This window comes from Escherichia sp. MOD1-EC4550 (genome assembly GCF_963876935.1).
Lineage (GTDB): Bacteria > Pseudomonadota > Gammaproteobacteria > Enterobacterales > Enterobacteriaceae > Escherichia > Escherichia coli_F.
Genome location: NZ_CAWNSE010000052.1, coordinates 114,172 through 162,594, shown reverse-complemented (window position 1 = coordinate 162,594; position 48,423 = coordinate 114,172). Strand labels below are relative to the sequence as shown.

The 48,423-nt window shown below is 45.5% G+C and carries 58 protein-coding genes and 3 pseudogenes; 15 read left to right on the top strand and 46 right to left on the bottom strand.

Translation table 11 applies throughout. The features are described 5' to 3' along the window. From AACU19_RS22040 to AACU19_RS21880, 33 genes and pseudogenes are all read right to left on the bottom strand, one after another. Window positions 1-125 (bottom strand): annotated as a pseudogene (locus tag AACU19_RS22040) (phage minor tail protein L); the annotation flags it as partial. Beyond that, window positions 125-463 carry a phage tail protein gene (locus tag AACU19_RS22035; protein ID WP_047662217.1) on the bottom strand — a complete coding sequence of 113 codons (339 nt, stop codon included), beginning with the start codon at window positions 461-463 and terminating at the stop codon, window positions 125-127. The gene AACU19_RS22035 and the pseudogene AACU19_RS22040, both read right to left, overlap by 1 nt. After that, window positions 456-3,689: a phage tail tape measure protein gene (locus AACU19_RS22030; RefSeq protein ID WP_047671520.1), complete on the bottom strand. Its 3,234-nt coding sequence runs from the start codon at window positions 3,687-3,689 to the stop codon at window positions 456-458. The genes AACU19_RS22035 and AACU19_RS22030 overlap by 8 nt, the downstream gene beginning before the upstream one ends. 69 nt (window positions 3,690-3,758) lie before the next feature. Further along, a complete protein-coding gene (locus tag AACU19_RS22025; protein ID WP_001406955.1) occupies window positions 3,759-4,295 on the bottom strand; it encodes an Ail/Lom family outer membrane beta-barrel protein in 537 nt (178 codons plus the stop codon). A gap of 486 nt (window positions 4,296-4,781) precedes the next feature. Next, the gene (locus tag AACU19_RS22020) at window positions 4,782-5,141 is read right to left on the bottom strand and encodes a hypothetical protein (RefSeq protein ID WP_122985745.1); all 360 of its coding nucleotides are present in this window, start codon (window positions 5,139-5,141) and stop codon (window positions 4,782-4,784) included. 148 nt (window positions 5,142-5,289) lie between these two features. Next, on the bottom strand, window positions 5,290-6,252 hold the full coding sequence (locus AACU19_RS22015) for a phage tail tube protein (protein ID WP_001406952.1): 963 nt from the start codon (window positions 6,250-6,252) through the stop codon (window positions 5,290-5,292). Window positions 6,253-6,278: 26 nt separating this feature from the next. After that, window positions 6,279-6,671 (bottom strand): phage tail terminator-like protein, encoded by a 393-nt coding sequence (locus AACU19_RS22010; RefSeq protein WP_001406951.1) that lies wholly within the window; start codon window positions 6,669-6,671, stop codon window positions 6,279-6,281. Continuing rightward, window positions 6,668-7,048: a hypothetical protein gene (locus AACU19_RS22005; protein ID WP_105278535.1), complete on the bottom strand. Its 381-nt coding sequence runs from the start codon at window positions 7,046-7,048 to the stop codon at window positions 6,668-6,670. Before AACU19_RS22005 ends, AACU19_RS22010 begins: the two co-directional genes overlap by 4 nt. Next, window positions 7,049-7,432: a hypothetical protein gene (locus tag AACU19_RS22000; RefSeq protein ID WP_001406949.1), complete on the bottom strand. Its 384-nt coding sequence runs from the start codon at window positions 7,430-7,432 to the stop codon at window positions 7,049-7,051. After that, a complete protein-coding gene (locus AACU19_RS21995; RefSeq protein ID WP_001406948.1) occupies window positions 7,432-7,827 on the bottom strand; it encodes a hypothetical protein in 396 nt (131 codons plus the stop codon). Before AACU19_RS21995 ends, AACU19_RS22000 begins: the two co-directional genes overlap by 1 nt. Before the next feature lie 3 nt (window positions 7,828-7,830). Further along, on the bottom strand, window positions 7,831-8,055 hold the full coding sequence (locus AACU19_RS21990) for a hypothetical protein (protein WP_047671517.1): 225 nt from the start codon (window positions 8,053-8,055) through the stop codon (window positions 7,831-7,833). Window positions 8,056-8,098: 43 nt separating this feature from the next. Then, window positions 8,099-9,238 (bottom strand): P22 phage major capsid protein family protein, encoded by a 1,140-nt coding sequence (locus AACU19_RS21985; RefSeq protein WP_001406946.1) that lies wholly within the window; start codon window positions 9,236-9,238, stop codon window positions 8,099-8,101. A gap of 99 nt (window positions 9,239-9,337) precedes the next feature. Then, a complete protein-coding gene (locus tag AACU19_RS21980; RefSeq protein ID WP_105278534.1) occupies window positions 9,338-10,102 on the bottom strand; it encodes a DUF6651 domain-containing protein in 765 nt (254 codons plus the stop codon). A gap of 103 nt (window positions 10,103-10,205) precedes the next feature. Further along, complete coding sequence (locus AACU19_RS21975; RefSeq protein WP_001406945.1) at window positions 10,206-11,318, bottom strand: phage minor head protein; 1,113 nt, start codon at window positions 11,316-11,318, stop codon at window positions 10,206-10,208. After that, the gene (locus AACU19_RS21970) at window positions 11,302-12,708 is read right to left on the bottom strand and encodes a DUF4055 domain-containing protein (RefSeq protein ID WP_001406944.1); all 1,407 of its coding nucleotides are present in this window, start codon (window positions 12,706-12,708) and stop codon (window positions 11,302-11,304) included. Before AACU19_RS21970 ends, AACU19_RS21975 begins: the two co-directional genes overlap by 17 nt. Before the next feature lie 2 nt (window positions 12,709-12,710). Continuing rightward, on the bottom strand, window positions 12,711-14,012 hold the full coding sequence (locus AACU19_RS21965) for a terminase large subunit domain-containing protein (protein WP_001406943.1): 1,302 nt from the start codon (window positions 14,010-14,012) through the stop codon (window positions 12,711-12,713). Further along, complete coding sequence (locus AACU19_RS21960) at window positions 13,993-15,087, bottom strand: terminase small subunit (RefSeq protein ID WP_105278533.1); 1,095 nt, start codon at window positions 15,085-15,087, stop codon at window positions 13,993-13,995. Before AACU19_RS21960 ends, AACU19_RS21965 begins: the two co-directional genes overlap by 20 nt. A gap of 3 nt (window positions 15,088-15,090) precedes the next feature. Beyond that, on the bottom strand, window positions 15,091-15,300 hold the full coding sequence (locus tag AACU19_RS21955; RefSeq protein WP_000126790.1) for a hypothetical protein: 210 nt from the start codon (window positions 15,298-15,300) through the stop codon (window positions 15,091-15,093). Further along, window positions 15,278-16,210 (bottom strand): GREB1-related protein, encoded by a 933-nt coding sequence (locus AACU19_RS21950; protein WP_105278532.1) that lies wholly within the window; start codon window positions 16,208-16,210, stop codon window positions 15,278-15,280. The genes AACU19_RS21955 and AACU19_RS21950 overlap by 23 nt, the downstream gene beginning before the upstream one ends. A 523-nt stretch (window positions 16,211-16,733) precedes the next feature. Next, window positions 16,734-16,991: pseudogene (locus tag AACU19_RS23780) on the bottom strand (ParB/Srx family N-terminal domain-containing protein); the annotation flags it as partial. Window positions 16,992-17,335: 344 nt separating this feature from the next. Next, window positions 17,336-17,701, bottom strand: a complete 366-nt coding sequence (locus AACU19_RS21940; protein WP_105278530.1) for a Heat-labile enterotoxin IIA, B chain — start codon at window positions 17,699-17,701, stop codon at window positions 17,336-17,338. Further along, window positions 17,691-18,470 carry an enterotoxin A family protein gene (locus tag AACU19_RS21935; RefSeq protein ID WP_096837708.1) on the bottom strand — a complete coding sequence of 260 codons (780 nt, stop codon included), beginning with the start codon at window positions 18,468-18,470 and terminating at the stop codon, window positions 17,691-17,693. The genes AACU19_RS21940 and AACU19_RS21935 overlap by 11 nt, the downstream gene beginning before the upstream one ends. Window positions 18,471-18,550: 80 nt before the next feature. Beyond that, on the bottom strand, window positions 18,551-19,096 hold the full coding sequence (locus AACU19_RS21930) for a glycoside hydrolase family 108 protein (RefSeq protein ID WP_105278529.1): 546 nt from the start codon (window positions 19,094-19,096) through the stop codon (window positions 18,551-18,553). A 1-nt stretch (window position 19,097) separates the two neighbouring features. Further along, window positions 19,098-19,376, bottom strand: coding sequence for a phage holin family protein (locus AACU19_RS21925; RefSeq protein ID WP_001406935.1), 279 nt, complete (start codon window positions 19,374-19,376; stop codon window positions 19,098-19,100). Further along, the gene (locus AACU19_RS21920) at window positions 19,366-19,758 is read right to left on the bottom strand and encodes a putative holin (RefSeq protein WP_001406934.1); all 393 of its coding nucleotides are present in this window, start codon (window positions 19,756-19,758) and stop codon (window positions 19,366-19,368) included. Before AACU19_RS21920 ends, AACU19_RS21925 begins: the two co-directional genes overlap by 11 nt. Window positions 19,759-20,078: 320 nt before the next feature. Then, window positions 20,079-20,504 carry a subtilase family AB5 toxin binding subunit gene (locus tag AACU19_RS21915; protein WP_105278539.1) on the bottom strand — a complete coding sequence of 142 codons (426 nt, stop codon included), beginning with the start codon at window positions 20,502-20,504 and terminating at the stop codon, window positions 20,079-20,081. A gap of 99 nt (window positions 20,505-20,603) precedes the next feature. Further along, the gene (locus AACU19_RS21910; RefSeq protein ID WP_001406932.1) at window positions 20,604-21,329 is read right to left on the bottom strand and encodes a scabin-related ADP-ribosyltransferase; all 726 of its coding nucleotides are present in this window, start codon (window positions 21,327-21,329) and stop codon (window positions 20,604-20,606) included. Between the two features lie 388 nt (window positions 21,330-21,717). Next, a complete protein-coding gene (locus tag AACU19_RS21905; RefSeq protein WP_001406931.1) occupies window positions 21,718-22,260 on the bottom strand; it encodes a DUF1133 family protein in 543 nt (180 codons plus the stop codon). Continuing rightward, window positions 22,257-22,547, bottom strand: a complete 291-nt coding sequence (locus tag AACU19_RS21900) for a DUF1364 domain-containing protein (protein WP_001406930.1) — start codon at window positions 22,545-22,547, stop codon at window positions 22,257-22,259. Before AACU19_RS21900 ends, AACU19_RS21905 begins: the two co-directional genes overlap by 4 nt. Then, on the bottom strand, window positions 22,547-23,146 hold the full coding sequence (locus tag AACU19_RS21895; RefSeq protein WP_032218043.1) for a DUF1367 family protein: 600 nt from the start codon (window positions 23,144-23,146) through the stop codon (window positions 22,547-22,549). The genes AACU19_RS21900 and AACU19_RS21895 overlap by 1 nt, the downstream gene beginning before the upstream one ends. Window positions 23,147-23,212: 66 nt before the next feature. Further along, complete coding sequence (locus tag AACU19_RS21890) at window positions 23,213-23,473, bottom strand: hypothetical protein (RefSeq protein ID WP_032218041.1); 261 nt, start codon at window positions 23,471-23,473, stop codon at window positions 23,213-23,215. Between the two features lie 245 nt (window positions 23,474-23,718). Next, entirely contained in the window at window positions 23,719-23,874 is a 156-nt protein-coding gene (gene hokD, locus AACU19_RS21885) for a type I toxin-antitoxin system toxin HokD (protein ID WP_001406927.1), read from the bottom strand. 500 nt (window positions 23,875-24,374) lie between these two features. Continuing rightward, complete coding sequence (locus AACU19_RS21880) at window positions 24,375-27,008, bottom strand: nSTAND1 domain-containing NTPase (protein WP_105278528.1); 2,634 nt, start codon at window positions 27,006-27,008, stop codon at window positions 24,375-24,377. Between the two features lie 327 nt (window positions 27,009-27,335). Here AACU19_RS21880 and AACU19_RS21875 point away from each other — a divergent pair. Next, window positions 27,336-28,524: pseudogene (locus AACU19_RS21875) on the top strand (IS30 family transposase). A 96-nt stretch (window positions 28,525-28,620) separates the two neighbouring features. Here AACU19_RS21875 and AACU19_RS21870 read toward each other — a convergent pair. The 7 genes from AACU19_RS21870 to AACU19_RS21840 all read right to left on the bottom strand — a co-directional run bounded on the left by AACU19_RS21870 (window position 28,621) and on the right by AACU19_RS21840 (window position 33,942). Beyond that, window positions 28,621-30,138: a hypothetical protein gene (locus AACU19_RS21870; protein ID WP_073511866.1), complete on the bottom strand. Its 1,518-nt coding sequence runs from the start codon at window positions 30,136-30,138 to the stop codon at window positions 28,621-28,623. Between the two features lie 369 nt (window positions 30,139-30,507). Then, complete coding sequence (locus tag AACU19_RS21865) at window positions 30,508-30,924, bottom strand: DUF977 family protein (protein WP_105278527.1); 417 nt, start codon at window positions 30,922-30,924, stop codon at window positions 30,508-30,510. A 16-nt stretch (window positions 30,925-30,940) separates the two neighbouring features. After that, entirely contained in the window at window positions 30,941-31,666 is a 726-nt protein-coding gene (locus AACU19_RS21860; RefSeq protein ID WP_105278526.1) for a DUF1627 domain-containing protein, read from the bottom strand. Window positions 31,667-31,688: 22 nt separating this feature from the next. Then, window positions 31,689-32,435, bottom strand: coding sequence for an ATP-binding protein (locus AACU19_RS21855; protein ID WP_032218028.1), 747 nt, complete (start codon window positions 32,433-32,435; stop codon window positions 31,689-31,691). A gap of 6 nt (window positions 32,436-32,441) precedes the next feature. Next, window positions 32,442-33,230: a hypothetical protein gene (locus AACU19_RS21850; protein ID WP_073511870.1), complete on the bottom strand. Its 789-nt coding sequence runs from the start codon at window positions 33,228-33,230 to the stop codon at window positions 32,442-32,444. A gap of 78 nt (window positions 33,231-33,308) precedes the next feature. Further along, window positions 33,309-33,731, bottom strand: a complete 423-nt coding sequence (locus tag AACU19_RS21845; protein ID WP_057697086.1) for a toxin YdaT family protein — start codon at window positions 33,729-33,731, stop codon at window positions 33,309-33,311. Further along, a complete protein-coding gene (locus tag AACU19_RS21840; RefSeq protein WP_047662222.1) occupies window positions 33,715-33,942 on the bottom strand; it encodes a Cro/CI family transcriptional regulator in 228 nt (75 codons plus the stop codon). Before AACU19_RS21840 ends, AACU19_RS21845 begins: the two co-directional genes overlap by 17 nt. 79 nt (window positions 33,943-34,021) lie before the next feature. On the opposite strand from AACU19_RS21840, the gene AACU19_RS21835 reads away from it, so the two are divergent. From AACU19_RS21835 to AACU19_RS21825, 3 genes are all read left to right on the top strand, one after another. After that, window positions 34,022-34,429, top strand: a complete 408-nt coding sequence (locus tag AACU19_RS21835; RefSeq protein WP_047662223.1) for a helix-turn-helix domain-containing protein — start codon at window positions 34,022-34,024, stop codon at window positions 34,427-34,429. A 161-nt stretch (window positions 34,430-34,590) separates the two neighbouring features. Then, window positions 34,591-34,869, top strand: coding sequence for a hypothetical protein (locus tag AACU19_RS21830; RefSeq protein WP_001406915.1), 279 nt, complete (start codon window positions 34,591-34,593; stop codon window positions 34,867-34,869). A 131-nt stretch (window positions 34,870-35,000) separates the two neighbouring features. Continuing rightward, window positions 35,001-35,156: a DUF1391 family protein gene (locus AACU19_RS21825; RefSeq protein WP_052318727.1), complete on the top strand. Its 156-nt coding sequence runs from the start codon at window positions 35,001-35,003 to the stop codon at window positions 35,154-35,156. Here AACU19_RS21825 and AACU19_RS21820 read toward each other — a convergent pair. Then, a complete protein-coding gene (locus AACU19_RS21820) occupies window positions 35,153-35,641 on the bottom strand; it encodes a superinfection exclusion B family protein (protein ID WP_057697166.1) in 489 nt (162 codons plus the stop codon). The two genes, AACU19_RS21825 and AACU19_RS21820, sit on opposite strands and share 4 nt — an antisense overlap. 439 nt (window positions 35,642-36,080) lie before the next feature. Between AACU19_RS21820 and kilR the strand changes: the two genes are divergently transcribed. From kilR to ttcA, 10 genes are all read left to right on the top strand, one after another. After that, window positions 36,081-36,302, top strand: a complete 222-nt coding sequence (kilR, locus tag AACU19_RS21815; protein ID WP_000560226.1) for a killing protein KilR — start codon at window positions 36,081-36,083, stop codon at window positions 36,300-36,302. After that, window positions 36,296-36,472: a YdaE family protein gene (locus AACU19_RS21810; RefSeq protein ID WP_032218016.1), complete on the top strand. Its 177-nt coding sequence runs from the start codon at window positions 36,296-36,298 to the stop codon at window positions 36,470-36,472. The genes kilR and AACU19_RS21810 overlap by 7 nt, the downstream gene beginning before the upstream one ends. Window positions 36,473-36,546: 74 nt before the next feature. After that, window positions 36,547-36,822 carry a hypothetical protein gene (locus AACU19_RS21805; protein ID WP_032218014.1) on the top strand — a complete coding sequence of 92 codons (276 nt, stop codon included), beginning with the start codon at window positions 36,547-36,549 and terminating at the stop codon, window positions 36,820-36,822. A 101-nt stretch (window positions 36,823-36,923) separates the two neighbouring features. Beyond that, window positions 36,924-39,575, top strand: coding sequence for an exodeoxyribonuclease VIII (gene recE, locus AACU19_RS21800; RefSeq protein WP_105278525.1), 2,652 nt, complete (start codon window positions 36,924-36,926; stop codon window positions 39,573-39,575). Continuing rightward, window positions 39,568-40,398 (top strand): recombination protein RecT, encoded by an 831-nt coding sequence (gene recT / locus AACU19_RS21795; protein ID WP_089553749.1) that lies wholly within the window; start codon window positions 39,568-39,570, stop codon window positions 40,396-40,398. Before recE ends, recT begins: the two co-directional genes overlap by 8 nt. Window positions 40,399-40,454: 56 nt before the next feature. Next, window positions 40,455-40,649, top strand: coding sequence for a type I toxin-antitoxin system endodeoxyribonuclease toxin RalR (gene ralR / locus AACU19_RS21790; RefSeq protein ID WP_089553771.1), 195 nt, complete (start codon window positions 40,455-40,457; stop codon window positions 40,647-40,649). Beyond that, on the top strand, window positions 40,642-40,830 hold the full coding sequence (locus AACU19_RS21785) for a DUF1187 family protein (RefSeq protein ID WP_089619309.1): 189 nt from the start codon (window positions 40,642-40,644) through the stop codon (window positions 40,828-40,830). The genes ralR and AACU19_RS21785 overlap by 8 nt, the downstream gene beginning before the upstream one ends. A 94-nt stretch (window positions 40,831-40,924) precedes the next feature. Continuing rightward, window positions 40,925-41,140 (top strand): excisionase XisR, encoded by a 216-nt coding sequence (gene xisR, locus AACU19_RS21780; RefSeq protein WP_057697088.1) that lies wholly within the window; start codon window positions 40,925-40,927, stop codon window positions 41,138-41,140. 1 nt (window position 41,141) lies between these two features. After that, on the top strand, window positions 41,142-42,377 hold the full coding sequence (locus tag AACU19_RS21775; protein WP_072147472.1) for a tyrosine-type recombinase/integrase: 1,236 nt from the start codon (window positions 41,142-41,144) through the stop codon (window positions 42,375-42,377). A gap of 51 nt (window positions 42,378-42,428) precedes the next feature. Beyond that, a complete protein-coding gene (ttcA, locus tag AACU19_RS21770; RefSeq protein ID WP_001157377.1) occupies window positions 42,429-43,364 on the top strand; it encodes a tRNA 2-thiocytidine(32) synthetase TtcA in 936 nt (311 codons plus the stop codon). Window positions 43,365-43,492: 128 nt separating this feature from the next. Here ttcA and dbpA read toward each other — a convergent pair whose 3' ends face one another. The 4 genes from dbpA to ydaN all read right to left on the bottom strand — a co-directional run bounded on the left by dbpA (window position 43,493) and on the right by ydaN (window position 46,389). Beyond that, on the bottom strand, window positions 43,493-44,866 hold the full coding sequence (gene dbpA, locus AACU19_RS21765; protein ID WP_000123713.1) for an ATP-dependent RNA helicase DbpA: 1,374 nt from the start codon (window positions 44,864-44,866) through the stop codon (window positions 43,493-43,495). Between the two features lie 30 nt (window positions 44,867-44,896). After that, on the bottom strand, window positions 44,897-45,070 hold the full coding sequence (ynaL, locus tag AACU19_RS21760; protein WP_001296046.1) for a proline-rich small protein YnaL: 174 nt from the start codon (window positions 45,068-45,070) through the stop codon (window positions 44,897-44,899). Between the two features lie 274 nt (window positions 45,071-45,344). Beyond that, window positions 45,345-46,328, bottom strand: coding sequence for a zinc transporter ZntB (gene zntB, locus AACU19_RS21755; protein ID WP_000387385.1), 984 nt, complete (start codon window positions 46,326-46,328; stop codon window positions 45,345-45,347). A gap of 13 nt (window positions 46,329-46,341) precedes the next feature. After that, complete coding sequence (gene ydaN / locus AACU19_RS21750; protein WP_211180494.1) at window positions 46,342-46,389, bottom strand: protein YnaN; 48 nt, start codon at window positions 46,387-46,389, stop codon at window positions 46,342-46,344. Window positions 46,390-46,582: 193 nt separating this feature from the next. Here ydaN and dgcM point away from each other — a divergent pair, with 193 nt between their 5' ends. Then, a complete protein-coding gene (dgcM, locus tag AACU19_RS21745; RefSeq protein ID WP_001355263.1) occupies window positions 46,583-47,815 on the top strand; it encodes a diguanylate cyclase DgcM in 1,233 nt (410 codons plus the stop codon). 20 nt (window positions 47,816-47,835) lie between these two features. On the opposite strand, the gene smrA is transcribed toward dgcM, so the two are convergent. Continuing rightward, a complete protein-coding gene (gene smrA / locus AACU19_RS21740) occupies window positions 47,836-48,399 on the bottom strand; it encodes a DNA endonuclease SmrA (protein ID WP_001046832.1) in 564 nt (187 codons plus the stop codon). Window positions 48,400-48,423 lie beyond the last annotated feature (24 nt).

The following is a 48,423-nucleotide window of genomic DNA, read 5'->3' as shown; positions in this document are numbered from 1 at the left end:
TGCTCATTACAGAAAAAATAACGTTCTCCACCGACCTCTGTCAGGTCAATTTCCCAGAGCACCAGGCAGGCCGACTGCTCCGCACGGATGCATTCATTCAGTGTTTCCTGTTGTATGTCCTGCATCAGATCACCACTTCGTCAAACTGACACGAAAAATCGGTATAGGTGATATGTTCTGTAGCGGACCACGTTCGACACACCACTCTTATTTTTCTGTTAACACCCGGCGGGCGCCAAAAAAAAGATTTATAACCTCCATGCCGGACTAAAAACTGTTCAAATGAATCACGATCATTCGCCTCGACCCTAAAATCACAGGTGAAAACACGCTGAGAATGATTAAGTCCATTTGGACTTCGTTGCTCATAACCATCGCCAAATCTTACAGTTTTTATCGATGGTTTATGTTCTGTTTTCATTCCATCCTCTGGTAACCAGTGAAATTCTTCCGTATTAGCCACTTAACATTCCCCCATCACGTCGCATATTTAACAAAGTGCCCTGCACCCGCTGATCAACCATCCCCATAAGTGTTTTTATTGCCTGAGGGCCAATTTCTCCATTCTGGCCATCATTTTGGATAGTAATTTGGTATACAGGGGCATAGGTAATATCTCCGCCACCATTACCACTTTTACTATTAATAGCTCTGACACCAAGAGAACCATCGGAAGTTCGCGTTAATGGCATAATAGCTTCCGGTCCAGCCTCACCAAAAACACCAGCCCCTTTTGCAAAAGCAAAAAATTGCGGGGAATCATAAATACCGTTCGAATACGTGCTCAATGACGGAGACTCATAAACACCGCCCTTTGCATTCGGAATAAATTTACTAATAGCACTCCCGATAGTGCCTAAAATCCCACCAGAAGAACTGTTACCAATGCTGTCGAAAATCCCAGTAATTGAAGCCTTTAATGCTATTCGACTAAGATCAGAAATCACGGAAGTAGCGAAAGAACGAAAATTTGCCTTGCCTGTCGTGACAAACTCACCCAGCGCATCGGTCATCCCATTAAACATCTGAGTCGTGGTTAATTTTATCTGCTCACTGATATCCTTAGTGTCATCCAGCCAGTTATTGAATCCCTGGGAGGCACCACTAACCCAGTCTCCTGCCTGAATATCGAGCTGCTCGTTTTTCTGTCTGACAATTTCTTTTTCTCGTTCCAGAGCATCATTCAGAGCCTGCATTTTCTCCTGAAAAACATGATCTGACATTCCACGGGATTTATCTGCATAGTCACGTTCAAGTTGCAGACGCTGGTTGTTATATTCACGTTCAATCCGCAGTAACTCCTGCTGGCGTTGCTGATTTTTATCACCAAGCCCATAACCAACAATCTGAATATCATATCCCTGCTGACGATTATCAATCGAAGCCTGCAATGAATCACGCCATGCGGCTATTTCGACAGATTCCTTGATTAGCCTGTTATTTTTTTCAATCGCAACATTTTTCTCCATCAACGCGGTTATTTCTTCCCGGTGTAAGAGAAGCGATTTCTGATCCTTGGTTAATTTCGATAACGGTCGTGACTCCAGATCGGCAATCTGCTGACGCCACTTAACCAGTTCCTGTTCAGAGGAACTTAATTTAACTCTCAATTCAGCTTGTGAACTTAGTAACGCATTCTGTTGATTCAGATGATCAATCATTCGTTGGGCAGCATCATCCGAATAACCTTTCGCCTTTGGTTGCTTTGGTTCTTTATAACGCTCATTTATTTGAGCGACAAGATTATTATATTCTTCCTTTGAATACTGATTCTTTAGCTTTTCCAGTTCTGCAAGTTCACTGGCTCTCTGCTGCTCCCGGGTCTGATATTGTTTTGAAAAGGCATCTGCTTTCTGTCTGAGTTCAATTCCTTCCTGTTGACGCTTGTTGTAATCGTCTATTGATGAATTTAGTACGTCCTGAGCAATTTTTTCTGATTGAAGTGCACTCAATTGCTGTTTTAATTGCGCCAGCCTTTTTTTTAGAGCACCACCATCTCCAATACCTGCTAACCCGAAAATCCCTGGTCGGTTATTTTTTTCTATTTCATCAATTTGGCGGATGACATCTGCGATTTTTTGATCAATAGATACCTCCCGCCCAACATTCAACATGGAATCCCAGGCCAATTTTGCGGAGTTAGAGACTGCTTTCCATGCAGCCTCAAGATAACCAAGATTTTCTTTCATCTGGCTGGAACGTTGAATCATTGAGGATGAATATGCTTCCGTCGCAATACGAGCAGCCTCCTGCTGGTTCCCTTCATCCTGTAGCGCCTTAATCTGGTTATAAGTCGCCAGTGTCAGAAAATGGTACTGATCATTAAGTTTTGATATGGCACTGACAGGATCCTTTGCTATTTCATTGAAATCATTAACCAGTTGATCGGTCGATATTCCAGTTAATTCGCTCGTTTTTACTATCGCTGTCGTCACCTGCTCCAGCGAACTACTCGCTACCTTTCCCGAACGCACAAGCTGGTTTAATACAGCCGCCGCAGCACCAGTTGTCGAATCAGCTGCATCCCCGGCACGTTGAGCTATATCCGCCAATTGCCCACTCGTTGCCCCCAACTGATTTCCGGTAAGAATAAGAGATTTATTAAATTCGTCCTGCTCCTGAGAGCCTTTATAGTAAGCCAGCCCCAGAACACCAACGGCTGCAGCAGCCAGGGTAAAAGGATTAATTAACCCCATTACATAAGAACCAACACCTTTGATCGCCGGGCCAATACCACCGAACATATCTTTTAGCTGACCGCCTTGCTGCATTAACACCATAAAAGGTGACTGGCCTGTGGACAATCCAACTACAATATCAGTCATTTGTGCAGGCAACATGCGCACAGCAAAAGCCGTTTGTTTTGCCGACATTCCGGTTTTACTTAATTGCGATTCAGTAGCCTCAAGCTCTCTCCGCATAGCACGGAGTTTTCCTGAGAGCTCCTCATACATTTCAGGAGAAAGCATCCCCCTGGCTTTTGCTTCGCTAAGTTGCTTTTGCTGCTCTGTCAGGCGATTAAAAGCTGTTCCGACAGGATCGAGTTGAGCAATCAGACGTTGCAAAGCAGCAACCTGTTCATCATGCGCTTTTGCTGCTTCTCGTTCTGCCTGAGCCTCTCCTGTTAGCTCTCGCCGCGTTTCCTGTATTTTTCGGCTGTAATTATCAAACTGAGAGCCATTTATTTTCCCGGATGAAAGTGCTGCATTAAGTTCATCCTGCTGTTGGTCAAGATTTCTTAGCGCCGCGGCCAGAGGGTCGATCTTGTCCAGCATTCTTTGAAAGGCCTGAGCCTGCGCTTCCTGCTGGGCAGCAGCAAGTTTTCCGGCCTTCGCGGCTTCTCTCTGCGCTTGCGCAACCCCGCTCAATTCCGCTGTAGTTTCATTAAGTTTACGGGCAAGAAATTCATATTCTTCTTTATCAATAAGCCCTTTGCCGAAATATTTCTTTAATTCAGAATAGCGTCGACCGACAGTATCAATTGCGGCACCTACAGGATCAATAGCTGCCTTTAATTTTGCGAGCGCGTTCTTCTCATCTTCTGTTGCCCTGGTCACTTTCCCTGCGCTATTTGCAGCAGTTTCTCCGGCCTGCGTCATTTTGACTAGGGAGGAGGTCAGATTGTCAGCATTATTTTTCGCTCCAGTGCTATCAATAATTATTGCAAGACGCGAAGTTTGCTCTGTCATTTAGTTACTCCGGACAAATAAAAAGCCCCGCTTGATAAGCGGGGCCAGACAACAGAGGAAAGGAAATTATCAGAAACGATAACCAATACCGGTCATCCAAGTACCTACTTTCACATCGCCCAATTTGGTGTACTCATAGGATGCGTCAACTACCCAATTTGGTACAGGATTAAACTGAATACCAGCACCATATACAACCGAAGTCTTGCTTGAAGAGTCAGAGTATCCCAGAATCGTCGCTTCAGCACGTCCATGCGCTACACCTAATAAGCCATATGCACTGAAGTAATCATTGAAACGATAGGCTGGACCGGCAGCTAGTGAATAGTAATCCAGTTCTCCATTTCCAATTTTAGAGCCTGCAAAATAATAATCGTATTCTTGATTTGTGTACGTAAATGAAGATGCAACGCCCCATTTATCATCCAGCTCATAGCGATACTTAATATTTACCCCTGAAGGATTCTCATCAAGGCTTTCTCCACCGGCTTTAACATGGCTTTGGGCATAACCAAGAGAAATAGTATTCTGCTTCAATTCAGCATTTGCAATGCCAGTTGCAAACAAGGCTGAAGCGATAATGGTAGTCAACACTGCTTTTTTCATAAAATCACCGTCATTTCACAAATCATTGTTATAACAGCCAGAATTAATCTGGCTGGCAGCATTAAAATATCCACCACATTCGATAGTCAACTATCAATCTCTCATCAAACTATATGTGTGCACATTGTAATTCAGACAATTACTAAAAAATATTAAATTAATTAATCAATATCCCATCAACAGTTTTGGATTGAGAAACATACTGATCATCCAGCGCAAAGATCACTGCTTCAAATTCATCACTATCTATCAATATTGGGTGTGCTTTTAAGTAGTCGTGCACGTCAGATATTGATAAAGGCAGCGGAACCCCGGACATGCCCGCATAACGCCTGGAACGAGACATTACTGAGTACGCATACAATAACTCACGGACAACGGGGTCTATTTCTGGCTCCTGTATCGGTGGCAACCTGAGTTTTTCTCTCGTCCACCTTGCCTTTTCCCCCTTTTCGCCCCCGAACTCCGATAACCACCGCTGGGCGGCTATGGCTTTTTTATCGTATCCTGCTTCTGCTGCTCTTTTCCCTGGGCGATGCTGGCGGCTTCAGCAAGAATTTGCCAGTACAACTCTGGATTCTGCTTGAGCAGCGTGGCCCCTCGCTCTGGTGTATATTCCAGCGCGACCTCAACCCCATCCACCAGTTCACCAACCCCTTTCCAGTCTTTCAGTAAATAACGAGCGGCGTTATCAATAAGTAAATCATCAACAGAATCCACCTCGTCGACCTTTGCAATATCAAATTCTTTCGTTCCGACATGCAAACTGGCATCCATTTTCTCTATGTGACGACGGATTAATGCATTACGGGAGCGATACTGATCGTTATCGCTGCTTGCCACCAACAGTTTTAACCCATCTACAGGTTTTAAGTCCTTCATTGGCGTAAACCAGCGTTCTCCACCGATGATAATTTTCTGATTAAGAATAAACATCCATAACCTCATTCAAAACGTCCCTGTAGTGCAACACCACAGGGGAAATAACGGAAAATCAACTAATCGCCTCAGCACTGGCTTTTGCGATCACGGCAGCCGGAGAGGCTTTTTTTCTGGTTATCGTAGGCGCTTCATCTGCTGCGGTAATACTCAGTTGAACCTGGATAATGTCGGTATTACCACCGTCAGGCCATTCACCTGACACCTGAACCTTCGGAAAACTGAAAGTGTATGCCCCCTCTCCATTCGAAAGCGTGAAGCTGAACGGAACTGTTTCTCCAGTCAGTGTTTTACTCCAGATTTCCCACGCAGCTTTAGACCATGAAAGCGTCACCGTACCGGACGGTGTAAAGGTAGTAGGAATATTTGCTCCTGCATAAGGCGAGCCAGTCCCGATACAACGCTGAGTCTGGAGTTTGTTATCGAACTGAATATCAAAACTGTCGATACAAAAACCGTTACCTCCGGCAACACCATTCAGGCTTACTGCTGAAACCTCCTTAAACGAATAACGTAGCTCTCCTGCGCTATCCACAGGTTCGCCTGTGATAAAATTCGTATCATCGGCCTTTGATTCCCAGTCCAGCCCGGCAAAGGTTACGGTCGCCGTAATATCACCATCGTTAGGGATCTGCATTTTCCATGACCCCACCTGCGCTCCTCTGATGACAGAGGCAATTCCGACATCGGACGCATAGGTCGCCAGAGAAAATGTTATTCGCTCATTTCCCATTGTCAGAGAATCGCCTGACCATTCCGCGCCGAAACAGGATGCAAGAAAATCATCATGTTGACCCCAGCGAAATTTGGTACCAACATCACCGCCAACATCCACAGTGCCAGGCGTTGCCCCCTGAGCCATCCGGGAGCCGCCGATCTCATTATTTTCGCCTTTATTCTGGGTGGGTTTTACTCCCCAGCTTGTGCGTTTTAATAAACTCCAGTCACCACTTGCTGGCGTGGTGCCTGCAACTGTCTCCCGGATAAATGCCGAGATAACCTTTGCACCTGAACTCACAGGAGCCTCCTATGTCATTAATTGCGCTAGAGTGCGCGATATGGAATTTGAAGATTAAGCTGGAACCAGCCATTCTTTTCGCCAACAGCTATTGAGGAAACGGCCAGGTAACTGAGACGATCATCATCCTGAAACTCAAACAGCTCCCGCAAGGTATCGGCCGTCTCAGTAATGAGTTTTGAACCAGAACCAGCGGGGACAAATAACTGAATAATGATTATCCCCGTGCGATAAACAACCGGCCCCGCGCCAATTTCGTTAACTCCGGCCAGACCGGGGATATTACTTAACCGCGCCCAGATTAACTTACCGGAAGGATCGAACGTTGGCCCGTTCGGATACAATACGTCTTTTCCATCAATAACCGTCTGTGCCGTCATTCTGGAAATGACAGCATTTCTGATTTCAGTAAACGTCATTTGTAAGCCTGTAAAACACCATGAAAAGCATTGGCATACACGCCAGTTGGCGCTTGTTGTGAATGACCGTTTTCAAGAACCTCTGCATAAGGAAGGTTATTCTGGATATAAATAATTCCGTAATTTGCAGCTTTCGAAATAACCCCGATCCCACGCTGAATCGCAATCGTACCGTTCGGATCCACGTTATCAGATATACCAAAATCGGGATGCTGTAACGACACCAGGTTGTTATTTCTGAAACGCCCGGTATCAACCGGAGCAGCAATATCAATGGCCGTAAGAATCTGAATAGCGATGTAGCGAATTTTCAGTCCCACATCTTCCTCAATCATCCCGGCAAATATTGACGGTTCTATATCCCATGCCTTTGCCATTTACGTCCTCCTTAACTGGAGTGAGTAAACTGATGCGGAAGGATCTACACTCGCTGTAATTACCTCGTATCGTTGCAACTGCCTTGATACAGGATCATAAGTCTCAATAATATGGCCGACCGCGGGTTTATCCGTAACCTCGCATACCAGAACGGTTAATTTAAGGTCACCATGCAAAATATTAATCCCATCAATTCTGTTCAGCTTATAACGTGCCAACACGCCTCGCCCGGTATAGGTTGTTGTGAATTCGTCACCAGTTTCCGTCACAGGATCCCAGTACCGGTACATAGAATAAGAACCAGAAAAATCACTCACAGCGTCCGCTAACTCTTCATCAAAAGCAGCGGCAACCTCTGACTGAATCTCTTCACGAAGTCCCATCATCCCCCCCTCACAACCCTGACTTGTGAGCGACTAAGCCCGTACGGTTTCAGCAGTGCTATTGCAAGCTGTAAATCGGGCTCAAGCAATGCAGTACTATTTGCTGGCAACTGAGCAAATGATTTCGATACACTGATCCCGTCAGCCGACACGGCTTTACTGATAACAACGCCAGAATCATTTTTCTGCTGAAACAACTTACCGAGAGAGGCACTTCTGGCTGCATATGCTCCCGCAAGCTTTATCTCTTCCGGAATACGGGATGGGTTAATTTTCAGGTTGAAGCCATTAAGCCAGGCATTAGCCATTAAAACAGCTTTATTTTTAGCGTTCTCGCTCGCCCAGGCATTCCCAAGCGCATTATCAACGTCATCACAGGTCACATAAGTGATCATGTGTTACTCCTGAGTTTTCCAGCCCAGAGCCTTCCAGTTATCAACTTCTTCAGGATGAACATTAGCGATAGTTGGTGCGCCGGGAAACATCTGATGATCGGTCATCATAACCACCAACTCAATCTGTGTTTTTTGAGGATCCTGAATTTGCTCCACATTCTGCTCCGCCACTGCATTTTTTTGCGCGGCTTCACGCTGTGCTCTTTGCTCTTTAGTTAATCCAGCCATATACCCTCCATTAAAAAATGGGGCCGAAGCCCCGTTTGGATGTTTAACCAAGAATCAGACAACCATGCGCCGGCTTCACCGATGAAACACCCCATGCCAGTCCAACTTCATAGCGAACCTGGCGATACTGACGATACAGGGCAATCTGGAACGTAATTCCTGAGATCGGGTCCGTAACATTCATTACATCATCAGCATTATCGCCACCTTCCGGCATTGCCGGGGTACGGGACGCCAGCAGAAATGCGTTGCGATCAAACGCCATATTTGCAGTAAAGGAGCCGACAACCGTGATTACAGTATCATCGGCCAGATCCTGACGCAGTCCAGGCGCTGCAAGAGTAATCAGATTGCTGGTCGCTGCTGCCACAACATACTGATTCGGATCGCCAGCGAACGTAACAATCTGACCTGCCGAAATACTCCCCGAACCAGTATCAATGGAAATAAGAACATCGCCTTCTTTTTTCTCGCCATTCACGAGATAACCAGTTGCAGCAACCTTCGGCGCTCGTTTTACACCTGCCGAACTGTGAATATTGAATCCCTCCAGACGCCCTAACACGCCCTCACGCAGTAGCTGTTCAGTGCCGGATTCATTCACTTTAAACAATACAGACTGTTTTCCGCGCAAATTCGCAATGGCAGTGGAGCCAAGCACCATCTGCAGATCGGTTGTCGGTGCGCCGTTATCCTCCAGAACCTGGCGAGCCAAAGCAGCATCAGAAAGATCATCTTTAACACCAAACGGCGTTGTCCCTGCAGTTCCCACGGCGCGGGAAGTACCGAAATACAGCGCACCAAGATCAGCCTCAACCTCGTTTGCAAGGGCGCGAAAAGCCTGCTTAAACTGATCAGCCAGAATGGTGTTGTAAGTCCCGGAAGGGCCAAGAGCCAGTTGTTCTTCACCATTCCATTTAACCGGTGCCATTTTGGATTTAGTTATTTTTACATCAACAGTACCAATATTTTGATCACCGGTATTCGGAGCTGACGGCCCCGGTACGATATCTTCGGTTTTCGCCTCAGGTGCAACTGGCGCGGTTACCGTCTGATCTTTTGCTGCGGCGTCAGCTTTTGCGTTTTTTGCTACAGCAGGGATAAAACCTACCTGCTCACGGGATACAACATCCAGGGCGGTATAAATAGTCGGGATCAACCCGGTCAGGGTATTTCCAGCCATAATTAAATATTCCTTAAAAATTTGCTTAATTTTTCAATGGATTGAGTAGTGAGCTATCCAGCCCTGACACCAGCTCCCATCCGGAAGCTGGCAAATGTATTAATCAACGATTGTGATACCGTCTTTCAGTGCATTTTGCTTACCTGCAACATCCAGTGCATCGAAAGCAGAGCGTTTCATCGTTTTCTGACCAATATCATGCTGTGTCGGACGAGAGCCGCCGCCATTGTTACCACTGGCTTTCAGGATATAGTCTTTCTGAGGGTAATTTTCGACGAGGAACTCCAGCGCCTCATCAAACTGCGCCAGTTCGCCTGGCTTCGAGCGGGAATAAATTTTGTTGCCGGAAGCGTCATAGGCAACTATCTTCCCTTCTTCCACTTTGAATGCCTGTCCGAAGCGGGCTTGTAATAAATCTGCCGGGATCGCAATTTTATCGGCAATATATTTTGACCCCGCAAAACTACCGCCAATCATGGAATCGTAAAGCTGCTTCTCCAGCATCTGAGAGCGTTGCTTTTCTTCGTCTAATTGCTGCTGAAAGTTTTTCGTAATATCTGCCTTTACCTGGTCAACCTGTCCCGCATCGATCAGCTTTTTCTGGTCGATTTTTGACAGCATTTCCAGTGCCTCGATTGCCTTCTTCGGGTCTTCGATAGCGGCAAACTTAGCCAGTTTTTCCTCTGCAGCTTCTGTAGCCAGGCGATGATTTTTTGCCTCGCCATTAAGCTCTGTAATTTTTTTTGTCGCCAGCGGTGCATCGAAGCCGATTTCTTTACCATCGTCGTGCACATAAACTGGAAGGCCAGCAGTATCAATTTCTGCGTATTGTTTTCCGTTAATCTCGACCGTTTTCAGTTTCATATTAGTACCTGGTTTAAGTCTTCCGACAGTTACGCTGCTCACCATCCGGATCGCAGCAAAAAAAAAGCCACCCGAAGGTAGCCTGTTGTAATAAATGATTTATTTAAATCCCTGCGTTTCTGAATGCCTGAGCATCACGCTCCCGGAGTTGCTTCAGTGTCAACCATTCGCCTTTATCGGTGTAAAATTCATCTGGCGACATACCGCCATCCCGAATCAGCTTTGCCCGGTTTTCCCCCACAATCTGTTTTTGTCTGGTGTAAGGCTGGCGCAAAAACCATTCCCTGTAGGTTGTATCTCCGGCTACCACGCCATCCATGCTGGCCCGCTCAGCCGGGGGAATATCACGAACATCAATACCCAGTTCCTTCGCTGATTTCAGAATGAACGTTTCCGTTGAGCGGCAGCAGAAATGAATTTTTCCCGGTCCCTGCAAATAAGGTACGCTGTGACCTACAGGTTTATTATCCAGCGTATATTTGAGGCGATCCCTGATTCGACATTGTGGCGTAGTACGATTATCAAGCGTTGATAACCATTGCTTACCCTTAATCAAATCATTATTCGCGCTGGCAAAACTCTCACGGGCAGTAGCAGCAAGATGTCCAACCGCTGTTTTTGCAATGCTGGCCGCATTAGCCCGACTCATCTGCAATGCACCATCCTGAAATCCCTTACTGACATGTCCCCGAATTTTTCTTGCGATCTGCTCATTGGTATCACCCAGCAAAAAACCCTGACGTACCGTATTTGTAATGCGTCTGAGCCGATCCGCCTCAAGATCTGAGGCCCACTCACTGAGCAGTCGCCCCTGGAATGGTCGCGCCATTGCAGCGGCATAAAGTGCATCTGGTGAGATACCAACCAGCGGATGAACATCAGCAACAAAATCAGGTAGCAGAGAATCAAACAGACTTAACTGATAACCTGCCTCATAAATTGCCAGCTCGTTCAGCTCTCCGGAGAGACTGGTAAACATGCTGTTAATAGCCGCACGGTTAACCTCTCTGACACTCGTCAGAAGTGATTCCAGGCGCGTAACGGTGAAACTACCTGGATCGAGGCTGTCCAGTGCAACCAGCAGCCGAGCTGTAAGCTCCGCATCGCTGTCGTTCAGAGTTTTCACCATTCTGGCAGCCACACCAGTGCTATAGCGAGATATCCAGACTGCATGAGCAATTGATTCATCACGCAGCCGTTCATTCACTGTTTGCATCATTGATATCCATCAGCGTTACGCCCTGGTTTTTTAATTCGTCGATCACTTCCTCTGGACGGGAATCCTGATCGATAAATTTCAACGCCTGCAACACCCGAACCGCATCAATCTGACGTATATCACCGCCCTGACGCAATGACTGAACAGCCAGCGCGGAGGATGAGTCAAACACCTGGGCAGATACATCCAGTTCAGTCCGCACATCCACATTGCCGCCGCAACTCTCGCCGATCCACTCCGCCATTATCTGGAGAATATTATCAAGGGCATCTTCGAGGGAGTTCGCCATTGTATAAAGCGGCGAGTTTTCCTGCATCCGCTCTTCATTGGTCTGATCAACAGATTTGGTGGATGTGTTTTCAGCACGCAGAAGTTTAGCGCCGGCATGACGCATCTGATTTTCCAGCTTCTCCAGTGATGTTTCGCCAGATTCTATCGCTGCGCCACTATGTTCAACATATTCGAGGCCATTTTTTGTTCTGTCCTCAAAAATCGTAGCGGTGGATGCACCAACCGTCAGTTCTTCATTCCTGTCCAGCCCGTAGGCCACCAGCAATGGAACGCGGGCAACATGAAGAATATTGTCCTGCTCACTCTGGCTTTGCCAGTGCTTGATATTCAACAAGCCAAGATTAAGCAATGGCGGTGTACCACGCATAAAGCCTGTTTTCTTTGTATACAGTGTTACCAGGGGAATATCATCACGGCTGGTATTCCATGACTCGTGAAGGGTCCAGACAGATTCGCCATTAGTACCTTCGCTGCGTCGATAAATTTCAACGCAACGGGGCATAATATGGCGGATCTGCTCCACCTTCTTCTGCCCGAAATCATCACCATCAACAATGATGATCTCTTTTATACGCAAATCAGTGAGAACGACTTTCCCTTTTTCAACTTTCGATTTCCATCCAATAACCTGGCGTGGATTCAACATCGTAACGTATGGACGACCACCAGCCGCATTTTCATCGGCTTTTGTCCGGATCTCGTTCACATCCGTTCGTGGATAATCCACCAGCGCATGTGCCACACCATACTGAAATGCGAGGCTGAAAAATTGCTGCGCCCACACATCCAGTCGGCTCCCCTCCATGTCGATATTTTCTGCATATTCCCTGATTTTTTCCGGCGTTTCCTCACTCAATACTGTCGGCTCTGCAAATATGCGCCCAATATTTTGCTTAATGCTTTCTTCATACACAGGAAGTAGCGTAGCCACGGACAGGCGTTTTTTATAAGCGTCTTCATCTTCGTTAGGCCATTTTGGGAGATAATTTTCTCCCTGCCTGCGCATTTCAAGCGTACCGCCCATCAGTGCGTCGTTAATATCCCACGCCTCCAGCATATCGTTATAGTCGAGGTTGGGTGTTGATATATCAGCCATAATTAAATCCGAAGTGATGTGACTCTTCCGGTCGGTTTGACAATAGGGAATTGTTTAACGATGAAATAACCTCCTGCATCATTCGGGTGATCGTTGCCAGATTTTTTATCAGGCTCCCCCTTATCATCCCAGACCTGTTGCTCCAGAGATTCGGCATATACCGGACAACGCTTCACATTAACTTTATAGCGACGCTCGCCATTGGCATTGCAGAACATTGCATTCATTGAGTTAACGCGATCTTTTACTGGCGGGTTCGAACTGTTCACCACAACGTTAAAACCGGCCTGTTTAAGCTGAGCAATATCCGTCGCACTTGCATTATTTGATTTTCGGGAATCCCCGGAGGCATCAGGATAAATATAAATTTCTCTCACCTTCCGGTAATCATTTCCGTCATACAGCCAGAAGCGTTCTTTAATGATACGGATCATATCCGGCGTATCGTAGGCATTGATGATTTCAGTTACCGCACATGGAAGACCCAAACGCAGCACATGGACGATCCCCGCCATCTTTCCAACGTTAAAATCCATCCCGATATAAATCGGCTCCCCAGGCTGCTCCACTTCTTCGCAATTATTCAGTTGCCGGTCAAACTGATGGTAAACAGTACCACTTGTCAGGTTCGTAAACTGTCCACGAAGATAGGCTTTAATCAGCTCTGGAGGGTATGATTCAAGAAGCGAAGGAATGTAATCTGCTGGCAGGTTCTTTTCATTATCGAAAGTAGATGCCTGCACCAGACCATACAGTGAGGACAACTCTGTTTTTTCACGCACGGCTTTAACAAACTGCTCGTAGACAAATTTGAATCCTTCTGGCGTGGTTGTAACGTCAATACCGTTGCGAAGTCCATCAACCTTATAACGCATACGCGCAATTATCTTGCGCCACGCAGTTCTGGCTTTTTCCTTCGGCAAAATGTCCAGTTCATCCACCAGCGCATTACCAATTTTGAAACCGACGATCGTTTGCGGCTTCTCCATCGATCTGCAGATGGTGGTTCCCCGATACTGGCGTCCGTAATAAAAATGAACCTCTTTATTTCCCTCATTAATTTTTACGTTCAATCCCCAGTCAGCAGCAACTTCTTCCACTGTAGGGTAAAAAATATCGCGAATTTGGGGATACGTTGGCGCAAAATATCCCTGATTTATACCAGGATGCTCCCAAATCCCCTTGCATATGCCGCCACACCCCACCCATGTTTTGCCCGAGCCAAAACCAGCAATATAGGCTTTAAATTTATGAGGCATGGAAAGAAATCGCGCCTGAGGCACATTAAGCGTCGGAGAGATCATCTTCATCACTCCTTACCCTGGCATCAACTACATTAATATTGATCGCCACAGGCAGGGGATGTTCATTACCCTCCACCGTTTCGATCTCTTTGCGCAGCTTCTGGTTTTCCATTCTGCGCCGCTCAATTTCCAGTTCCTGTAGCCGCTTATCTGCACATAATGCCCCGCCAGCAGAAAGCAAACGCAACAATTCACGCCGGGCGGCAGCTTTATTCTCCTGCAGGATCTCAACACCGAATTTTCCGAGCTTTGCCCCTGCATATAATTGCCGTACATCCCCATCAAGCAGAGTGGTATCGGCCATATAAAGCTGCCCTGTTCCCTCACCGCAGCACTTCGGGCAGTCCGAATTGGGTATGGCGTTATCAACAAACCCGAGGCCACCATACTCAGGTTCAGGTTTGCCATCTCTGGAGGCCTGTGCCGCTGCCTTGTCGAATTCTGCTATATCGCGCCACTGGTAGAGGTGATTCTCGCCCCAGCAATAACGGCAGTTAACACGGCGAAATTGCGCCAACTGATTGGGGTCGGCCTGAACAATGGCCATCAACTGACTCACCAGTAAATCCAGGTCTGCGGTATAGCGTTTCTGGTACTGATTGCGGAACCATGAGATAGCCCGATAAACCTTAACATTTCTTAACAGGCGGGAAGCTGCGGCACTTGCTACGTTTCCCGTCCCCTCGTAACCCGCCAGGCGGTATGCATCGATAAGGTTTTTACCCTGGGCAACCAGCATGGCGAATTTTGCCTGCTGGTCAGAAATGCCGAATTCATCGGGACAGAATGAAATCTCCTCCGCGCCACTCTTAATCAGGAAGGCATCGGATACCGTCTTTTTTTTCTGAGATTTTCTGTTCCGCTTTTGCGCAGTCTGCGCAGATTTTTTCTGCGCACTTTTTTGCGCAGTTTTGCGCACTTCTGTCTGCGCATTTTTCGGAGGTTTTTTGATGTAACGACGGGCTGTTGCGTAATTCAGTCCCCTTGCTTCACACCATGCAACCGGAGATATACCGGAACGGGTGTATTCAGCAATATATTCCTGCTGCAACGCCCCCCAGTCCGGTCTGTTCATCAGTTAGTCCTGATTTTTATCCACCCTTAGTAACTCACGCAGAGCAAAGGCATCCCCTTTTCTGGCAAGCTTAAACAATGCGGCTCGTAGCTCGGCTTCACCTTTCGCTCTTCCCTTACGGATGGATGCGTAAAAATTTGTCATTGCTTCCCGATTTTCTTTCAGTCGGTTCAGATCAACATCCAGAACATCAGCGATTTGTTGTGCGGTCATCCGGCACGCAGCCAAAGACTCGACTTTCGAATACGGAATCATTTGTCACCCCCATTGGTATGCAGGGTGTCTTCTTCCTGTATTTTTCGTTAAGGATTTTTACTGCAGCGTTGTTCCAGGTGACCTGATGGTGAATGCGTTTATGGCTGGCCCCCATCAGTGAGATTTTTACGCACGAGGGCGCATACATGACGGAGTAAAAACTTTTAACGTAGGTTCCGGAATCCAGATACAGCTCGGTCATTCCGCCGCTGTTTTTCTGCGTCTGTTTCTGTCCCAACTGGACAGCACCAATCGTCATAAACAATTCACCACGGCGACCGAGATTCGTGTAAGTATTCACATCCTCGTTAATGCGCCCCATGAATGAGAACGGTCGCTCAACCGAACAGATAAAGCTGTTCATTGCCTTGCGTTTCACCCATGAAGCATGGCCGCCATTGTCACCAAGAAAATCCCCGCCCTGCGACATAGCGATGGAAAGCGCAGGAATTGATTCGTAATACGCCAGCATTTCAGAAAGGATTGCGTCCAGTTTCCTTATCGGAAAATAGGCCTGGTCATAGTTGTGATCCACCCGAAACTGGAACTCATGATAATCATCATCGAACTGAATGAAGTATTTACACCTGACCTGTTTTGCCAGGTCGAAGCAGGCATTACGTGCGTAAAAAATTGAGCGACGGTCACCGAAATTATCGGCTTCGTCAAAACGACTGGCGATATCGGCTTTAGAAAACACCAACACCTGTTTACCAAATTCAGCTATGTACTGATGCCGGGTTTTATCTTCATCATCAACGACGATAAAAATTTTACCGGTATAGCCAGCTCGACGTAATGTCCGGTAAGTCAGAACTTTGTCCGGTCGCCCGTGAGTCAGAATAAAGGCGCAAAAATCATCACGCATATTCCTCCTCCCCGCCGTGCATGATCTCCACCATGCGTTGCGTCATCCGGACAAATCCATTTTCAATGGCCTGCTGATAATCAATGATCACCAGCGCCGACTCCTCAAAAAGGTGCTGAATTTCAGCGGGGGCGTGAGCGTAATAGTCCGCAATTCTGCTGAAATCAAACACCGTGTGACGCTCTGCTGCACACAGGAGGAATTTTTCGATATCAGGATCAAGGGACGCCGCACGTATCCGGCTGACCAGCTCCTGAGTTTTCGTATCGTCGTACAGTTCGCCGATATCCGGTTTATCGCCTGACGGCTCATAAACAGGCGTATCAATTTTCGTCGTGTACGGCTCCTCCTCAGTTCCGGTGCCCGGCAAAACTTCCATCAACAGTTCGTCAATTTCTGTTGGGCTGAATCCTGTCAGGGAGATATCAAAATCAGCATTGATTAACTCTGAAAGTTCCATCCGTAACAGCTCTTCATCCCAGCCAGCGTTAAGCGGCAGACGATTATCTGCCAGGCGATACGCCTTTTTCTGATCCTCCTTCAGGCCAGACAAAACAATGACCGGAACGGAATCCATTTTGAGCACTTCAGCCGCCATAACGCGACCGTGACCAGCAATAATTTCGCCTTTTTCGTCAATCAGCACTGGATTAGTCCAGCCAAATTGCTTAATGCTTTCTACCAGTTGAGCCACCTGCTCAGGGCCGTGGGTCCTGGCGTTATGCGCATATGGAGACAGTTTTTGTAACGGGCGATAGACGATCTTCAATTTCTCGCTCATACAGCCTCACTTTATGAATAAAAAAGCTCACCATCAGCCAGTGCGCTGGGTGCGCGGCGGGTGCTGTTAGTGAGCCTGGCATTATCGCAGCCCCTCGCTGAAGGGCTGCTGTAATGCAAGTTACTTGCGAACCAGACGAACGTCCTTACCGTTAGTTTCAATACGTGAATACTGCGGTTTGCTGTCAATGAGTACGGTGAGCACTCGGTCGCCGGTAGGTTTCCACATAGTTTTCTCCGGATTTAAATCAGGAACGTGTCAATGTTATTCAGGACGGGGCAAACTTAATAACATCAAATACAGAATAAAATTGAATGAAACAAAAACTAAAACACCAATGACTATTATGGTGCCAATTCAATTGCCCATACATGATTCGGAGTATATGCTTCACTCGCACATAGATTTACCCTTACGTTAGAAAGAACTGCAGCCATTGCTATTTTTCTCATTTCATTACTTAGATAGTTATCAGGGTAATACTGCCCCCCCGGAATAAACCATGTTTTTCCTGCTGAGCTTGATATATAAATTCCCTTACTGTCCTTATTTACATCAGACGAGATATTTACCAACTGAACACTCTGTACAAGTTTTGCCGTAGTAGAACCACAATTATCCTTAAAATTCTTACTTACATCAGCATATGTTGGTAGTGATGCAATATTTAAGACAATAAACAATAACGCAATTAACTTTTTAAAGTTCATCTTTATTTTCATTATATTGTAAATCATCCTCGATACTTTGTAAGATCATCAGAGAAGAGCGAATCCGCATAAATCTTTTAAAAGCAAACAAATCATTTTTAGATATTCTATTCGTATAAGAATCGCAGGCATCTAAAATTCGAACCATGTAATCATGTTCGCATGCAGCAGGAGCAAATGCACTCCACGGCAGCTCTCGCCATGCGGCAAAACCGTCTGGAAATCCTGCGAGATGATAGCCATCATGATTAGGAGCAACCGATAAGCCTTGAAATAAATCTCTTCTATAATGCCTGTTTCGCTGCATTCCCCCTTCTATCACGCCAAAAGATACTCTATACCAGCCTATAATTTGTGATAAGGGAATCCCACCTAATGCAGCAAATTCGTTTTCACTGGGATATGGACTATACCGTCCTAACACACCATTCACATCAAATAAATTTGGTGCTGGTGCGACTACATATATGTAATATTCATTATAACTGCCAAGCAGATTCTGCCCTATTAAATGAGCCTGTCTCAGCGTAGTAGTAGTAGATACATACCCATCATTATATCTGGTGTTCCCCGTTACAGTTCCGCGAGCATGATCATACAGATTGATGTTAATTGGTGTTCCGCGCTCATAAGCCTCTTGCTGACCTCGAGGCAAAAGTCCTCCAGCTTGTCTTATTTCACTAGGTGTTCTGGTGTCTGCTCTAAAAAAATCATTTGCTGAGACAGAAAATGATATAAAAACAAAAAACAACAATAAATGTTTAATCATTTTAATTTTTCACAAGCTCACATCCATTTTAAAATATATTATTAAAATTTATAATGCGCTTAACCTTGTCTTATATCCAGCTAAACAATGACGCGTTGTTTCAGCCAGCCGTAGACAAACGACTCGTTAGCTTCTCGTTTCTCTGCCAACGCAAGGTAACGCTCCCCCTGCGTACAGTTCAGGGCTTTCACCAGTGCCAGTTCACCATCCCTGCCACGTTTCGACAGATAGGCGCGTAACGCATTAAGGGTGCGGGACCCAATACGACCATCGACATCCATATCCGGATATAGCGTCCCCTTTTGATTAAACACATTCAGCCAGCGCTGAAGCATTTTTGATGCTACCGACGGCCCCATGTTTACGCCGGTATCACACAGTTCTGCAGCAATATCCGTAGACAGGTTTGCCACCTGGTCAAAACGAGGTCCATACCAGTAGTCCGCCTCAAGGATTTCAAGCGCCTTCCCGCGCGTCAAGTCATACATTTGGCCCTGATACCCGTGCGCCCGGGCAACTTTCTCAGTAATTCCCCACTTTGTCGGCCCACCTTTATCATCAGGATGGTTAACGTAACCTCCCTCTTTTCCCAGAACTTCGTCAAAAATTTCATCTTTCGACTTCATATCAGTGCCTTCGTAATGAAAAGAGTTTCGAGACGTTTCCGCGTGCGCATATCACCAGCACACAAAACAGCAGATTGGCCCCCACCACCAGCCAGTTAGCCGGTAACGGATGACCATAAAGATGACGGAGTGGTGCAAAGGCATAAAACAGCATCAGCAGCCAGGCCAGCCATGAGATCAGCGGTTTATATGTGGCGTCTTTCCGGCGGTAGAAAAAAAGTGTCAGCACGATAATTGTGCATAACGCCACATTCAGTATTCCGGGAAGGTTACCTGACATTGCCACCTCCTCCGCCCCTCAGGCGGGATAACAAACCGGATACCAGTGATGCAATATCCTGCTGGTGAATAAACGACAGAATCTTTACCGATACCACGGAGACCAGCACCGCACACAGCGCATCCGCCGAAGTACTGTCATAACCTGTTTTCACCGCAATCCAGGCTGACAGCACACGAGCTCCCAGTACGCCGACAATGAACGACACCAGAAAATGTGCCGCAACCCGCCAGGCTGAAAGCGCCTGCGGCATTGTTGCCACAAATAACGCCCCCGCGAACGCGCCGAACACAATCCCGAAATCCGTCCCGGTAAACAGCCCGAATACCGTCGCCCCACCGAGCGCCGCAGCCGTACCGGAACCGGATAAGGGTTCAGACATACTTTTACTCCTGTTAATAAAAAGGTTATTAGCCGTCCTATTTGTTATCTCATTCTTTTCGATATTTTTATCTGCTTGTAGTACCCGAACAGGTTAATCAATACCGGTCCGCTGCCAGAGCATATGCTTACGCAACCAGCTTAAAAGAAAGCAAACATCAATGAACTCACGGAATACCAAAGATGCTTGCTTTGAGCTCTAATAAAGATGATTAAAGAAATGTTTGCATATGTGGTTGGCAAGCTATTAACAATAAAACTACAAGGTTAATTCCTCAACAGCAAAATAAAAACATTCCACCATCATGAACAAAACAATATTTAATTATTTGTTCGCGGCCCCATGCAATAATCATGTGAACTGCAAGTACTGATAGAAATGAGCTCATTAGAAGAGAATGCACTTTTGAAATCCGTATCACTCCAAACATTCTCCTTATAGTAAACCCTTAACTCTTCACCTGTTGCGTAGTAATACTTTGCCATTTCTAGCATGTTGTCAAATCCCTGTTTGTGATGCCCATAGACATCTACTTTACATATACTATGAACCGGCAATTGAGCATTGTCTCGTTTTATTCCGATACAAAAGAATCGACTTTCTTTTCCTCCTGAATTATATACACCAAGAGTCAGATTGTTAATCTGAACGTTACTTAAATATGTATTATAATCAGCCATCCCAGCATGGCTAACACCAGAGATCAACGACATAAAAAACAGTGCAATTTTAATTTTTCGCTTCATAAAACCTCGCATAATCATATCTATCTCACAGGCTGATTTAGTTAAATAAAATCTATACGTAAAATCACGCCCAATATTAAAACCAATGTTGAAACGACATTACTTAAATAATTCTTTTAGCACGGTACGAGCATCATAAAACTCTGGTTCGTAGTAAGTGGACCGTTTATTTAAGCCATCTCTTCTTACTCCCTTCAATGCAAAGCAAGCACTAATGAGACTTCCAAAAGCATTGATTCTTTCTCGAACAGATACAGCCGGCACAACCAGATCAGGTATAACCCCCGGATTTACAAATGTTGATCCAGGGACATATCTGGCATTAGAGGTCCCTCGTCCATCAGATACGCTACTATTGAATCTGTCATATGTTAACTCTACGGCTTCAACAATATTCTCGCTAGGGATATGTTCTATAGCGACAATTTCATTTTGTTCTCGCATCATGATCTGTTCAAAACCAGTAAAGGTAACGCCGCGTTGAGTTAAATAATTAACCGATGGTCTTATAGAATGAAAAATATTATTTGCTCTGATGCGATAACGGTACAATGTGCCGTGGAACCCCGAGCTTGAATAATATTGCCTAGCTATATTATAAGTTTCAATTAAACTAGTTGTCGTAGCAATAAAAGCACTGTCCCGGCTTCCTGCTGCACATGAGTCACCTCTTAAATGCTGCTGTAAATTCCTGTTAGTACCATGAGATCTAAATCCGTCTCGAAAAATTTCGTCAGGTGGGCGAGAATCTACTCGATAAACAAAGTCTGTAGCATTAGCATACCACGAGAAAGTAATCAGGAAGAATATGATAATTTTAAACACAATATTTCACCTCTTATTGAAACATCACAACGCTATTTCCAGCAGGTAAATACAAATAAAAAGGTTAATTAGAGGATTGCAAACTTCTCAGGTGAATTACTGCACCAGTTTAATTATCTATAAATATATGGAAAAGCCTACAAAAGCTAACAATGCCGAAACATGAAACACCTCAATCAGATAAAAATCCCTGAGTTGATTCACGAATCATTCAACAGAATAAGCCAGCATAAGAAAATAGAAATTGTTAATTTCTAGTATTCATTCTATATTTATGGATAAAAAAACCCGCTCGGTGGCGGGTTCTTTTAAATTTGATTTTCTTTATCCACCTCGCGATACAGCTTTGCGAAGCGTATCAGAATTAGAGCAGTTTTTGCGTAAAAAATCAAGCTATTTTCTGAGCAAATGATACTCGCATGGGAATGTATAAAGAATACTCAGCAACAGCTAACCAATTAGCAATTCGCTTTTCGCATGTACTGAAACTCCACTCTGGATGTGCGTTATTTAGCAATTGAGCCATTTTGCGCTTTGTCATCCCCCGTCCTTCATACCGTTGTCGGAGTACGTGAATCAATCCTGGATGCTCTGCCAACACTTCACTAATCACCCGATCAATGCATAACGCCTCTGCATCAGTACAGTGGGATAGCCAGCTTTTCTGCTTACCGTTAATCAGCTCCCGAAAAAATTCCTCCAGTTCAGGTTTATCAATCCCCGCTTTTTTCATTTTGCGCAAGGCTTCATTGATAGCTGTTTGTGTTATTTTTTTTGACACCAGCAACTGGTTGAACATATTCCCTGACCTGCCGCAGCCAATATACGACCAGCGTCCCCACATGCGTAACTTTCCCTGAATCCACACACTTTCCAGTGTTGCGAGACGGAGATGTTCCCCGCTTTTTCCGATATTTGTTGGGTAAATCATAAATATCCCTCATTTCTCCAGATTTCTTGCGTGCGAAAAACACCTTCTGCATGCATCAGGTGCAATTCTTCTTTGGTGTAATCGCTGGTTTTTACCCGCCCATCGATTAGATCGTGACATGAGTTACAGGCAATCGCTGCCTGCATATCGTGTGGTTTTATCGCCATTCCACACGTCCCCGCCAGCCTGTAGTGCGCCAGCACAGATGTTTCAGGATTGTGATTGCAGTAACCGGGGATTCTGACTGTACACATATGGCCTTTAGCCGCTTTACGCAAATCCACCATTACGCAAACTCCAGCAGCTGCGCAGCAACATTTTCGAATTGTTCCGGAGAGGAAAATTTACGGAACAGGATCCAGTTCCAAAGCACATTCAGTACGGATTTATAAACCTGCTGAAACTCGGTATCGTCCATATTTGCAAACGCGATAGATCTTGCCCTGCGTCCACGGCTACCGTCCGGATAAAAATGCTCGGTGTAAAATCCGGCCTCAATAGTTACCCATTCACGGAAAGCATCAAATGACTTTAGCAATGCCGTATCACAGGTTCTGCGTATCGCAATGGTATTCAGATATTGTTCTGCGGCATCACTCAGGGCTGGCGTATGTTCCCGGCCGACCGAGTCACACAGATAATCAACGAAACCGGACACAAGTTTTCGTTCACGAGAGGTGATCGCCCCACCGACAGGAGTCCAATAATCGAATCCGAGTTGCAGGAGTTTGAAAAAACGCTTGTGAAATGCGTAGTTACGAACGCGCTTAAAATCAGCGTGTATCCACTCACCTATTTTTATTTGATGCAAGAATTCGCAACTCTCCGGTGTTGCCGGGAGCAGTAATCCAGAAGAGGTATGTTTGATCAGTTGTATATGTGCCATCGGCTTTCTCCGGTGGCACGGTGTTACTCAGCAGGGGGTCAACCCTGCGCTGAATTGTAGATGAGTTCAATCGTCTTCAAAAGCAGAAAAGCCAGCTTTTAATCCAATTTCTTTTAATGTCCGTAATGATGTGACAAATTCATCTTCACGCAACATAAATCCGTCCGTCACATGCCCATTCAAGAGATATATTAACATAGCCCCACTAGGCTGTTGCAAAGCCCGTGAGCAATGAATGCAGTAACAACTAATAATTTCCCCATTTTCAACGCGCACAGCATAGAGACCATCTTTATTAAAAATTTTGCGCAACTTCTTGAAATCCATAAATAGAAATTTTCCAGATTAATAGCGTTCCCCTGAAGGGTCCATCCCTCTTCTCCCTGCGCGCTAACTAAGCAAACACGATTCTATTTACAACAGTCAGTCCCTCAAGACTTACGGCTAAAAGAGTACACAAAAAGCTAATTTATCCACCACAACAAAAAACCCGCCGAAGCGGGTAAGTACGGGTGCGTTGAGGATGCCTGACACATCAGAGGTGGCGGGGGATTTCTCCCCCGCCGGGTCTCTTACTCCTCAGGTTCGTAAGCTGTGAAGACAGCGACCTCCGTCTGGCCGGTTCGGATTCGTACCTCGCAGAGGTCTTTCCTCGTTACCAGTGCCGTCACAACGACGGTTAAACAGATGACGATCAGGGCGATTAACATCGCCTTTTGCTGCTTCATAGCCTGCTTCTCCTTGACCTTTTGGTCGGTAAGAGGCTAATCTACGTATGCAAAGCATAGATGTGGCCTCAGATTAATGTTAAGCGTCTTGCCGGACGCGTAATGTTAACTGGGGCTTTTCTCTATCTGCCTTTGGTGTTCATGCCCGAGGCAGACAGCCTCAAGCACCCGCAGCTATTCTACTTAACTCCCGTTACCTCGCCAATATGAAATCAATCAGAAAGGTGATCCATAAGAGCAATAGCAAGACCATAGATTGCCATTACAGCCGCTATAGTTTCTCTGATTTATTCTGTGGAAATGGGACACAACACCCCGTCACCACCACCACTTCCTTAAATGCGCTGAGTCAGACACAAGCCAACATTTTAGTCCGCTTTGAGCGAAGAGCGGACATTGATGCCCCCACAGGCTTTGAAAATATTCAATATAATCACTCCTTGAGTATAAGTTATGTAGCGGAGGAATACATCCGCTACTTTTTAATGTTATGACAGTAATTAATATTTGAATCTTTTGTTTGGTATGATTTTCAGTTTTTTTGCTAAAGCCGTTAACTTTCTTAAGCGCCACTTAAGGGTGGACTCAGTTAATCCTTCCCCTGCAATACCTTTAAAAATTTCATAACAAGGCTGACCAGCGTGTATTGCTTTCCAGAAATCCTCATAGCCGTCATCAAGTATTTGAGCTGTAAGTGCCTCATTAAGCTCTTCAATATTAGATACTGCTAAGTGCCCATCGACTAAAACACCAGCATTATTTAAATCAGATTTTGCTTTAAGCGCTTCTTTTCCAGTAGGCTCTTTACCGTTCAGTATCAAGCTGGTAACTTCAATCATTTTAGCGTGAGATGTTACAGGGAAGAAAAGCCCTTTATTTCCTGCCCTTAAGCCCGAAATTTTCTTAAGATTTCCTAACTCAGCTGTTGCATCATTATGCGACACATCTGAGGCAATAATGCGACCTTCCCCATCAATTTCTATAATTTTTAGGGCAAGTAACCATGACTTTAAAATCGTAGAGTATAATCCCCATGTTTTCTCTGATGCCTCAATAAAAGGATAAGACTCAGAAAAATACGTGGGTATATCGCTCTCGAAAACTTTTTCTCCAGAAAGAATTTTTTTAAGTAAAGTCTCGACGAGTTGATTGTCTAAAATTTTTCGGCGTAGATAACCAGCAAGGGTTCCTTGAGAATATATATCCCTAACATTGGTTGGAATTATCCATTCACCACTTTTAACTGCATCAAGCAAGTCTAAATTCCGCAATTCCTTAACGAGATTAAATGCGTAACCTTCCCTTACATTTAGATTTTCCGTTATTTTTGTAATTGTCAGCTTTCTCATTGTTATCAGTTTATGAAACTGGGATATAACAGAGCTTGGATACATTCTATAAATAACCAGCAGTCTAAATTCAGGAAGCTTTTGGTAGACAAGATATTCTTTGAAAACATCGTTATAAGTATCGTAGGTAGAACCACTCAAGCGTACCAATCTGTAAGCTGTTAACTTATCGAGGACTTTTACAAGCATTGGGTCTTCGTCAAATTGGTATTGAAGCTCATTGAAATCTGCTGGTAGCTTAGCTGCAATCTTAACTAGATAATCTTTTTCAATCTCATCCAAACCTTCAAGCTCTTCTTCAAAAAGGTCGTTCAGTTTTAAGCCCGCACTGATTAAATCCCTCTGAGAGTCACCTTTTCGAGTGAGTTTTAAAACATGAGCTATCGTTCTCTTTAAAAGCCAAGGAAAACCCTGCGCAAATTCAATAATATAGGGTAGTATTTCTTTACTGAGAATATTAGAGTTATTTTCATTTATTTTTTCTAAAAGAAGTATTGATTCTTTGTTTTCAAAATCCGGAAGAGTAAAGCTTTTCGATAGCTGATTAATTCTATTAAGAGAAACTTTACTGTTGTCATAGGTTGTTAGCTGATCATTTTTACGCGCAAACACTATGTATACACCACCACGAAGCTTTGTTATTGAGTTCGCAATGTATTCATAGCAATCGAAAATGTCAGGATTCGAGAATGTAGATTCAAATTGGTCAACAAAGAAAACTGCCTTTTGGCCATTTAGTGAAAGTTGCAAGTCTTTCAGTTGTTCATCAAGTTCTATAAAATTAGTCGCAATAATGCTGCTTTGGGTAAACCTCTGAACAAGATAAAAAACATCATATATTGTTTTTACATCCCTTGAGTCATGTAATTCAGTAATAACCCCATCCATTGAGAGCTTGTTTTCTAAAAAGGATACAAGAGAGCTTTTTCCTACTCCAGAGCGACTTTTTATCTGAAGAACATGTGGTAGCTCATTATGTTTGATGTGAGAAAGAAGTTCACCTATGAATTCAGTCCTGCCAACGAACACAGTTGGCCCTGCAGGTAGCCTATAGTCAGCCCATTCAGTCCCAACAGTTAATCCTCGAACTATTTCACGCTTTACTTGAGGCATTTCGTCAACTATTTTTTTCTTGCTAGGCATAATGAAATCCAAACCAGCAAGTTCTGAAATCCCTATTTTTAAATTTTCCAAAAATCTTTCATCATCAATTTGGCTGCCACTTTTATTGAATACCACAAAATTTGATGGCGTTCCTGAATTTACCTCTTTTAAAATAAATAACTTATACAACCCCGTATCAGTCTTGAGAATGTTTGGGGCCACAAGGTCATAACCTTTAATTTCCTTATGTAGAGATGTTTCAGTCGGCAAATGCAAAGTCGCAGTTATTTGGTTATAAAGTTCCTTTCCTACCTTTGTCGTTAACCCCATATTTTCGACAGTTCGAAAATAATCTTCCGCCTCCGGTGTTAATGGTGATAATGACAGAAATAATCCATGCACCTTTTTTTCCAGAAGACCTAGCGGCAAAAGCTTTCCAACGAACGCAGCAACTGTTTGTCCACTCATGCTTTTGCTGTGTGCTTTAGCTTCGCCAATAATCTTTTGGCCAGTTGCTCTAGAGAATCCTTCAATGTCGTACTCTAAACTAGATTCTTTTTTCCTTAACTCAATGTCGTATCCAGAGCCTTCCAAGTATTCTTTTAACAACTCTTCAAAAAGTAACCCCTTGTAATAACTAGTGTTTTTTTCAGTTTGTTCAGAGTGAAAAAATAAAAACATTAAACAACTCCATGTAACTATTATTGATGAGTTATAACGCTCATTAAATTGGTCAAACCGCACTTAAAACGTGGCTTCCCCATACTAGAAAATCTACTATAAAGAGGATTACATTGCATCTTTAAATTTTAGAGATTTATAAGTGAGACTAATAATCTCGCACTGTATAATCGCAGGGTAACACATCTTTCAAGCGCCTAGGTGCTCAGATATAAGCCAGATATTAATATAGTGCTCACTATTCCTCGAAAGACCTAGAATGACCGCTTCCGGCTGTGAGTTCAATCAGTGGATGCAACGCTATCCTTAATCAAGGGGGACGTTGCCATGAAACGAAGAACTCGGATTAACTACACGCCAGAGCAGAAGGCAATTATCTGGGACAGATATAAGCAAGGTGATTCTCTCCATGATATCGCCAGAATGTTCGACAGATATCATTCTTCCATTATGCCCACTATCCACCAGACAGGGAGCTACTGTCCTCCCGTGCGAAAACGGTACCGATTAGCGCTTTCGCTTGATAAAAGAGAGGAGATATCCAGAGGAGTGGTAGCAAAACTCAGTATCAGGGACATCGCCGCCAAATTATCAAAAGCGCCTTCAACGATTAGCCGCGAGGTCAGGAGGCACGGAGGTGCCAAACAATACCGTGCAGCAAAAGCCGATACTGCTGCATGGGAAAATGCTCTGAGACCAAAACCTTGCAAGCTAATTGAAAGCCCACATTGTGTAAAATCATTGCAGAGAAGATGCATCAGGACTAGTCGCCGGAACAGATCGCCGGCTGGCTGAAACGCTGTTATCCGGATAATCAGGAAATGCATGTGTCACACGAAACGATTTATAAAACGCTTTTTATACAAACCCGGGGTGCATTAAAAAAAGAACTGCAGCAATGCCTCAGAAGCGGAAGAGCGGTTCGTAGATCCAGAACATCATCGCTTAAAGGGAAAGGGTTAGGGTCAATCCCAGATACGATACCAATAAGCGAAAGGCCACCTGAAGTTGCAGACAGAGCCATACCGTGTCACTGGGAAGGTGACCTGATCCAGTGCTCGAAAAACTCCTTTATCGTCACCCTCGTAGAACGCCATTCCCGCTTTGTTATGCTGGCAAAAATCAGAGACAACAAGACCATAACGGTTATATCTGCACTCATCAGACAAGCCCGGGAATTACCTGTTGAGCTTTATAAAACACTAACATGGGACCGGGGCGCTGAAATGACCAGCCATACCCGGTTTACTGTAGCGACATATATTCAGATTTATTTCTGTGATCATCAATCTCCATGGCAACGCGGCTCAAATGAAAATACAAACAGATTACTCAGACAGTATTTTCCAAAAGGAACTGACTTATCAGTTCACACAGTGTTGCCAGACAGCTCAACGAGCGGCCAAGAAAAACGCTAGACTACGAATCACCCGCAGAACGGTTCAATAAGTGTCTTGCGTCCATCAGTTTAACTCACAGCGAAAAGCAGAAGTTCAAAATTTTTCATAACGACTGATGAGAACAACTCCAATTATCAAGTTTACTGGTACCTCTGCCAAGCGTACTTAGAGGTCTATGTCTAAACCACCCGCCATGCAGGTGGTTGATTTACCTAATTAGGCCTTGCTTGAATCGCAGACTCTATAGCTTCTCGGAATTCCGGAGCATCACTTCTTAATCGATAATCATCAAGTGTATTGAATATTTCTAGAAGTTCTTTACGATAATACGGCGATGCCAAATTACCTTCGCCTCTAGTTGTGAAAATTAATAATGAGTCAGCGACGTCTTTTAATTTTTTATTCCTTTTCAATCTAATGTAACAAGACACAATTATACCAAGAATATCTTTCCTAGATTTCAAAGTGAGTTTTGAATTAGGCAAAACCAACTCCAACATAGCACCAAGTAATTTGGTAGCCTCTTTTGAAATATAATGAAGATCGAAATTTTCTGTTTCTTTATTTTCTTGAAGAATGTCCCTTTCATCTATCCATTCGCATTGTTCTGCCCAATTTATAGCGATGCTAAATAAATGACAGAGAAGGAAGTGAAAAGGTGTTTCCCATTCACCACTATATTCATTCGACTGCCTATTCATATTCTTTATGATTTTCTTTGCAAAATGTGTATAGTAATGCAGCCATAAATGATCCTGAAGCCCCTGATGAATACCTTCATGAACCATGATTTCAAACAGCGTGATCCCAGAGTAAATAGGACATTTATACTTCGAAACATCTGAATAAGAACCTAAAGATTTATTAAGTGTAGCAATAATTTTTTCATCTTCATCTAACCTCCAGTAGATATATTCACCGATGTCACGGTATATTGCTAAATCAGCCGCAAACTTAGCATTGGAAAAGAAAAAATGTAATATACGATTGTTTTTCGGGATCAACAAACGATGCCCTCGACTAACGTTAAGATTATTTTTAAGCTCAACATATAGACGACTGTTAGGTGAATCTAGTAATGCACTGATAAAATTAGAAGTAAAGTCAGAACGAACTATTGGTTCGATCTTGATTAACTCAAGGCAGAGGGATGGGTGCGCAAGTGCAAAGTGATTGGTAAGTTCAGGTGATGAGACAATATTTAATAATGCTTCATGTGCATATTCGGCAGCAGTCTCGCGATTAGAGATGCGGAGATTGTTAGCTATCTTATCACAAAGTCGATTCTTCACCGGACTATCAATTATTGATATCAACTTTTCTAGTTGAGGTGCCAACAATTGTGCCAGATCATCGTATCGTTTAGTAAGGTGCAAATTTTCCACTAACTCTAGAAATATTCCTGTTCTTCCAACTGAAAGTTTAGGTTTTTTTAAGCGAAATAAAATGTAAATAGCAACTGCGAGTGATATCAGGTATACGGCACTTGAACTATCTAATCCCCATTTCCAGGGGCCAAAACTAAAATATAAGTCTAGTGATTTTAAAGCTGGTGCAAACACCAAATAATTGCTTAGTAAGAATGCGAAACCAACAATTGCCCAATCCCACCACGCCAGGCAGAACCTCAAACGTAGTCGAGCGTTTGGAGTAATAAGGGCCCATACGGCAGCAATAACGCCCAGTATGGTAAGTAGACTTGAAGTATCAATTTTGGTTGGCGGTGTCATAATTTCTCTTGTAATCATGGTTTGATGTACATCGGAATGGCTTAACATGATAAGGCTCTTTGTATTATAAATCAGAACATTATGCACACGGTTAACAATACCCTCAAAATGGCATTAATTAAATGGACACTACTTGTCCACTCAGTTTTTTTAGTCGGCTTTTTCCGACTAACGTTTGGATGTCCTATTGAAATTACGCGCCTTACATGAGCAACACTGCAACTGCATGTTTATCATAGGGATTGTGCTAATCAAATTACTGAAGCTTAAGGTCCGCCCCTGGCACAAAACAGACAACCACGCTAGCCGTATCCTGTGCCATGAAACTGTCAATTCACATATGAATTAGTGGTCTTTAATCTCGTCACTTCAATAAATACCAACATTCCCCTGATAAAATGCTAATACACGCTGCATAACTTCACTCTTCCGGCACTCGCGACAAATTATGTTCTGACACCTGTCGTAGCGGCGTATTTCTCCGTCTGGTAATGACCAGATAAGGTCAGGATCAACCATAACCGGTTCCTTCGACTTTGCCCTCGAGAGTTTTTTGCGGGCGTTTTGCCAGTCTTGACGTGCCTGCTCAGACGGAAATAACCCATAGCCAGTGTTGTATACGTCACCACTCGAAACCAGCTCTTTGGCGAGAATACTTATCAGATATCTGGTTGCCCCTGTTTTAGCTTCCAGTTGTCGTAACGTCTCTCGCCCGCTCTGGCGTACGAGATCAACAATCTGCCCTTTAATTTTTTCTCGCTCTTCCTGTGTTAATACTTTTGCCATAAGCCCTCCCCTGGAATCACTTTTCCGACACAATACGACTGGAGGAATCGACAATCTGACGGACAATGTCCTGGTGCTTGTTCAGCTCACGCAGCGCGGCGCAGACTCGCTCCCACTTCTGGACATGACTTTTCGCCCGGCGCAGTTCGCGGTTTGCCATTTGCAGCGATGGTAAAATCAGGTCATTGGCTCGCGTTTCAGTGAACGATGGTAGTGACTGCACAATGTCCCCCACAGTATCTGTTTTAATTTCTTCCTGTGTTGCCGCTTCCTGTACTGGTAACGCAACACCGGCTGGCTGAGGAAAGCCTTTACCAGGTGTTTTAACTACCGATACAACTTTCGGCTCTGCTGGTAAATTACCGTCCGGCAGGCAGTAACGAAATTTACCGTTCTGATTTACGCGAATCAGACGACCTTTGCTGATGGCCATAGCCAGCGATGAGTTCACCCTGCGGGAAGTAATTCTGAATATCAGTGCAAGTTCATCAGCCGCTTTAGGGCCATGCTGTTCAATCGCCTCGATCAGCATTTGCGCTGTCACTTTAGAAGCCTGTGCTACAGATGCGTTTTCGTCGGTTTGAGTCAACCACCACATCGGGCCCTTGTTATCAGCTTCCCCACGACGCTTCAGTTTCCACAGCTCGTTAATCGCCTCATCCCGGGTCATTCCCAGACGTGCTGCCATTTCCTGGGAAGAGGCTTTTCCCATTGCTTTCAGTGCGTCAAAAACGGTCTCCATTAAAATTTCCTCCCGGTAAAAATTACTTCTCAATTCCTGGCTGACCAACATTCGGGCGCCAGCTCTCCCAGTTAAAATTCACCCATCGCCCGCCGTTCATGGTCATCCGATCCATAATCCTCTCGCCGAGCAATGTTTTCATGGCCTCATAGTTCAGGTTTGTCAGCATCCCCACGCTGCGGATCGACGCTGTCCGGCGATCAACAATCTGGTGCAGTACCACCTGCTCGTTTTTTGTCTCGCGCTGAATGCCAATTTCATCAAGAACCAGCAGATCCACTTCGCACAGTTCCCGCAAAAATTTTTCGCCTGATTGCCCGTCGTCATAGCTGGCGTGTAGAGCACTCATAACATCAGCCACGGTAACCACAATCACTGTCTGACCGTCTTTCAGCAAGCGATTCCCGATAGCCGCCGCCAGATGGTTTTTTCCGGTACCAGGTTTTCCGCTGAACGCAAAATTTGTACACCCGACCATCAGTTCATCGGCGATGGATTTCGCCTGGCTCAACGCGTATCGCTGGCCGTCGTTCTGCACCTGGTAATTCGAAAACGAGCATTTGCGGTGCAACGGCTGGATGCCGGAGCGATTCAGAATTTTTTCCACCCGCAACTGACGATTCTGGCGATTGATCTCCTCGCAACGTTTCTGGCCTTCTGCAAGTTGCCACTCGCGCCACTCCGCCACCGTCCTGAATGGCGCGGTTACATGTGACGGGGCCAGTCTGCGGATACGTTCCAGAACGCCGCCTGTCGCAATATTTTTCATGGTCAGTTACCCCCTGAAGCCTGGCGGGATCGCACTGTCCGGCAACGAGACGGTGTTAACCTGTCGGAGCAACGTCTCAGGCCGAACACCTTTCGGCGCGAACAAGCCCTGGTATTCATTGGCGATGCTGTGTCGAATCACCTGCTCAGGGGTAAAACCCTGCTGGCGGAATTTTTCCAGTTCCCGTATCGCCCCGTTAGCGCCCTGCTCCGTTCGAATCGGTTTTCGCAATGCCTGCCTGAACTGGACCCACTCATTCCAGAGTGTTTCTGGCAACCAGTCGGGCAGAGCAATGGCCTCCGGCTCGAATTTTTTAGACGCTCGTTTTTGCCGAGGGGGATTTAGGGGGAGATCAGTATTTTTATCTTCCTCTTCCTCTTCCTCTGGTAACGCTTTTTGATCCGTTTGTGTAACGCTGGCAGCGTTACCTTTTCGCTTCAGTTCGCGTATTTTTGTAACTCTCTCGTTTGTAACCGCCCGTTTTTTCGAGCTTTTTCCGTTATGACGCTCAAAGTTAGGTAGTGAAAGCACTCCATCACTTTCGACCAGCCATCCAACCTGAATTAACGCATCAGCAAAACCAGCCATAAAAGTGATACGGTCTATTGCACTTTTTGTAACGCCTCGAGCGTTACACTCTGCGTTACCATCAATCATTTGTTGATCCGCCCATGCCCAGAATCGAATGACCTTCCCTAATGCGGCATCTGGATCAATATTAAGAATCTCAGCAATCCTGAATATTTCCGGTTTATCCGGCGTAATAACTTCGAGCTTTATCCAGTTTGAAGCCATATTGTTTTCACCTTGTAACGCTCGCAGCGTTACATTTAACTGATACCGAACAAAACGCTCCGGCACGATTAATTTCAATCAATGCACTACGACAGAATCGCCGGATGATCCGCCGTGGCTGAAATGCGCTTTCCGGTAAACGGCCTGAACTGCATCATCATGCGCATCAATTGCCGTATTCAGCGCTTCCTGAGCCGCCAGTAATGCGCGACGTTCCAGGGTGTCAAAAACGCTGAGGCGGTGTCGCAGTTCGCGCGGAAGAATTGCCAGGATTGCAGGAATCAGCTTCTGGATTTTTTCCCTTTGCGCCTTTGTTTCACCTTTTAACCAGCGGTGATAGATGTTTTGCTGATTGTTCCAGTCCTTGCCTGGCGCCAAGGCTAATTCACTCTCCCCCTGGCGCAAATATTCTTCAGTAATTGCGTTGGCAACCCACGCCTGACCTTTTTCGGCAGCCAGAGCTAACAACACTGATTCAATGTGCTCATGCCTGATTTTCATGAATACCCTTACCCGCCCGCTTTGCCTTACGATATTCGTCATAAACCTTGGGATCGTACTGAAGCTCTCCGCCAGATGCCTCTTGCAGACGCATCGCGCGACCTTCTGGGACCAGCTCCCCCCATGCAGCAATACTTGCCAGCCTTACTCCTGCGGCACTGGCAAGCTTTGTCTTGCTACCAAAAAAAATAATTGCATCAACTTTAAACATCAAAGCCCCCTTTGTTAGATATTCCTAACACTAATGTGCGCGGGATACCTAAGTCAAGAAAAATTAGAATTACCTAACTATGGATACAAAAACACTAGGCCAGCGAGCTCTGGCAAGACGAAAAGAATTACGCCTGACACAACGAGAAGTCGCACGTCTCGCTGGGGTTGCTCACGTCACCATTTCTCAATGGGAAAGAGATGAAACCCAACCTGTAGGGAAGCGACTGTTTGCTTTAGCGGATGCTCTGAAGTGCTCACCTACGTGGCTAATGTTTGGTGACGAAGACAAAACACCATTGCCAGCACAAGAGCTTCATGTGGAAAACGAGCTAACTCCCAGCCACAAAGAATTGATTGAATTATTCGATGCTCTACCATCCTCCGAGCAGGAAGCATTGCTGTCTGAAATGCGCGCTAGAGTTGAGAATTTCAATAGACTTTTCGAAGAAATGCTCAAAGCTCGTAAAAACAAATCTATAAAATAGCTTTCTTTTCAGTCTGTTATATCCCAACACACTTTTTGTTAGGTTGATCTAACAAAAAGTGCTTGCCTGTCTTGTTAGGTTATTCTAAATTAACCACACCAAAACACCGCACGGTGTTCTCAGCAAACAGTTCCGCCACCCGGCGTTAAGGGGATACGAAGATGATCGCAGATGAAAAGCAGGGACTGGTGTTAAAAATAGATACCAGCCCCCTGAGACATCAGATTGAGAAGTTATACAAACTACTTGTTCCTGCGGTTTTTAACTGTCCGGATGATTTTATTGATTGTTTTATTAAAGTGTTCACTGAAATCAGAATCTTTGATTTCCGCAAAACAATCACCGCAGATAAAACGATCATTGTCAGAGCCAGAGTGCTCATCGATCTCAATGTAGCGAGATCGGCAATGAGGACAGCGAAATTTAATATCCATAATTAATATCCTTACAGCAAATTACCATTTGTAAGGATATCACCTCACCTGATGTGGTTAAAAGCAGGTCGTAGGCTCCACGATACGGAGCAACTATGAAGCCAATTCCCCCAGCGTTAAGGGAAAATGAGGTCAACATGGATACTATCGATCTTAGCAACAACGAATCCCTGGTGTGTGGCGTGTTCCCCAACCAGGATGGAACGTTCACCGCCATGACGTATACCAAAAGCAAAACGTTTAAAACCGAAGTTGGCGCGCGTCGCTGGTTGGAGAAGTACACAGTAAGCTAACGATTAAAACGTCTGCTCCTACTGTTCCAGAATAACTTCATAAAGTGGGAGTATTTTTCGGTGACGAGATAATAAGAACAGTTTGCGCCATCACTCTGATGTTGAATGATGCCCTTCCGTTCTAATTTTTTCATAACCGGGTTACGGCAAGGAGAAGTGATAATAAGATTTCCTGTTTTAAGGAAATCTTTAAATACAGCGATTTCTTTCTCAGATAAACGAAGCAATACTCGTTGCTCTGGTAGCAATGAATAATGTTTTTGAATATGTGCTCGCAATCTTGAGAAGGAAATGGCAACCACGAAAGAAAAGGCAAAACCTATAATCTGAAAGAGCCAGGGTATTTCAGTATAAGCATTAAATACGACAGCAAACTCTTTCGGTATCAGCCAGAGAGTGAGGCCAAAAATGATAATCGTGTACATAAGTCTTTCGAGTGGCTCGTTAGCAAAAAGTTTCAACAATGGAGTAAATACATCCAACATTTCAATAACTCTCGACTGTAAGGGTATTGAAATGTTAACACAAGCTCTCGCTGTAGGGGTATAGCCGAGACCACCGAAGCCCGGAGGTGGTGAAATAAAACCGGGCACAACACGAAGGCGCATTTCCGGTATCCATAAAGAGTCGGTCTTGTCTGTTAAATATAAATGGTGGGAGTGCGCCTCCGGTTGTGAATAACGACATTGCTGTGTGTAGTCTTTGGCGGCATCGGTTTTTTCTTGAAGTTCGACTGATGTCCGCCCTTTTTAAAGTGAATTTTGTGATGCGGTGAATGCGGCTAAGCGCACGCGGAACAGTTAAAAAACTCTATATTAGTTTGGGGGGGTATTTGTATCCGGTGTTAATTGTTAACTGGTTAACATCACCTGGAGGCACCAGGCACCGCATCAACAAAGTTCATTTGAAAAAATGGAGATGATTATGATTGCACATCACTTCGGAACTGATGAAATACCACGTCAGTGTGTAACCCCTGGCGATTATGTTCTTCATGAAGGTCGGACATATATCGCCTCGGCAAACAATATTAAAAAGCGAAAACTTTATATTCGTAGCCTGACTACAAAAACATGCATTTCTGACTGCATGATTAAAGTCTTCCTCGGTCGTGATGGTTTACCTGTAAAAGCGGAATCATGGTGATGGCTAAGAAAATCAAATGTGCTTACCACCTTTGCAATAAAGAAATTCAAGAAAGCAAAAGTATTAAAATACCACTTCATTTCATGCGTGGAGTTATCCCAACGACGGAAATGAAAAAATATTGTAGTGAAAGTTGCGCCGAAAAACACCAGATGGCACACGAACTTTAATTAACTGACTACTCGAAACTGAATTTATGCCAACAATGGCAGGGATTCGCTCAACCTTAATTAAGGAGAAAAACATGATTGCCAATTATGAATCCACTGTTGTTACTACTGATAACATTGTTCACGAGGTTTATCTGGAAGGAAAACGCATTGGCCACGTGATTAAAACACAAAATAAAGAAACCCCATTCACTGTGGTTGATATCGATGGTCCATCAGGCAACGTTAAAACACTTAACGAAGGTGTCAAAAAAATGAGTCTGGTGCACATTGGTAAGAATCTGCCCGCAGAAAAAAAAGCCGCATTTCTGGCAACGCTGATTGCAATGAAATTAAAAGGTGAAATCTGAAAGAAATAGCCTGCGTATGGCGCAGGCTATGAACAGTGTGTATCCGGCAAGATCATTCACTGAACAAAACGAATTTTAATCTGAGTTGAGGTTAAAAAACAATGAGCGCAAAACCACTCTTCCTGTTACGGAAAGCGAAAAAATCATCCGGTGAACCTGACGTCGTCCTGTGGGCAAGCGACGATTTTGAATCGACCTGCGCCACTCTGGACTACCTGATCGTCAAATCAGGTAAAAAACTGAGCAGCTATTTTAAAGCTGTTGCCACTAATTTTCCTGTCGTTAATGACCTGCCCCCTGAAGGTGAGATCGATTTTACCTGGAGTGAACGCTATCAACTCAGCAAAGACTCCATGACATGGGAACTAAAACCGGGAGCAGCACCAGACGACGCTCACCATCAGGAGAATGCCCAGGAAACCGAAGAACTGACGGGAGGGCAGGAAGAAAACACACTGGCAGGCGCTCACGGGGATTGCCCGGATTGCGAAGTCTCTGTAGCCACTTTGCGGTTTACGCAGCGTCTTCTGCACATTTTTACGTATGCAGCCGGGGATCGAAAATACCTGCACCATGCCACCCGTGAACAACGCAAACACATTACTGCTCTTGAGATGGATCAGGAAAACAGCTATGTCCAGAATCTGCTGTTGGCCATACGCAGCATGGCAGAACCGACAACTCTGGATAATGCCGCCCTGCTCCGCCTGACTGATGCAATTAAGGCAGTGTTCTCTATCACGAAAAAACATCAGCCCTATGAATTTAAGAATTTCATTTCAGCCTGGCTGGATACCGAACACATTGATCGCGGTCTTCTGACAAAAGAATGGCGAAAAGGGAATCGTGTTTCACGCATCACTCGCACGGCTTCCGGTGCTAATGCTGGCGGCGGGAACCTCACCGATCGCGGCGAAGGTTTCGTCCACGATCTGACGTCACTGGCGCGCGATGTAGCCACTGGCGTACTGGCCCGTTCAATGGACGTGGACATCTATAACCTTCATCCGGCACACGCTAAACGCATTGAGGAAATTATCGCTGAAAATAAACCACCCTTTTCTGTTTTCCGCGACAAATTCATCACCATGCCTGGCGGGCTGGATTATTCCCGCGCCATCGTGGTTGCATCCGTGAAAGAAGCACCAATTGGGATCGAGGTCATCCCCGCACACGTCACTGAATATCTGAACAAAGTACTGACTGAAACCGATCATGCCAACCCTGATCCGGAAATCGTGGATATTGCCTGCGGTCGCTCCTCGGCCCCGATGCCGCAGCGAGTAACAGAAGAAGGAAAACAGGACGATGAAGAAAAACCACAACCATCTGGCGCAATGGCAGATGAACAGGCAACGGCTGAAACAGTGGAACCGAATGCAACTGAACATCATCAGAACACGCAGCCGCTGGATGCTCAGTCACAGGTAAATTCTGTTGATGCGAAATATCAGGAACTGCGGGCAGAACTCCATGAAGCCCGGAAAAACATTCCATCAAAAAATCCTGTCGATGCCGATAAATTGCTTGCTGCATCACGTGGTGAATTTGTTGACGGAATTAGCGACCCGAACGATCCGAAATGGGTTAAGGGGATCCAGACTCGCGATTCTGTGTACCAGAACCAGCCAGAAACGGAAAAAATCAGCCCGGATGCGAAACAACCTGAGCCAGTAGTGCAACAGGAACCGGAAATAGTCTGCAATGCCTGCGGTCAGACTGGCGGGGATAACTGCCCTGACTGTGGTGCGGTGATGGGCGACGCAACATACCAGGAAACATTCGGTGAAGAGAATCAGGTTGAAGCTAAGGAAAAAGATCCGGAGGAAATGGAAGGCGCTGAACATCCGCACAATGAGAATGCTGGCAGCGATCCGCATCGCGATTGCAGTGATGAAACTGGTGAAGTCGCAGATCCCGTAATCGTAGAAGACATAGAGCCAGGTATTTATTACGGAATTTCGAATGAGAATTACCACGCGGGTCCCGGTGTCAGTAAGTCTCAGCTCGATGACATTGCTGATACTCCGGCACTGTATTTGTGGCGTAAAAATGCCCCCGTGGACACTACAAAGACAAAAACGCTCGATTTAGGAACCGCTTTCCACTGCCGGGTACTTGAACCGGAAGAATTCAGTAACCGCTTTATCGTAGCACCTGAATTTAACCGCCGTACAAACGCCGGAAAAGAAGAAGAGAAAGCGTTTCTGATGGAATGCGCAAGCACAGGAAAAACGGTTATCACTGCGGAAGAAGGCCGGAAAATTGAACTCATGTATCAAAGCGTTATGGCTTTGCCGCTGGGGCAATGGCTTGTTGAAAGCGCAGGACACGCTGAATCATCAATTTACTGGGAAGATCCGGAAACAGGAATTTTGTGTCGGTGCCGTCCGGACAAAATTATTCCTGAATTTCACTGGATCATGGACGTGAAAACCACAGCGGATATTCAACGATTCAAAACGGCTTATTACGACCACCGCTATCACGTTCAGGATGCCTTCTACAGTGACGGTTATGAAGCACAGTTTGGTGTGCAGCCAACTTTCGTTTTTCTGGTTGCCAGCACAACTGTTGAATGCGGACGTTATCCGGTTGAGATTTTCATGATGGGCGAAGAAGCAAAACTGGCAGGCCAGCAGGAATATCACCGCAATCTACGAACCCTGGCTGACTGCCTCAATACCGATGAATGGCCAGCTATTAAGACGTTATCACTGCCCCGCTGGGCTAAGGAATATGCAAATGACTAAGCAACCACCAATCGCAAAAGCCGATCTGCAAAAAACTCAGGGAAACCGAGCACCAGCAGCAGCTAAAAATGATGACGTAATTAGCCGCATTAATAAACCGTCAATGAAAGCAATACTGGCAGCAGCTCTTCCGCGCCATATGACGCCTGAACGTATGATCCGTATCGCCACCACAGAAATTCGTAAAGTTCCCGAGTTAGGGGAATGTGACTCCATGAGTTTTGTCAGCGCAATCGTACAATGTTCACAGCTAGGGCTTGAGCCTGGTAGCGCCCTCGGTCATGCGTACCTGTTACCGTTCGGCAACGGAGAAGCAGAATCAGGTAAGAAGAACGTGCAGTTGATCATCGGTTATCGTGGCATGATCGACCTTGCCCGCCGCTCTGGACAAATCACCAGTCTGTCAGCCCGTGTTGTTCGTGAAGGTGACGAGTTTAGTTTTGAATTTGGCCTTGATGAAAAGTTAATACATCGTCCGGGAGAAAATGAAGACGCTCCGATCACCCATGCCTATGCTGTCGCAAAACTAAAAGATGGTGGCGTTCAGTTTGAGGTAATGACTCGCAAGCAAATTGATAGAATTCGCGACACACACAGCAAAGCAGCGATAAGTGCGGCGAAAAAAAGAAGGAGTTCCATCTGGACAGATCACTTCGAAGACATGGCCAAAAAAACAGTGATACGAAAACTGTTCAAGTATTTGCCAGTATCCATCGAAATCCAGCGCGCGGTATCGATGGATGAGAAAGAGGTGAAGGCAATTAATCCGGATGAAATATCGGTTATTCCCGGTGAATACAGCGTAATAAATAGCTCAGAATAATAATCTAGCCTGGCGGCGTAATGCGCCGCCTATGTGAGATATTTTACGAGAAAAATATGAGATATGACGACGTTAAACCATGCCCATTTTGTGGTTGTCCATCAGTAACGGTGAAAGGGATTTCAGGATATTACCGTGTGAAATGCAATGGATGCGAATCACGATCTGGTTATGGAGGAAGTGAAAAAGCTGCCCTCGAAAGATGGAATAAACGAACCATTGGAAATAATAATGGAGGTGTTCATGTATAAAATTACTGCCACTATTGAAAAGGAAGGCGGTTCGCCTACCAACTGGACAAGATACTCAAAAACAAAACTAACCAAATCAGAATGTGAAAAAATGCTCTCAGGGAAAAAAGAAGCAGGCGTTTCCAGAGAGCAGAAAGTAAAACTGATGAATTATAATTGCGAGAAACTTCAGTCCTCGTGAATTACATTCAAATTAAAACTTCATAGCTGATTATTAATAATCAACATCGGGCGTCAATTTCAGTCTAACATTGGCGCCTGCCAGAGGTGATGCGATGGCACAAGTGATCTTTAATGAAGAGTGGATGGTTGAATACGGTCTGACACTTCGCACTGGTTTGGGTGCCCGACAAATTGAACTATACCGTCAGAACTGCTGGGTGGAAGGCATCCACTTCAAACGAGTATCTCCTTCAGGGAAGCCAGACAGTAAGCGCGGAATTATCTGGTACAACTATCCAAAGATAAATCAGTTTATCAAAGACTCATGATATGTCTAAATTACCAACAGGTGTTGAGATTCGAGGTAAATATATCCGCATCTGGTTCATGTTTCGAGGAAAACGATGTCGGGAAACATTGAAAGGCTGGGAGGTAACTAACAGCAACATTAAAAAGGCCGGGAATCTAAGAGCTTTGATAGTTCATGAAATAAACTCCGGCGAATTTGAGTATTTAAGACGTTTTCCCCAGTCCAGTACAGGGGCGAAAATGGTGACAACCAGAGTCATAAAAACATTCGGGGAGCTTTGTGATATCTGGATAAGAATTAAAGAGACAGAGTTAACAACAAACACAATGAAGAAAACGAAATCACAATTAAAAACACTCAGAATAATAATTTGTGAAAGTACCCCGATATCACATATTCGTTATAGCGATATCCTAAACTACCGGAACGAACTGCTGCATGGAGAAACGCTTTACCTGGATAATCCAAGATCCAACAAAAAAGGAAGAACCGTGCGCACAGTTGATAACTATATCGCCCTGCTCTGTTCGCTGTTACGTTTTGCGTATCAGTCGGGATTTATATCAACCAAACCATTTGAAGGAGTAAAAAAATTACAGCGAAACAGAATAAAGCCTGATCCGTTATCTAAAACAGAATTCAATGCATTAATGGAAAGTGAAAAAGGACAGAGCCAGAACTTGTGGAAATTTGCCGTTTACTCAGGACTTCGTCACGGGGAACTGGCAGCTCTGGCGTGGGAGGATGTGGATCTCGAGAAGGGAATAGTGAATGTCAGAAGAAACCTGACGATACTTGATATGTTCGGTCCCCCAAAAACAAATGCCGGGATCCGGACAGTAACGCTACTGCAGCCTGCTCTTGAAGCACTGAAGGAGCAATACAAACTGACCGGGCATCATCGCAAAGGCGAAATCACTTTTTACCATCGGGAGTACGGCAGAACCGAAAAGCAAAAACTGCATTTTGTTTTCATGCCCAGAGTGTGTAACGGAAAACAGAAACCTTATTACTCGGTAAGCAGTTTGGGTGCGAGATGGAATGCAGCAGTAAAACGTGCTGGTATTCGCCGCCGTAATCCGTACCATACGCGACATACTTTTGCCTGCTGGCTGTTGACGGCAGGAGCGAACCCGGCATTTATAGCCAGCCAGATGGGGCATGAAACTGCGCAGATGGTGTATGAAATTTACGGTATGTGGATTGATGACATGAACGACGAACAGGTAGCCATGTTGAATGCGCGGTTATCGTAGTTGCAAAGTTTGCCCCCAATTTGCCCCATTTAGTACCAGAGAACTGAAATAATGCAAGAAAATCAAAAGAATACGAAGAAAGAAATATACAACCTGAACAAATTACAAAAACGTCTGCGTCGTAACGTGGGCGAAGCCATTGCTGACTTCAATATGATTGAAGAAGGCGATCGCATCATGGTTTGCCTCTCCGGGGGTAAAGACAGCTATACCATGCTGGAGATTCTGCGCAATTTGCAGCAAAGCGCGCCAATCAATTTTTCGCTGGTGGCTGTTAACCTCGATCAGAAGCAACCAGGCTTCCCGGAACACGTTCTGCCCGAGTATCTTGAAAAGCTGGGCGTTGAATACAAGATTGTGGAAGAGAACACTTACGGTATCGTGAAGGAGAAGATCCCTGAAGGCAAAACCACTTGCTCACTGTGTTCTCGTCTTCGTCGCGGAATTCTTTACCGTACCGCAACGGAACTGGGAGCGACGAAGATCGCGCTGGGTCACCATCGTGACGATATCCTGCAAACGTTGTTCTTAAATATGTTCTACGGCGGCAAGATGAAAGGTATGCCTCCGAAACTGATGAGCGATGATGGCAAACATATTGTGATTCGTCCGCTGGCCTACTGCCGCGAGAAAGATATTCAGCGCTTTGCCGATGCAAAAGCGTTCCCGATTATTCCGTGCAACCTGTGCGGTTCACAGCCTAACCTGCAACGTCAGGTGATTGCTGACATGTTGCGTGACTGGGATAAACGTTATCCGGGGCGTATCGAGACGATGTTCAGCGCGATGCAGAATGTGGTGCCGTCGCATCTGTGCGATACCAACCTGTTCGATTTCAAAGGCATTACCCACGGTTCTGAAGTGGTTAACGGGGGTGATCTGGCGTTTGATCGCGAAGAGATCCCTCTACAACCGGCGGGTTGGCAGCCTGAAGAAGATGAAAATCAGTTGGATGAGTTACGACTGAATGTGGTTGAAGTGAAATAACCCGGATAGCGCCCGATGCGCAAGCTTATCGGGCTACTCTTATGGAGGCCGGATAAGACGCGGCCAGCGTCGCATCCGGCAATCCCGAAGAAGATGTTTACTCTTGCACCCTGCGATTCAACATTTCATTATTTTAATAACCGCACCCGGCACGTTTTTCCTTTAATCTTCCCGCCCTGTAACTGTTTCCATGCTTTATGAGCAACAGCCTGACGCACCGCGACATAGACATGCGCCGGATGCACGGCGATTTTGCCAATATCTGCGCCATCAAGCCCGATATCTCCTGTCAGCGCACCTAATACATCACCCGGGCGCATTTTGGCTTTTTTCCCGCCATCGATACATAACGTTGCCATTTCTGCTTCCAGCGGCACAATGGAACTATTAACTGGCGGCGTTTGCCAGTTAAGTTTTATCTGCAACATGTCAGAAATGATATTGGCCCGCTGTGCTTCTTCCGGGGCACAGAAACTGATCGCCAGACCGCTATTTCCTGCACGCGCTGTACGACCGATGCGATGTACATGAACTTCAGGGTCCCACGCCAGTTCAAAGTTCACTACCAGCTCAAGCGATTTAATATCAAGACCACGCGCAGCAACATCCGTCGCGACCAGCACACGAGCGCTACCGTTAGCAAAACGTACCAGGGTCTGATCGCGGTCACGTTGCTCCAGATCGCCATGTAACGACAATGCACTTTGCCCTATGTCATTCAGCGCGTCGCAGACAGCCTGACAATCTTTTTTGGTATTGCAAAACACCACGCAAGAGGATGGCTGATGCAAACTTAATAACCGTTGCAACAGCGGAATTTTGCCTTTGCTGGATGTCTCATAAAATTGTTGTTCAATGGGAGGCAGAGCATCTGTTGAGTCAATTTCAATCGCCAATGGATCGCGTTGAACTCGTCCGCTGATTGCGGTGATGGCTTCCGGCCAGGTTGCCGAAAACAGAAGCGTCTGTCGAGATGCTGGTGCAAAACGGATAACATCATCAATGGCATCGCTAAATCCCATATCCAGCATGCGATCGGCTTCATCCATCACCAGCATATTCAACGCATCCAGTGATACCGTGCCTTTTTGCAGATGGTCCAGCAAACGCCCCGGGGTTGCCACGATAATATGCGGCGCATGTTGCAACGAATCACGCTGCATACCGAACGGTTGACCACCGCACAAAGTCAAAATTTTGGTATTTGGCAGAAAACGCGCCAGCCGACGCAATTCACCTGCCACCTGATCCGCCAGTTCACGCGTAGGGCACAGCACTAAAGCCTGGGTCTGAAATAGCGACGCATCAATTTTCTGTAGCAGCCCGAGGCCAAAAGCCGCCGTTTTGCCGCTGCCGGTTTTCGCCTGCACGCGAACATCTTTTCCGGCAAGGATCGCCGGAAGCGCGGCGGCCTGCACCGGCGTCATAGTTAAATAACCCAACTCATTAAGGTTCGTGAGTTGGGCGGGAGGCAAAACATTCAGGGTAGAAAAAGCGGTCACAATCTGTTCTCGTGGTCATCGACGCAAAAATTAGCAAGCGCGTATCCTCGCAGATCTACGCTCACGATGCGACAATTTAATCGGTTCTTCATCGGGTGGTGGGTCAGGCATGGGTTGCGGGCGAGGGATTGGATCGGGCACTGGAACAGGATCGCCAGGAATCGGTTCAGGGACAGGAATTTGCAAATAAATGAGTGTCGTCATATTTCCCTCCGGTCATTGGGTGGACTCTTAAAGGGTAGACGCTGATATATAACAGGCAAAAAAAAGCCGACTCATCAAAGTCGGCGTCGTACGAATCAATTGTGCTATGCAGTAATTCAAAAAAGGAAGTAAGACAATATGGAGCGCAACGCCCATCGCTTGACGTTGCATTCACCTGCAAGAGAGATATTGCCCTGAATGGGTAGAGAGTTTATTGACTTCGCTCAAACTTTGCGGCGTTTTTGTATACAGATAGTAGGGAAAATTGCTGTTGTTACAACCATTTACTACGATGCAACCATAAAGCAACACCACCAATAAGAACGACTAACAGAATACAAAAAATTGAAAATCCGAATTGCCACCCGCCACCTGGGATCCCACCAAGGTTGACACCAAATAACCCGGTCAGAAACGTACTGGGTAAAAAGACCATTGCCATTAATGACATTGTATAGGTGCGACGGGCTAAATTTTCCTGCATCACCTGAGCGATTTCATCCGCCATCACGCCAGTCCGTGCTATACAGGCGTCAATTTCGTCCAGGCCGCGCCCAAGGCGATCGGCAATATCCTGCATTCGGCGGCGTTGATCATCATTCATCCACGGCAGACGCTCACTGGCAAGACGAGCATAAACATCACGTTGCGGTGCCATATAGCGACGCATAACAATTAATTGTTTGCGCAGCAGCGCCAGAAATCCACGCGGTGGAATTTGTTGATCGAGGAGATTATCTTCAAGGTCGATAATTTTATCGTGCAGCTGCTCAATAAATTCACTGGAATGATCGGTCAACGCATCGCACACATCCACCAGCCATCCCCCGCAATCGGTCGGACCAGTGCCTTCTTCCAGATCGCTTACCACATCGTCCAGCGCCAGCACTTTGCGTTGTCGGGTCGAAACAATTAACCGCCCGTCCATATATACACGCATGGCGACCAGTTGGTCGGGGCGCTCATCGGTGCTGCCGTTTATACAGCGCAATGTAATCAGCGTACCTTCACCGAGACGGCTGACTCGGGGCCGTGTGCTCTCGCCCGCCAGCGCATCACGTACGTTATTGGGAAGCAGCGGTGTTGTCGCCAGCCATTGGGCGCTATCATGGTGTACATAATTAAGGTGGAGCCAGCAGGGATGCGCTTCATCAATCACATCTGTATTTTCCAGCGGTTTAACGCCGCCTCTACCATCCAGCATCCAGGCAAATACTGCATCCGGGACATTAACGTCCGATCCCTTAATCGCTTCCACAGTGCCTCCATCATCAACGCATTATTTTGTAGTCTAGCCTTCTGGCCCTGTTACGCAACATCTCATCACCCCATTACCCTGAAATGATTAATAAAATTCTGTCTAAATTGAATACAAAAAGCAAAATGCTTTTCCATATACAAACCGTGTGAAGTGTTAAATAGCGTCTATCATTATCAGAATTATCTGATCATATGACGTGGCTTTTTTGCGATCGGATAGCAACAAAAATTGATAAAAATAACGGGATCTCAATGATTACGCACAACTTCAATACCCTGGACTTACTCACCAGTCCTGTCTGGATCGTTTCGCCCTTTGAGGAACAGTTAATTTATGCCAACAGCGCGGCGCGACTGTTGATGCAAGACCTCACGTTTAGTCAGCTACGAACCGGTCCCTATTCCGTCTCCTCACAAAAAGAACTACCGAAATACCTCTCCGATCTGCAAAACCAACACGATATTATCGAAATCCTCACTGTTCAACGTAAAGAAGAGGAAACAGCATTAAGCTGTCGGCTTGTTTTGCGAGAGCTGACAGAAGCAGAACCGGTGATTATTTTCGAAGGTATCGAAGCGCCGGCAACGCTGGGTTTAAAAGCCAGTCGTTCGGCAAATTATCAGCGCAAAAAACAAGGTTTTTATGCGCGCTTTTTTCTGACTAACTCTGCACCAATGTTGTTGATTGACCCCTCACGAGATGGCCAAATCGTCGATGCTAACCTCGCCGCGCTCAATTTCTATGGTTATAACCATGAAACGATGTGCCAGAAACATACCTGGGAAATTAATATGCTCGGGCGTCGCGTCATGCCTATCATGCATGAAATCTCGCATTTACCCGGTGGTCATAAGCCTTTGAATTTTGTTCATAAACTGGCGGATGGTTCGACTCGTCATGTGCAGACCTATGCTGGGCCGATTGAAATTTATGGCGACAAGCTCATGTTATGTATTGTGCATGATATTACTGAGCAAAAACGGCTGGAGGAGCAGCTGGAACATGCTGCCCACCATGACGCGATGACCGGATTACTGAATCGGCGACAGTTTTATCACATTACCGAGCCAGGCCAAATGCAGCACCTCGCCATCGCTCAGGATTACAGCTTATTGCTCATCGACACCGATCGTTTTAAACACATTAACGATCTCTATGGGCATTCTAAAGGTGATGAGGTGTTATGCGCCCTCGCCCGCACTCTCGAAAGTTGCGCCCGCAAAGGCGATTTGGTGTTTCGTTGGGGAGGCGAAGAGTTTGTCTTATTGCTACCAAGAACCCCACTGGATACCGCGCTTTCGCTGGCTGAAACTATCCGCGTAAGCGTGACAAAAGTGAGTATTTCGGGCTTACCACGCTTTACCGTCAGCATTGGTGTGGCGCATCACGAAGGAAATGAAAGCATCGATGAACTGTTTAAACGCGTTGATGATGCTTTGTATCGGGCGAAAAATGATGGACGCAACCGCGTGCTGGCGGCATAAGCCGCGGATGCGTCTCGAGATCAACGACTGCGCTTAGCGTGGCGCTCCCAGTTTTCTTGCTTTGCCTGCGCCGTTTTACGTAGTGCGACGTAACACGCCCCGCTGCCGCCATGATGCGGTAGCGCGGTACAATATGCCTGGACATCATCAAATTCGGTCAACCAGCGCGCCACATAGCTGCGGACAATATTGGCATGCGATTTATCTTCCCGCCCTTTACCATGAATAATCAGCACATTACGCAAACCATCCGCCAGGGCTTGTTGAATGAAACTGAACACCATTTTGCGGCACTCTTCCACCGGCTGGCGCAAAAGATTCAGGCTCGCCTGTTGCGGATATTTACCACTGCGCAGCTTATCCAGCACCCCATGTTGCAACCCTTCCCGCCGAAACTCCAGCGGCTGGCTTAGCGGAATGATGTCGAGAAATCCGGTGGTGAGGAAATTATCAAGTTGCAGCGTGTCGATACGCTGCGGCGCACGTTGGTTACGCGTTGGATGCCAGTGGACATCTGTAGCACGTTTCAGCGGCTGGACATCTTCCATGGCGTCAAGAAACAGCGATTTGTCGTCAAGGTTCATGTTACATCCTCCCGCAATTAAGAG

What these genes read in the sequence shown, in the direction of transcription:
- AACU19_RS22030 (WP_047671520.1), bottom strand. Translation starts at nt 3,689, where the DNA reads ATGACAGAGCAAACTTCGCGTCTTGCAATAATTATTGATAGCACTGGA.
- AACU19_RS22025 (WP_001406955.1), bottom strand. Translation starts at nt 4,295, where the DNA reads ATGAAAAAAGCAGTGTTGACTACCATTATCGCTTCAGCCTTGTTTGCA.
- AACU19_RS22010 (WP_001406951.1), bottom strand. Translation starts at nt 6,671, where the DNA reads ATGACGTTTACTGAAATCAGAAATGCTGTCATTTCCAGAATGACGGCA.
- AACU19_RS22005 (WP_105278535.1), bottom strand. Translation starts at nt 7,048, where the DNA reads ATGGCAAAGGCATGGGATATAGAACCGTCAATATTTGCCGGGATGATT.
- AACU19_RS22000 (WP_001406949.1), bottom strand. Translation starts at nt 7,432, where the DNA reads ATGGGACTTCGTGAAGAGATTCAGTCAGAGGTTGCCGCTGCTTTTGAT.
- AACU19_RS21995 (WP_001406948.1), bottom strand. Translation starts at nt 7,827, where the DNA reads ATGATCACTTATGTGACCTGTGATGACGTTGATAATGCGCTTGGGAAT.
- AACU19_RS21990 (WP_047671517.1), bottom strand. Translation starts at nt 8,055, where the DNA reads ATGGCTGGATTAACTAAAGAGCAAAGAGCACAGCGTGAAGCCGCGCAA.
- AACU19_RS21985 (WP_001406946.1), bottom strand. Translation starts at nt 9,238, where the DNA reads ATGGCTGGAAATACCCTGACCGGGTTGATCCCGACTATTTATACCGCC.
- AACU19_RS21980 (WP_105278534.1), bottom strand. Translation starts at nt 10,102, where the DNA reads ATGAAACTGAAAACGGTCGAGATTAACGGAAAACAATACGCAGAAATT.
- AACU19_RS21975 (WP_001406945.1), bottom strand. Translation starts at nt 11,318, where the DNA reads ATGCAAACAGTGAATGAACGGCTGCGTGATGAATCAATTGCTCATGCA.
- AACU19_RS21970 (WP_001406944.1), bottom strand. Translation starts at nt 12,708, where the DNA reads ATGGCTGATATATCAACACCCAACCTCGACTATAACGATATGCTGGAG.
- AACU19_RS21965 (WP_001406943.1), bottom strand. Translation starts at nt 14,012, where the DNA reads ATGATCTCTCCGACGCTTAATGTGCCTCAGGCGCGATTTCTTTCCATG.
- AACU19_RS21960 (WP_105278533.1), bottom strand. Translation starts at nt 15,087, where the DNA reads ATGAACAGACCGGACTGGGGGGCGTTGCAGCAGGAATATATTGCTGAA.
- AACU19_RS21955 (WP_000126790.1), bottom strand. Translation starts at nt 15,300, where the DNA reads ATGACCGCACAACAAATCGCTGATGTTCTGGATGTTGATCTGAACCGA.
- AACU19_RS21950 (WP_105278532.1), bottom strand. Translation starts at nt 16,210, where the DNA reads ATGCGTGATGATTTTTGCGCCTTTATTCTGACTCACGGGCGACCGGAC.
- AACU19_RS21940 (WP_105278530.1), bottom strand. Translation starts at nt 17,701, where the DNA reads ATGAACTTTAAAAAGTTAATTGCGTTATTGTTTATTGTCTTAAATATT.
- AACU19_RS21935 (WP_096837708.1), bottom strand. Translation starts at nt 18,470, where the DNA reads ATGATTAAACATTTATTGTTGTTTTTTGTTTTTATATCATTTTCTGTC.
- AACU19_RS21930 (WP_105278529.1), bottom strand. Translation starts at nt 19,096, where the DNA reads ATGAAGTCGAAAGATGAAATTTTTGACGAAGTTCTGGGAAAAGAGGGA.
- AACU19_RS21925 (WP_001406935.1), bottom strand. Translation starts at nt 19,376, where the DNA reads ATGTCAGGTAACCTTCCCGGAATACTGAATGTGGCGTTATGCACAATT.
- AACU19_RS21920 (WP_001406934.1), bottom strand. Translation starts at nt 19,758, where the DNA reads ATGTCTGAACCCTTATCCGGTTCCGGTACGGCTGCGGCGCTCGGTGGG.
- AACU19_RS21915 (WP_105278539.1), bottom strand. Translation starts at nt 20,504, where the DNA reads ATGAAGCGAAAAATTAAAATTGCACTGTTTTTTATGTCGTTGATCTCT.
- AACU19_RS21905 (WP_001406931.1), bottom strand. Translation starts at nt 22,260, where the DNA reads ATGATTTACCCAACAAATATCGGAAAAAGCGGGGAACATCTCCGTCTC.
- AACU19_RS21900 (WP_001406930.1), bottom strand. Translation starts at nt 22,547, where the DNA reads ATGGTGGATTTGCGTAAAGCGGCTAAAGGCCATATGTGTACAGTCAGA.
- AACU19_RS21895 (WP_032218043.1), bottom strand. Translation starts at nt 23,146, where the DNA reads ATGGCACATATACAACTGATCAAACATACCTCTTCTGGATTACTGCTC.
- AACU19_RS21890 (WP_032218041.1), bottom strand. Translation starts at nt 23,473, where the DNA reads ATGGATTTCAAGAAGTTGCGCAAAATTTTTAATAAAGATGGTCTCTAT.
- hokD (WP_001406927.1), bottom strand. Translation starts at nt 23,874, where the DNA reads ATGAAGCAGCAAAAGGCGATGTTAATCGCCCTGATCGTCATCTGTTTA.
- AACU19_RS21880 (WP_105278528.1), bottom strand. Translation starts at nt 27,008, where the DNA reads ATGTTTTTATTTTTTCACTCTGAACAAACTGAAAAAAACACTAGTTAT.
- AACU19_RS21870 (WP_073511866.1), bottom strand. Translation starts at nt 30,138, where the DNA reads ATGACACCGCCAACCAAAATTGATACTTCAAGTCTACTTACCATACTG.
- AACU19_RS21865 (WP_105278527.1), bottom strand. Translation starts at nt 30,924, where the DNA reads ATGGCAAAAGTATTAACACAGGAAGAGCGAGAAAAAATTAAAGGGCAG.
- AACU19_RS21860 (WP_105278526.1), bottom strand. Translation starts at nt 31,666, where the DNA reads ATGGAGACCGTTTTTGACGCACTGAAAGCAATGGGAAAAGCCTCTTCC.
- AACU19_RS21855 (WP_032218028.1), bottom strand. Translation starts at nt 32,435, where the DNA reads ATGAAAAATATTGCGACAGGCGGCGTTCTGGAACGTATCCGCAGACTG.
- AACU19_RS21850 (WP_073511870.1), bottom strand. Translation starts at nt 33,230, where the DNA reads ATGGCTTCAAACTGGATAAAGCTCGAAGTTATTACGCCGGATAAACCG.
- AACU19_RS21845 (WP_057697086.1), bottom strand. Translation starts at nt 33,731, where the DNA reads ATGAAAATCAGGCATGAGCACATTGAATCAGTGTTGTTAGCTCTGGCT.
- AACU19_RS21840 (WP_047662222.1), bottom strand. Translation starts at nt 33,942, where the DNA reads ATGTTTAAAGTTGATGCAATTATTTTTTTTGGTAGCAAGACAAAGCTT.
- AACU19_RS21835 (WP_047662223.1), top strand. Translation starts at nt 34,022, where the DNA reads ATGGATACAAAAACACTAGGCCAGCGAGCTCTGGCAAGACGAAAAGAA.
- AACU19_RS21830 (WP_001406915.1), top strand. Translation starts at nt 34,591, where the DNA reads ATGATCGCAGATGAAAAGCAGGGACTGGTGTTAAAAATAGATACCAGC.
- AACU19_RS21825 (WP_052318727.1), top strand. Translation starts at nt 35,001, where the DNA reads ATGGATACTATCGATCTTAGCAACAACGAATCCCTGGTGTGTGGCGTG.
- AACU19_RS21820 (WP_057697166.1), bottom strand. Translation starts at nt 35,641, where the DNA reads ATGTTGGATGTATTTACTCCATTGTTGAAACTTTTTGCTAACGAGCCA.
- kilR (WP_000560226.1), top strand. Translation starts at nt 36,081, where the DNA reads ATGATTGCACATCACTTCGGAACTGATGAAATACCACGTCAGTGTGTA.
- AACU19_RS21810 (WP_032218016.1), top strand. Translation starts at nt 36,296, where the DNA reads ATGGTGATGGCTAAGAAAATCAAATGTGCTTACCACCTTTGCAATAAA.
- AACU19_RS21805 (WP_032218014.1), top strand. Translation starts at nt 36,547, where the DNA reads ATGATTGCCAATTATGAATCCACTGTTGTTACTACTGATAACATTGTT.
- recE (WP_105278525.1), top strand. Translation starts at nt 36,924, where the DNA reads ATGAGCGCAAAACCACTCTTCCTGTTACGGAAAGCGAAAAAATCATCC.
- recT (WP_089553749.1), top strand. Translation starts at nt 39,568, where the DNA reads ATGACTAAGCAACCACCAATCGCAAAAGCCGATCTGCAAAAAACTCAG.
- ralR (WP_089553771.1), top strand. Translation starts at nt 40,455, where the DNA reads ATGAGATATGACGACGTTAAACCATGCCCATTTTGTGGTTGTCCATCA.
- AACU19_RS21785 (WP_089619309.1), top strand. Translation starts at nt 40,642, where the DNA reads ATGTATAAAATTACTGCCACTATTGAAAAGGAAGGCGGTTCGCCTACC.
- xisR (WP_057697088.1), top strand. Translation starts at nt 40,925, where the DNA reads ATGGCACAAGTGATCTTTAATGAAGAGTGGATGGTTGAATACGGTCTG.
- AACU19_RS21775 (WP_072147472.1), top strand. Translation starts at nt 41,142, where the DNA reads ATGTCTAAATTACCAACAGGTGTTGAGATTCGAGGTAAATATATCCGC.
- ttcA (WP_001157377.1), top strand. Translation starts at nt 42,429, where the DNA reads ATGCAAGAAAATCAAAAGAATACGAAGAAAGAAATATACAACCTGAAC.
- ynaL (WP_001296046.1), bottom strand. Translation starts at nt 45,070, where the DNA reads ATGACGACACTCATTTATTTGCAAATTCCTGTCCCTGAACCGATTCCT.
- dgcM (WP_001355263.1), top strand. Translation starts at nt 46,583, where the DNA reads ATGATTACGCACAACTTCAATACCCTGGACTTACTCACCAGTCCTGTC.
- smrA (WP_001046832.1), bottom strand. Translation starts at nt 48,399, where the DNA reads ATGAACCTTGACGACAAATCGCTGTTTCTTGACGCCATGGAAGATGTC.